Annotated in this window: 67 protein-coding genes and 4 pseudogenes; 38 read left to right on the plus strand and 33 right to left on the minus strand. The window is 69.9% G+C overall.

What is annotated here, in order from left to right:
- The 5 genes from MXD58_RS00005 to MXD58_RS00025 form a co-directional block, all read left to right on the plus strand.
- A partial coding sequence (locus MXD58_RS00005) for a sensor histidine kinase (RefSeq protein ID WP_250608958.1) occupies positions 1-969 on the plus strand: 969 nt, incomplete at its 5' end.
- Positions 966-1,802, plus strand: coding sequence for a response regulator (locus MXD58_RS00010; RefSeq protein WP_248837555.1), 837 nt, complete (start codon positions 966-968; stop codon positions 1,800-1,802). The genes MXD58_RS00005 and MXD58_RS00010, both read left to right, overlap by 4 nt.
- 109 nt (positions 1,803-1,911) lie before the next feature.
- Entirely contained in the window at positions 1,912-2,091 is a 180-nt protein-coding gene (locus MXD58_RS00015; RefSeq protein ID WP_248837554.1) for a CopG family transcriptional regulator, read from the plus strand.
- A 1-nt stretch (position 2,092) separates the two neighbouring features.
- On the plus strand, positions 2,093-2,437 hold the full coding sequence (locus MXD58_RS00020) for a VOC family protein (RefSeq protein WP_248837553.1): 345 nt from the start codon (positions 2,093-2,095) through the stop codon (positions 2,435-2,437).
- Between the two features lie 42 nt (positions 2,438-2,479).
- Positions 2,480-3,343, plus strand: coding sequence for a class I SAM-dependent methyltransferase (locus MXD58_RS00025; RefSeq protein ID WP_248837552.1), 864 nt, complete (start codon positions 2,480-2,482; stop codon positions 3,341-3,343).
- A gap of 91 nt (positions 3,344-3,434) precedes the next feature.
- Here MXD58_RS00025 and MXD58_RS00030 read toward each other — a convergent pair whose 3' ends face one another.
- Positions 3,435-4,079, minus strand: coding sequence for a dihydrofolate reductase family protein (locus MXD58_RS00030; protein WP_248837551.1), 645 nt, complete (start codon positions 4,077-4,079; stop codon positions 3,435-3,437).
- Between the two features lie 184 nt (positions 4,080-4,263).
- Between MXD58_RS00030 and MXD58_RS00035 the strand changes: the two genes are divergently transcribed.
- The 3 genes from MXD58_RS00035 (at position 4,264) to MXD58_RS00045 (ending at position 6,188) form a co-directional block, all read left to right on the plus strand.
- A complete protein-coding gene (locus MXD58_RS00035) occupies positions 4,264-4,641 on the plus strand; it encodes a YciI family protein (protein ID WP_248837550.1) in 378 nt (125 codons plus the stop codon).
- Positions 4,638-5,891: an RNA polymerase sigma factor gene (locus MXD58_RS00040; RefSeq protein WP_248837549.1), complete on the plus strand. Its 1,254-nt coding sequence runs from the start codon at positions 4,638-4,640 to the stop codon at positions 5,889-5,891. Before MXD58_RS00035 ends, MXD58_RS00040 begins: the two co-directional genes overlap by 4 nt.
- A gap of 99 nt (positions 5,892-5,990) precedes the next feature.
- Positions 5,991-6,188, plus strand: a complete 198-nt coding sequence (locus MXD58_RS00045) for a YiaA/YiaB family inner membrane protein (RefSeq protein WP_248837548.1) — start codon at positions 5,991-5,993, stop codon at positions 6,186-6,188.
- Here MXD58_RS00045 and MXD58_RS00050 read toward each other — a convergent pair.
- Together MXD58_RS00050 and MXD58_RS00055 are read right to left on the minus strand one after the other, a co-directional pair.
- Positions 6,181-6,579 carry a PPOX class F420-dependent oxidoreductase gene (locus tag MXD58_RS00050; protein WP_248837547.1) on the minus strand — a complete coding sequence of 133 codons (399 nt, stop codon included), beginning with the start codon at positions 6,577-6,579 and terminating at the stop codon, positions 6,181-6,183. The two genes, MXD58_RS00045 and MXD58_RS00050, sit on opposite strands and share 8 nt — an antisense overlap.
- Positions 6,580-6,664: 85 nt before the next feature.
- Positions 6,665-7,129, minus strand: coding sequence for a zinc-binding dehydrogenase (locus MXD58_RS00055; protein WP_248837546.1), 465 nt, complete (start codon positions 7,127-7,129; stop codon positions 6,665-6,667).
- A 53-nt stretch (positions 7,130-7,182) separates the two neighbouring features.
- Between MXD58_RS00055 and MXD58_RS00060 the strand changes: the two genes are divergently transcribed.
- Positions 7,183-7,644 (plus strand): hypothetical protein, encoded by a 462-nt coding sequence (locus MXD58_RS00060; protein WP_248837545.1) that lies wholly within the window; start codon positions 7,183-7,185, stop codon positions 7,642-7,644.
- Between the two features lie 16 nt (positions 7,645-7,660).
- Here the strand turns inward: MXD58_RS00060 and MXD58_RS00065 are convergent, their stop codons facing one another.
- A complete protein-coding gene (locus MXD58_RS00065; RefSeq protein ID WP_248837630.1) occupies positions 7,661-8,389 on the minus strand; it encodes a dienelactone hydrolase family protein in 729 nt (242 codons plus the stop codon).
- Between the two features lie 89 nt (positions 8,390-8,478).
- Here MXD58_RS00065 and MXD58_RS00070 point away from each other — a divergent pair, with 89 nt between their 5' ends.
- Positions 8,479-9,330 carry a helix-turn-helix domain-containing protein gene (locus MXD58_RS00070; protein WP_248837544.1) on the plus strand — a complete coding sequence of 284 codons (852 nt, stop codon included), beginning with the start codon at positions 8,479-8,481 and terminating at the stop codon, positions 9,328-9,330.
- A 150-nt stretch (positions 9,331-9,480) separates the two neighbouring features.
- Here the strand turns inward: MXD58_RS00070 and MXD58_RS00075 are convergent, their stop codons facing one another.
- The 3 genes from MXD58_RS00075 to MXD58_RS00090 form a co-directional block, all read right to left on the minus strand.
- Positions 9,481-10,722: an RNA polymerase sigma factor gene (locus tag MXD58_RS00075; RefSeq protein WP_248837543.1), complete on the minus strand. Its 1,242-nt coding sequence runs from the start codon at positions 10,720-10,722 to the stop codon at positions 9,481-9,483.
- Positions 10,719-11,054, minus strand: a complete 336-nt coding sequence (locus MXD58_RS00080) for a YciI family protein (protein WP_248837542.1) — start codon at positions 11,052-11,054, stop codon at positions 10,719-10,721. The genes MXD58_RS00075 and MXD58_RS00080 overlap by 4 nt, the downstream gene beginning before the upstream one ends.
- A 324-nt stretch (positions 11,055-11,378) precedes the next feature.
- Complete coding sequence (locus MXD58_RS00090; protein ID WP_248837541.1) at positions 11,379-12,008, minus strand: CGNR zinc finger domain-containing protein; 630 nt, start codon at positions 12,006-12,008, stop codon at positions 11,379-11,381.
- A 128-nt stretch (positions 12,009-12,136) separates the two neighbouring features.
- Between MXD58_RS00090 and MXD58_RS00095 the strand changes: the two genes are divergently transcribed.
- The gene (locus tag MXD58_RS00095) at positions 12,137-13,375 is read left to right on the plus strand and encodes an epoxide hydrolase family protein (protein WP_248837540.1); all 1,239 of its coding nucleotides are present in this window, start codon (positions 12,137-12,139) and stop codon (positions 13,373-13,375) included.
- Positions 13,376-13,858: 483 nt separating this feature from the next.
- Here the strand turns inward: MXD58_RS00095 and MXD58_RS00105 are convergent, their stop codons facing one another.
- Positions 13,859-14,185, minus strand: coding sequence for a hypothetical protein (locus MXD58_RS00105; RefSeq protein ID WP_248837539.1), 327 nt, complete (start codon positions 14,183-14,185; stop codon positions 13,859-13,861).
- Between MXD58_RS00105 and MXD58_RS00110 the strand changes: the two genes are divergently transcribed.
- Together MXD58_RS00110 and MXD58_RS00115 are read left to right on the plus strand one after the other, a co-directional pair.
- A complete protein-coding gene (locus MXD58_RS00110) occupies positions 14,135-14,359 on the plus strand; it encodes a type II toxin-antitoxin system Phd/YefM family antitoxin (RefSeq protein WP_248837538.1) in 225 nt (74 codons plus the stop codon). The two genes, MXD58_RS00105 and MXD58_RS00110, sit on opposite strands and share 51 nt — an antisense overlap.
- Complete coding sequence (locus MXD58_RS00115; RefSeq protein WP_248837537.1) at positions 14,356-14,739, plus strand: type II toxin-antitoxin system VapC family toxin; 384 nt, start codon at positions 14,356-14,358, stop codon at positions 14,737-14,739. Before MXD58_RS00110 ends, MXD58_RS00115 begins: the two co-directional genes overlap by 4 nt.
- Positions 14,740-15,036: 297 nt before the next feature.
- Here the strand turns inward: MXD58_RS00115 and MXD58_RS00120 are convergent, their stop codons facing one another.
- The 6 genes from MXD58_RS00120 to MXD58_RS00145 all read right to left on the minus strand — a co-directional run bounded on the left by MXD58_RS00120 (position 15,037) and on the right by MXD58_RS00145 (position 19,019).
- Positions 15,037-15,585, minus strand: coding sequence for a TetR/AcrR family transcriptional regulator (locus MXD58_RS00120; RefSeq protein WP_248837536.1), 549 nt, complete (start codon positions 15,583-15,585; stop codon positions 15,037-15,039).
- A complete protein-coding gene (locus MXD58_RS00125) occupies positions 15,585-16,454 on the minus strand; it encodes an alpha/beta fold hydrolase (RefSeq protein WP_248837535.1) in 870 nt (289 codons plus the stop codon). The genes MXD58_RS00120 and MXD58_RS00125 overlap by 1 nt, the downstream gene beginning before the upstream one ends.
- Positions 16,442-16,702, minus strand: a complete 261-nt coding sequence (locus MXD58_RS00130; protein ID WP_308301863.1) for a winged helix-turn-helix transcriptional regulator — start codon at positions 16,700-16,702, stop codon at positions 16,442-16,444. Before MXD58_RS00130 ends, MXD58_RS00125 begins: the two co-directional genes overlap by 13 nt.
- Positions 16,703-16,779: 77 nt before the next feature.
- Positions 16,780-17,130, minus strand: a complete 351-nt coding sequence (locus MXD58_RS00135; protein WP_250608959.1) for a hypothetical protein — start codon at positions 17,128-17,130, stop codon at positions 16,780-16,782.
- A 295-nt stretch (positions 17,131-17,425) separates the two neighbouring features.
- On the minus strand, positions 17,426-17,737 hold the full coding sequence (locus MXD58_RS00140; RefSeq protein WP_248837532.1) for a hypothetical protein: 312 nt from the start codon (positions 17,735-17,737) through the stop codon (positions 17,426-17,428).
- Positions 17,738-18,032: 295 nt separating this feature from the next.
- Positions 18,033-19,019: a quinone oxidoreductase family protein gene (locus tag MXD58_RS00145; protein WP_248837531.1), complete on the minus strand. Its 987-nt coding sequence runs from the start codon at positions 19,017-19,019 to the stop codon at positions 18,033-18,035.
- A 179-nt stretch (positions 19,020-19,198) separates the two neighbouring features.
- Here MXD58_RS00145 and MXD58_RS00150 point away from each other — a divergent pair, with 179 nt between their 5' ends.
- On the plus strand, positions 19,199-19,876 hold the full coding sequence (locus tag MXD58_RS00150) for a TetR/AcrR family transcriptional regulator (RefSeq protein ID WP_248837530.1): 678 nt from the start codon (positions 19,199-19,201) through the stop codon (positions 19,874-19,876).
- 131 nt (positions 19,877-20,007) lie between these two features.
- On the plus strand, positions 20,008-20,754 hold the full coding sequence (locus MXD58_RS00155) for a hypothetical protein (protein WP_248837529.1): 747 nt from the start codon (positions 20,008-20,010) through the stop codon (positions 20,752-20,754).
- Between the two features lie 234 nt (positions 20,755-20,988).
- Here the strand turns inward: MXD58_RS00155 and MXD58_RS00160 are convergent, their stop codons facing one another.
- The gene (locus MXD58_RS00160) at positions 20,989-21,564 is read right to left on the minus strand and encodes an HhH-GPD-type base excision DNA repair protein (RefSeq protein WP_248837528.1); all 576 of its coding nucleotides are present in this window, start codon (positions 21,562-21,564) and stop codon (positions 20,989-20,991) included.
- A gap of 137 nt (positions 21,565-21,701) precedes the next feature.
- Here MXD58_RS00160 and MXD58_RS00165 point away from each other — a divergent pair, with 137 nt between their 5' ends.
- The 3 genes from MXD58_RS00165 (at position 21,702) to MXD58_RS00175 (ending at position 23,462) form a co-directional block, all read left to right on the plus strand.
- Positions 21,702-21,977 carry a winged helix DNA-binding protein gene (locus tag MXD58_RS00165; protein WP_248837527.1) on the plus strand — a complete coding sequence of 92 codons (276 nt, stop codon included), beginning with the start codon at positions 21,702-21,704 and terminating at the stop codon, positions 21,975-21,977.
- Complete coding sequence (locus MXD58_RS00170) at positions 21,974-22,252, plus strand: hypothetical protein (RefSeq protein ID WP_248837526.1); 279 nt, start codon at positions 21,974-21,976, stop codon at positions 22,250-22,252. The genes MXD58_RS00165 and MXD58_RS00170 overlap by 4 nt, the downstream gene beginning before the upstream one ends.
- A gap of 421 nt (positions 22,253-22,673) precedes the next feature.
- Positions 22,674-23,462: a Fic family protein gene (locus MXD58_RS00175; RefSeq protein WP_248837525.1), complete on the plus strand. Its 789-nt coding sequence runs from the start codon at positions 22,674-22,676 to the stop codon at positions 23,460-23,462.
- Positions 23,463-23,707: 245 nt separating this feature from the next.
- Here the strand turns inward: MXD58_RS00175 and MXD58_RS00180 are convergent, their stop codons facing one another.
- Positions 23,708-23,845 carry a hypothetical protein gene (locus MXD58_RS00180; protein WP_248837524.1) on the minus strand — a complete coding sequence of 46 codons (138 nt, stop codon included), beginning with the start codon at positions 23,843-23,845 and terminating at the stop codon, positions 23,708-23,710.
- Positions 23,846-24,118: 273 nt separating this feature from the next.
- Here MXD58_RS00180 and MXD58_RS00185 point away from each other — a divergent pair, with 273 nt between their 5' ends.
- From MXD58_RS00185 to MXD58_RS30010, 3 genes and pseudogenes are all read left to right on the plus strand, one after another.
- Positions 24,119-24,346 (plus strand): LysR family transcriptional regulator, encoded by a 228-nt coding sequence (locus MXD58_RS00185; protein ID WP_308301864.1) that lies wholly within the window; start codon positions 24,119-24,121, stop codon positions 24,344-24,346.
- 376 nt (positions 24,347-24,722) lie between these two features.
- Positions 24,723-26,096, plus strand: a complete 1,374-nt coding sequence (locus MXD58_RS00190) for an MFS transporter (RefSeq protein ID WP_248837523.1) — start codon at positions 24,723-24,725, stop codon at positions 26,094-26,096.
- 141 nt (positions 26,097-26,237) lie between these two features.
- Positions 26,238-26,489 (plus strand): annotated as a pseudogene (locus MXD58_RS30010) (nitroreductase family protein); the annotation flags it as partial.
- 69 nt (positions 26,490-26,558) lie between these two features.
- Here MXD58_RS30010 and MXD58_RS30015 read toward each other — a convergent pair.
- Positions 26,559-26,651 (minus strand): annotated as a pseudogene (locus MXD58_RS30015) (HhH-GPD-type base excision DNA repair protein); the annotation flags it as partial.
- A 765-nt stretch (positions 26,652-27,416) separates the two neighbouring features.
- Between MXD58_RS30015 and MXD58_RS00200 the strand changes: the two are divergent.
- Complete coding sequence (locus MXD58_RS00200; RefSeq protein WP_374615411.1) at positions 27,417-28,142, plus strand: transposase; 726 nt, start codon at positions 27,417-27,419, stop codon at positions 28,140-28,142.
- A gap of 217 nt (positions 28,143-28,359) precedes the next feature.
- Here the strand turns inward: MXD58_RS00200 and MXD58_RS00205 are convergent, their stop codons facing one another.
- Together MXD58_RS00205 and MXD58_RS00210 are read right to left on the minus strand one after the other, a co-directional pair.
- Positions 28,360-29,316, minus strand: a complete 957-nt coding sequence (locus MXD58_RS00205; protein ID WP_308301865.1) for an EamA family transporter — start codon at positions 29,314-29,316, stop codon at positions 28,360-28,362.
- Between the two features lie 314 nt (positions 29,317-29,630).
- Positions 29,631-30,599, minus strand: coding sequence for a LysR family transcriptional regulator (locus MXD58_RS00210; protein ID WP_248837520.1), 969 nt, complete (start codon positions 30,597-30,599; stop codon positions 29,631-29,633).
- Positions 30,600-30,818: 219 nt separating this feature from the next.
- On the opposite strand from MXD58_RS00210, the gene MXD58_RS00215 reads away from it, so the two are divergent.
- Both MXD58_RS00215 and MXD58_RS00220 read left to right on the plus strand, forming a co-directional pair.
- Positions 30,819-31,481 (plus strand): O-methyltransferase, encoded by a 663-nt coding sequence (locus tag MXD58_RS00215; protein WP_248837519.1) that lies wholly within the window; start codon positions 30,819-30,821, stop codon positions 31,479-31,481.
- 162 nt (positions 31,482-31,643) lie between these two features.
- The gene (locus MXD58_RS00220) at positions 31,644-31,946 is read left to right on the plus strand and encodes a helix-turn-helix transcriptional regulator (RefSeq protein WP_248837518.1); all 303 of its coding nucleotides are present in this window, start codon (positions 31,644-31,646) and stop codon (positions 31,944-31,946) included.
- Here the strand turns inward: MXD58_RS00220 and MXD58_RS00225 are convergent.
- Positions 31,868-32,560 carry an NAD-binding protein gene (locus MXD58_RS00225; RefSeq protein WP_248837517.1) on the minus strand — a complete coding sequence of 231 codons (693 nt, stop codon included), beginning with the start codon at positions 32,558-32,560 and terminating at the stop codon, positions 31,868-31,870. The genes MXD58_RS00220 and MXD58_RS00225 overlap by 79 nt on opposite strands.
- Before the next feature lie 229 nt (positions 32,561-32,789).
- On the opposite strand from MXD58_RS00225, the gene MXD58_RS00230 reads away from it, so the two are divergent.
- The 4 genes from MXD58_RS00230 (at position 32,790) to MXD58_RS00245 (ending at position 35,403) form a co-directional block, all read left to right on the plus strand.
- Complete coding sequence (locus MXD58_RS00230) at positions 32,790-33,383, plus strand: hypothetical protein (RefSeq protein WP_248837515.1); 594 nt, start codon at positions 32,790-32,792, stop codon at positions 33,381-33,383.
- A gap of 351 nt (positions 33,384-33,734) precedes the next feature.
- Positions 33,735-34,472, plus strand: a complete 738-nt coding sequence (locus MXD58_RS00235) for an SDR family NAD(P)-dependent oxidoreductase (protein ID WP_248837514.1) — start codon at positions 33,735-33,737, stop codon at positions 34,470-34,472.
- A 122-nt stretch (positions 34,473-34,594) separates the two neighbouring features.
- The gene (locus MXD58_RS00240; RefSeq protein ID WP_248837513.1) at positions 34,595-34,873 is read left to right on the plus strand and encodes a MerR family transcriptional regulator; all 279 of its coding nucleotides are present in this window, start codon (positions 34,595-34,597) and stop codon (positions 34,871-34,873) included.
- A gap of 8 nt (positions 34,874-34,881) precedes the next feature.
- Positions 34,882-35,403, plus strand: coding sequence for an acyl-CoA-like ligand-binding transcription factor (locus MXD58_RS00245; RefSeq protein ID WP_250608960.1), 522 nt, complete (start codon positions 34,882-34,884; stop codon positions 35,401-35,403).
- A 170-nt stretch (positions 35,404-35,573) separates the two neighbouring features.
- Here the strand turns inward: MXD58_RS00245 and MXD58_RS00250 are convergent, their stop codons facing one another.
- Complete coding sequence (locus tag MXD58_RS00250; protein ID WP_248837511.1) at positions 35,574-36,497, minus strand: NAD-dependent epimerase/dehydratase family protein; 924 nt, start codon at positions 36,495-36,497, stop codon at positions 35,574-35,576.
- A 155-nt stretch (positions 36,498-36,652) separates the two neighbouring features.
- Between MXD58_RS00250 and MXD58_RS00255 the strand changes: the two genes are divergently transcribed.
- From MXD58_RS00255 to MXD58_RS00265, 3 genes are all read left to right on the plus strand, one after another.
- A complete protein-coding gene (locus tag MXD58_RS00255; protein WP_462183444.1) occupies positions 36,653-37,606 on the plus strand; it encodes a GlxA family transcriptional regulator in 954 nt (317 codons plus the stop codon).
- 78 nt (positions 37,607-37,684) lie between these two features.
- Positions 37,685-38,575, plus strand: a complete 891-nt coding sequence (locus MXD58_RS00260; RefSeq protein WP_248837509.1) for a MerR family transcriptional regulator — start codon at positions 37,685-37,687, stop codon at positions 38,573-38,575.
- A 648-nt stretch (positions 38,576-39,223) separates the two neighbouring features.
- Positions 39,224-39,373: a hypothetical protein gene (locus MXD58_RS00265; RefSeq protein WP_248837635.1), complete on the plus strand. Its 150-nt coding sequence runs from the start codon at positions 39,224-39,226 to the stop codon at positions 39,371-39,373.
- Positions 39,374-39,453: 80 nt separating this feature from the next.
- Here the strand turns inward: MXD58_RS00265 and MXD58_RS00270 are convergent.
- Positions 39,454-39,513: pseudogene (locus MXD58_RS00270) on the minus strand (hypothetical protein); the annotation flags it as partial.
- An 11-nt stretch (positions 39,514-39,524) separates the two neighbouring features.
- On the opposite strand from MXD58_RS00270, the pseudogene MXD58_RS31525 reads away from it, so the two are divergent.
- Positions 39,525-40,159 (plus strand): annotated as a pseudogene (locus MXD58_RS31525) (helix-turn-helix transcriptional regulator); the annotation flags it as partial.
- A gap of 47 nt (positions 40,160-40,206) precedes the next feature.
- On the opposite strand, the gene MXD58_RS00285 reads toward MXD58_RS31525, so the two are convergent.
- On the minus strand, positions 40,207-40,824 hold the full coding sequence (locus MXD58_RS00285; protein WP_248837506.1) for a nitroreductase family protein: 618 nt from the start codon (positions 40,822-40,824) through the stop codon (positions 40,207-40,209).
- 122 nt (positions 40,825-40,946) lie between these two features.
- Here MXD58_RS00285 and MXD58_RS00290 point away from each other — a divergent pair, with 122 nt between their 5' ends.
- Complete coding sequence (locus MXD58_RS00290; protein ID WP_248837505.1) at positions 40,947-41,600, plus strand: TetR family transcriptional regulator; 654 nt, start codon at positions 40,947-40,949, stop codon at positions 41,598-41,600.
- Positions 41,601-41,727: 127 nt separating this feature from the next.
- On the opposite strand, the gene MXD58_RS00295 is transcribed toward MXD58_RS00290, so the two are convergent.
- Complete coding sequence (locus MXD58_RS00295) at positions 41,728-42,855, minus strand: aldo/keto reductase (RefSeq protein ID WP_248837504.1); 1,128 nt, start codon at positions 42,853-42,855, stop codon at positions 41,728-41,730.
- Between the two features lie 143 nt (positions 42,856-42,998).
- Between MXD58_RS00295 and MXD58_RS00300 the strand changes: the two genes are divergently transcribed.
- A complete protein-coding gene (locus MXD58_RS00300; protein ID WP_250608962.1) occupies positions 42,999-43,553 on the plus strand; it encodes a TetR/AcrR family transcriptional regulator in 555 nt (184 codons plus the stop codon).
- A gap of 52 nt (positions 43,554-43,605) precedes the next feature.
- Here MXD58_RS00300 and MXD58_RS00305 read toward each other — a convergent pair whose 3' ends face one another.
- On the minus strand, positions 43,606-44,580 hold the full coding sequence (locus MXD58_RS00305) for a LysR family transcriptional regulator (protein WP_248837502.1): 975 nt from the start codon (positions 44,578-44,580) through the stop codon (positions 43,606-43,608).
- 63 nt (positions 44,581-44,643) lie between these two features.
- Here MXD58_RS00305 and MXD58_RS00310 point away from each other — a divergent pair, with 63 nt between their 5' ends.
- Entirely contained in the window at positions 44,644-45,090 is a 447-nt protein-coding gene (locus MXD58_RS00310; protein ID WP_248837501.1) for a group II truncated hemoglobin, read from the plus strand.
- A gap of 115 nt (positions 45,091-45,205) precedes the next feature.
- Complete coding sequence (locus tag MXD58_RS00315) at positions 45,206-46,036, plus strand: phytanoyl-CoA dioxygenase family protein (RefSeq protein WP_248837500.1); 831 nt, start codon at positions 45,206-45,208, stop codon at positions 46,034-46,036.
- A 122-nt stretch (positions 46,037-46,158) separates the two neighbouring features.
- On the opposite strand, the gene MXD58_RS00320 is transcribed toward MXD58_RS00315, so the two are convergent.
- Complete coding sequence (locus MXD58_RS00320) at positions 46,159-47,250, minus strand: epoxide hydrolase family protein (RefSeq protein ID WP_248837499.1); 1,092 nt, start codon at positions 47,248-47,250, stop codon at positions 46,159-46,161.
- A 66-nt stretch (positions 47,251-47,316) separates the two neighbouring features.
- On the opposite strand from MXD58_RS00320, the gene MXD58_RS00325 reads away from it, so the two are divergent.
- Positions 47,317-47,799 (plus strand): MarR family winged helix-turn-helix transcriptional regulator, encoded by a 483-nt coding sequence (locus MXD58_RS00325; protein WP_248837498.1) that lies wholly within the window; start codon positions 47,317-47,319, stop codon positions 47,797-47,799.
- A gap of 13 nt (positions 47,800-47,812) precedes the next feature.
- On the opposite strand, the gene MXD58_RS00330 is transcribed toward MXD58_RS00325, so the two are convergent.
- The 7 genes from MXD58_RS00330 to MXD58_RS00355 form a co-directional block, all read right to left on the minus strand.
- The gene (locus tag MXD58_RS00330) at positions 47,813-48,301 is read right to left on the minus strand and encodes a cupin domain-containing protein (protein WP_248837497.1); all 489 of its coding nucleotides are present in this window, start codon (positions 48,299-48,301) and stop codon (positions 47,813-47,815) included.
- An 84-nt stretch (positions 48,302-48,385) separates the two neighbouring features.
- Positions 48,386-48,511, minus strand: coding sequence for a hypothetical protein (locus tag MXD58_RS30025; RefSeq protein ID WP_284677657.1), 126 nt, complete (start codon positions 48,509-48,511; stop codon positions 48,386-48,388).
- Positions 48,508-48,696 carry a hypothetical protein gene (locus MXD58_RS00335; RefSeq protein ID WP_248837496.1) on the minus strand — a complete coding sequence of 63 codons (189 nt, stop codon included), beginning with the start codon at positions 48,694-48,696 and terminating at the stop codon, positions 48,508-48,510. The genes MXD58_RS30025 and MXD58_RS00335 overlap by 4 nt, the downstream gene beginning before the upstream one ends.
- 269 nt (positions 48,697-48,965) lie before the next feature.
- A complete protein-coding gene (locus MXD58_RS00340) occupies positions 48,966-49,238 on the minus strand; it encodes a hypothetical protein (protein WP_250608964.1) in 273 nt (90 codons plus the stop codon).
- 272 nt (positions 49,239-49,510) lie between these two features.
- Positions 49,511-49,912 (minus strand): hypothetical protein, encoded by a 402-nt coding sequence (locus tag MXD58_RS31530; protein ID WP_248837494.1) that lies wholly within the window; start codon positions 49,910-49,912, stop codon positions 49,511-49,513.
- A gap of 11 nt (positions 49,913-49,923) precedes the next feature.
- The gene (locus MXD58_RS00350) at positions 49,924-50,595 is read right to left on the minus strand and encodes an MFS transporter (protein ID WP_250608965.1); all 672 of its coding nucleotides are present in this window, start codon (positions 50,593-50,595) and stop codon (positions 49,924-49,926) included.
- A 475-nt stretch (positions 50,596-51,070) separates the two neighbouring features.
- Positions 51,071-51,556 (minus strand): winged helix-turn-helix transcriptional regulator, encoded by a 486-nt coding sequence (locus MXD58_RS00355; protein WP_248837492.1) that lies wholly within the window; start codon positions 51,554-51,556, stop codon positions 51,071-51,073.
- A 94-nt stretch (positions 51,557-51,650) separates the two neighbouring features.
- Here MXD58_RS00355 and MXD58_RS00360 point away from each other — a divergent pair, with 94 nt between their 5' ends.
- The gene (locus MXD58_RS00360; protein ID WP_248837491.1) at positions 51,651-52,316 is read left to right on the plus strand and encodes an NADPH-dependent F420 reductase; all 666 of its coding nucleotides are present in this window, start codon (positions 51,651-51,653) and stop codon (positions 52,314-52,316) included.
- The last annotated feature ends 50 nt before the right edge of the window (positions 52,317-52,366 follow it).

A 52,366-nucleotide genomic window follows, 5' to 3' on the forward strand; every position in this document is an offset into this window, starting at 1 on the left:
GCGCTGATCGCCGTCAGCGGCAGCGGCTTCGCGCCGACGTTCGGGTACTGCATCGCCGGCCACGCCGGATACCGGTTCCCGTCCGACCGGGCGGTGCCGATCGCCGTGCTGTGCAGCGTCCTGAGTGGTGGGGTGCTCCTGTTCCAGCTCGGGCCCGAGCACCTCGACATCCCCTGGTACGTCGGTGCCGCCAGCGGGTTCGCCGCCCCGCTGGGGATGGTCAACCGCAGCCGGCAGGCCGCGATCACCGCGGCGCTCGCCGCCTCCGAAGCGGCCGAGCGGGCCGCCCGCGCGGAGGCCCGGGAGGCCGTGCTCGCCGAGCGCGGCCGGATCGCCCGCGATGTCCACGACGTACTCGCCCACTCGCTGGCCGGCATCAACATGCAGCTGGAGATGGCCGACGCGCTGTTGGAACACGGCGACCTCGACCAGGCGCGCAGCGCCACCCGCCGGGCGCAGAGCCTCGTGCGGGAGAGCCTCGTCGAGGCCCGCCGGACCGTCACCGCACTACGCGAGGACGCGCTGCCGCTGGCCGAGACCCTGACCGCGATGATCCGCTCCGCCGGCCACCCCGACCCCCCCACCATCACCGGGCAGCCGCGCGAACTCGACACCCGGATCGCCCAGGCCCTGGTCCGCGCCGCCCAGGAGGCACTCACCAACGCGCACAAACACGCCCCCGGCGCACCCGTGACGGTCACCCTCGCCTACGCGGCAGACGCCATCGACCTGCGGATCGTCAACGGCCCGCCGCGGGACGGACACCGCCCACTCGCCGACTCCGGCAGCGGAATGGGCCTGGTCGGCATGCGGGAACGGATCACCCTGCTCGGCGGCACCGTCACCGCCGGCCCTGATCCCGGCCCTGATCCCGGCCCTGATCCCGGCCCTGGCACCCGCACCGACACCAGGGCCGCGGCGCACCTCCTGGCCCGTGGCTGGCGGGTCTGCGTCACGATTCCCACATGAGCACGGCTTCCTCCGACCAGCCCGACGCCGCCACCTCCGACACCGCTTCCGCGGGAACCGACCCGTCCGTCCCCGGGGGCCGGCCCGGTGCGGACCGGCCGATCCGGGTCGTCGTGGCGGACGACCAGACGGCGATCCGCGAGGCGCTCGCCACCCTGCTCGGGCTGTTCGACGACATCGACGTGGTCGCCACCGCGGCGGACGGCACCGCGGCCATCGACGCCGCCGCGCGGACAGCGCCGGACGTCGTCCTGATGGACCTGCGGATGCCCGGCACCGACGGCGTCGAGGCCACCAGGATGATCGGCGAGCGCCACCCGGAAGTCGCCGTCGTCGTGCTGAGCACGTTCGCCGACGAGGAGTCCGTGCTGGCCGCCCTGGGTGCCGGCGCCCGCGGCTACCTCACCAAGGACTCGGGCCGCGAGGACATCGCCCGCGCGATCCGCGCCGCCGCGGCCGGCCAGGCCGTCCTCGACCGCACCGTCCAGGCCCGCCTGATCGCCGCCGTCACCGCGCTTCCCTCCCCCACCGTGCCGCCTTCCCCGACCGGGTCATCGGCTCCGATGGCATCTTCAGCTCCGACGATGCCGACGAAGGCTCCCGGTGGTGCAGGTGCGGCCGGAGCCGGGCCGCAGGAGCTCACACCTCGGGAGCGGGAGGTGCTCGTCCTCATCGGTGAGGGGCTGTCCAACCGGGCGATCGCGCGCGAGCTGTTCGTCAGCGAGGCGACCGTGAAGACCCATATCAACAACCTGTTCGCCAAGGCCGGCCTACGCGACCGCTCCGAAGCCGTCCGCTACGCCTTCACCCACGGCCTGGTCCGCCCATCCTGAACACACGCAGCCCCCGTTGCCGGTACTGGGCGTGGCACGCGACCGCCAACGGAGAGCGATCGCGGCTTCGCGATGCCAACTAGACGGCTAGCATGCTAGCATCGCCTTCGTGGGCGACGAAGACGTCAAGCAGTTCAACGTGTACCTGCCGATCGGGCTGATCAAGCAGGTCAAACACCACGCCATCGAGTCGGGCATGTCCCTGTCGGCGCTGGTCGCGCAGGCACTGCGCGGCTATCTCGACGACGCCCGCGACCAGACATCGCCTTCATCCGAAACGGAGACCTGACATGACGACCGAAGGCATCGAAGCCGTCTTCCTGGAGACCCACAACTGGGGGAGGTCCGCGCGGTTCTTCCAGGCCCTGGGGTTCGAGCTGGACTTCGAGACCGACCACAACTCCGGCCAGTTCCGCAACGGCAAGGGGCCCTCCGTGTTCATCGCCGAGGTCCCCGCGGACCGGGAGCCCCGGACGTCGATCGTGCTGACGGTGCCCGCTGCCGCGGAGTTCCAGCCTGACCCGGCGGTCGAGGTGGTCACGCCCTTCGAGGACACGCACTACGGCACCAGGGAGATGACCGTCCGCGATCCCGACGGACGCGTGTGGAACATCCAGGCCCCCACCGGCACCTGACATGGCCTGCCGGCACCTGACAGGGTGGGAGGGAACGTGGTGATGGTGGACGAGAACACCGGCGCGGTCGTACCGGACAACACGGCGGTGCGGGTCGCCCTCTGGCGGGCGCTGCACGTCCAGGTCGACGCACCGCCGCACGTGCTCGCCGACGAGATCGGCCTGCGCCTGGCCGCCCCCGACGGGGACTGGCGCTCCCGCCCGGACATGGATCCGCGTTTCACCAGCGGGTTCCGGGCGTCCACGGTGGCCCGCGCGCGCTTCGTCGAGGACCTGGTCGCCGAGCAGGCCGACCGCGGCGTCACCCAGTACGTCATCCTCGGCGCAGGTCTGGACACCTTCGCCCAGCGCCGCCCCGACCTGGCCGACCGACTCACGGTGTTCGAGATCGACCAGCCCCGCACCCAGGCGTGGAAGCGCGAGCGGCTGGTCGACCTCGGCTACGGCGTCCCCGACCGGCTGCGCCTGGTGCCGGTCGACTTCGAGGTCAGCGAGGACTGGCGGGGCCCCCTGGTCGCCGCCGGGTTCGACCTGGACCGGCCGGCCGTCGTCGTCTCCACCGGCGTGACGATGTACCTGAGCAGGGCGGCCACCGCCGCCACCCTGCGTCAGGCTGCCGGGCTCGCCCCCGGATCGACGACCGCGATGACGTTCCTGCTGCCCGCCGATCTGCTCGACGAGGCTGACCGTGCCGGGCTCGCCGCATCAAAGCAGGGCGCACAGTCCGCCGGCACCCCGTTCGTCAGCTTCTACACCCCGCAGCAGATGGTGAGCCTCGCCGGGGACGCCGGCTTCGCGGATGTCCGGCATGTGCCGGGCCATGCGCTCGCGGACCGCTATTTCACCGGCCGCGCCGATGCCCTGCGCCCCTCCAGCGGCGAGGACATCCTGCTCGCCACCACCTGATCGTCCCCCGACCGCACCGGCCACCGCGCTGGATTCCATCGGCCGGGTTCTGAGCTGACTCCCGCCTCGCCCGGGTCCCCAGCAGGTCGCCCTACCGCCGCCAGAAGAAGTGGTGCACGAAGCCGCTCGGGCGGGGAACGCGTTCCAGGTGGAAGCGGTCGGTCAGTTCGTCCGGGCTGTCCCAGAGGTGCAGGCCACGGCCGAGCTCATGCGGGGCGACGGCGATGTGCATCTCGTCGATCAGGTCCGCGGCGAGGAACTCGCGAATGGTCGTGACGCCGCCGCCGATGCGCACGTCCAGGCCGCCGGCGGCGGCCTTCGCCTGTTCCAGCGCCACCTGCGGCGTGGCGTCGAGGAAGTGGAAGGTCGTGTCGCTCAGGGTGATCGACGGCCGGGTGTGGTGTGTGAGCACGAAGACCGGCGTGTGGAAGGGGGGTTCGTCGCCCCACCAGCCCTGCCACTCGTGGTCCAGCCAGGGGCCGCGGACCGGGCCGAACTTGTTGCGCCCCATGATCTCGGCGCCGATGGCGCGGGTGAAGTCGCGGACGATGTAGTCGTCGAGACCGCGGGTGCCGTCGCAGCCCTTGTTCCAGACCCAGCTGGCCGTGCCCCCGACCCAGGCGAACAGGCCACCGGGGTCCAGCTCGCCGAACGGACGCTCGAGGCTCTGCCCCTCGCCCGCTCCGATCCCGTCCTTGCTGACGTTGAAGCAGTGGACCCGGACCCGCTGTGCCATGGCTGTCTCCTCGATCGTGGGCGTCCCGCCGGTCGCGGTCGCGTGCCCAGTGGTCGTCGCCGAGGCGCCCCGCGCGACAACGAGGGCGAAGATTTCTCGCCGCGTTCTGTCGCGTGCGCGCTGGCGGCGACGACCCTCTGGTGAGCTGCCACGCTGGTGGCCGCCGCGCGCCGAGGAGGAGACCATGAAGTACCTGATCATCATGCAGGTTGACCCGGCTGTGCTGGAGCAGCTCACCGAGGAGCAGCAGCGCCAGATCGGGGCGGGGCACGGCGCGTTCATCGCCGCCGTCAAGGAGAGCGGCGAGTTCATCGCGACCCAGGCATTGGCCGACCCCAGCCAGTCGAAGGTCGTGCGCAGCTCCGCCAGCTCCGGGGATCAGCCCGAGGTGACCGACGGGCCGTTCGTCGAGAGCAAGGAGTTCATGGGCGGCTTCTACCTGCTGGACGTCGAGGACGAGGCCCGGGCGGTGCAGCTGGCCCGGCAGATCCCCGACGCCGTAATCCCCGGCCTGGCCCTCGAACTTCGGCCGGTGATGTTCGCCGATCTGGGCGAAGGATGAGCTCAGCTGAACCGCTCGGCGAGGGCCGGTGGCGCGAACTCGCGCGACAGGCCCTCGCCCGGTTGCTGCGCACCTACGGCAGCGCCCAGTTCGACCTGTGCGAGGACGCCGTCCAGGACGCGCTCCTGCAGGCGTACCAGCAGTGGCCGGCGCGGTCTCCCGACGACCCGCTGGCCTGGCTGATCGCGACCGCGCGGCGCCGGTACGCCGACCGGGCCCGCAGTGACGCCCGGCGCAGGGACCGCGAGACCCGCGCCGCGCTGTCGCAGCCCACGCAGGCGCCGGAGGTTGCCCAGCGGGACGACTCGCTGCTCGTGCTGCAGCTGTGCTGCCATCCCGAGCTGCCCCGCTCCGGCCAGGTCGCGTTGACCCTGCGCGCCGTCGCCGGGCTGAGCACCGCGCAGATCGCCAACGCCTACCAGCTCCCCGAACGCACCATCGCCCAGCGGATCACCCGGGCCAAACGTCGCCTCGGCGAACTCGGCCAGCCACTGCCGCAGCCCGCGGCGGCGGGCGAACGCGTCACCGCCGTCCTCGACGTGCTGTACGTGATGTTCTCCGAGGCGCACCACACCACCGCCGGCGCACCTGCCCGCGACGCGGATCTCGCCGTCGAGGCGATGCACCTGACGCGGCTGCTTCGCCGCGGTGTCCCGGAGTCCACCGAGGTCACCGGACTGCTCGCGCTGATGCTGCTCACCGAGGCCCGCCATCCGGCCCGGGTCGGGCCGGACGGGCGCCTCACCTCGCTCGACGAGCAGGACCGGGCGTTGTGGAACCGGGAGCTGATCAGCGAGGGGATCGGACTCGTCGAACAGGCCACTGCCGGCGCCGAACCCGGCCCGTACCTGATCCAGGCCTGCATCGCGGCGCTGCACGCCGAGGCCTCTGACATCGCGGCGACCGACTGGGTCGAGATCCTCGCGCTCTACCGGCTGCTCGAGATCGTGACCGGCCACCGCAACCCCACGATCGCCCTCAACCGCCTCGTCGCGCAGGCCATGGTCGACGGCGTCGACGTCGCCCTCGGCCAGCTCGACGCGCTGGAAGCCGACCACCCCGGTCTGCCCCGCCTCAACGCCGTGCGCGGCCACCTGCTGGAACAGGCCGGCAGACCGGACGACGCGGCCGGGGCCTACCGACGGGCCATCGCCGCCACAATCAACCTCGCCGAGCAGCAGCACCTCCGGCACCGCGTGCGCCGTCTGTCCGGCGCGCCCGCGGATCCGGTCCAGGGACCGAGCCGTTAGCCGGACCCCCGCGGCCGGACCCCCCGCGGCCGGACCCCCTCTTCGAGGGCGGGCGCGGGGAGCGCCAAAGCCCCCGCACCCCGTACGACGTCCGCCTTCATGGTGCAGGCGGCACTGTCCTTCGGGGTCTCGGTGATCGCGGTCACCTACGCGATCACCCACCTCCCAGGGGATGCGTGGATCCGCGGCTTCCTCCTGCTCGGCCTGCTCTACGTCGTCACGTCGACGGATGCTCGCCGAGTACGACCCGTTCAGACAGCCGCCCGGGCACTGACGCCCAGCGGCCCGCTCACGTGACGTTGCGGGCGTGCAGGCCGGGCTGATCGGGACCGACGTTGTAGGCGATCACGCGCAGCGGACGGATCCGGATGAGTTCGGCGTCGAAATGCGGGTCGGCCGGCACGTGGGTGGCCGTCTCGGCGAGGCCACGGATCTCCAGGAAGTGGGCGCCCTCAGCCGTCGGCGCAGTCACCTCGTCGACCACGAACGCGACGCTGGGAGTGGCCTGGACATTGCGGTACTTCGCGCTGCCGACCATGCCGAACCCCGTGATGTCGATTGTTTCCAGGTCATCGTTCCAGGCGAAGCCGAGCGGCTTCACCTGGGGCGAACCATCCGGACCGATGGTCGACAGGTGGCCCCGCTCCTGGCGGGCGAGAAACTGGTACTCAGCGTCAGTAAGGATCATGCTGTCGACACTAAAATATAAAGTTGACTTCAGGTCAACACCGCCGCGACGGCCGGCACACCCGCGGACGCTCGCGGCCAGCGCGCTACGGAAGAACCAGGAAGCGGCCGAGGTGGACACGGGCCTCGAACAGGCGGTGCGCGGTGGCCGCGTCCTCGAGCGGCAGGCGCGCGTGGACCGTCGTGCGCAGCCGGCCGGCGGCGAAGTGCTCGGCCAGCTCTGTCACGTCGCGCCGGGCCGCCTCGGCGTCCGCCGCCCGCCAGGCGAGCAGGGAGAACCCGACGACGGAGCGCCGAGCGAACAGGCTGGTCGGCGGGATATCGCTGACGTCCCCGGAGGCGACCCCGTACAGGACTGTGCGCCCCCACGGCGCCAGCAGACCGAGCCCGCGTAACAGCGTCTCCCCGCTGGTCGAGTCGAGGCCGTCGGGCACCTCGGCGCGCCAGTCGACGTCGGCGAGCACGTACTCGGCGAACACGTCCTCGGACAGCGTCGCCACCCGCCGACCGACCAGACCGTCGACGGCGACGCCGGGGCCGACGGCCGCCACCGTGCCGCCGACGTCTCCGGTGAGTCTGCCCGGCGCGGCCGGACCAGATCACGATGCGGGAACGGGCGTACGCGCTCAACGAGGCGCTCGTCAGCGGACCGCCACCGCTCGGCCCCGGCGCGGCGGCGGCCGAGCGCCCGCACGCCTTCCTCGATGCTGTGGTGGACCTCGTCGGCCGGAACAAGGGGCTGGTCGCCGCCCTCGGCGCGGCCCTGCCGAGCGTCGAGCGCTCCGACGCCGACACGCACCGCATGGGCGAAACGGGCCCGGCCGCCAGCCCCGGCCGGGCCGACCCGGACGAGGGCCGGCCGGTCCACGACGTCTGGCACGCCCACATCAGCATGCTGATCGACGAGGAGCGCACGGACCTCGACGCGGATCTCGTCGCACACGTCCTGCTCAGCTCACTGCACAGCGACCCGATCCTGCGCCTGCTCGAAGCCGGCGAAGGCCCTCGCCTCGCGGCGACGCTGCGCGCCCTCGCCGGCGCGCTGATCGCCGCACCCGCACGCTGACCGCCCGGTCGGCATCTCACGAGGCGGCGAGCAGCGCGAGAATTCTTTTCATGGCATCGTCCCGGGCGTCCTGATCGAAAGCCGGAGTACCGGGCCAGAAGAATGCGTGCCCAACTCCCGGATAGGTGACGACCTCGTGTCGAACGTCAGCGGCCCGCAGCGCGTCGGCTATTTTCTCCACCTGGTCGGAGTCGATCAGGAAGTCATCTCCCCCAACCAGAAAGATCAGCTCTCCGCGAATTCCCGGGGTCAGCGCCAGAGTAGGATCCGGCCGGCTGAGCGGAATCTCCGTGCTCGGCAGCCAGCCGCCGTAGGCGATGGCCACCCGGGTGATCGGCAGTGCGGTCGCGGCGAGATAGGCGAGGTGCCCACCGGCGCTGAAGCCGACCGCTGCGGCCTCCTCGGCCCCGTACCGCTCCGCCAGCACCGCGATGGCCGCCCGCACATCGGCGACCGCCCCGGCCCGGGTCATGCTGTGCAGCAGGGCGAATCCCTCGTCGCGCCCCGCGTCGTCGCGGGCCAGATACCTACCCGGTTCAGCGTCGCGATGATAGAACTCGGGCGCGATGACAACGTGCCCCGCGGCCGCGATCTCATCCGCGACCGCGCGGATATCCGGGCTCACCCCGAAAAGTTCATGGGCCACGATCACGCCGACCGTGTCGGCGGTCGGACCATCCGGCCGAGTGCAGTACGCGGACATCGTGCTGCCGTCGTCCACCGCTATTTCAATCTGCTGCCCCATCGTGTCCACGCGGAACAGTCTTCATCCACGTCGAGGTGCGTGACCACAGCACAGCCTTACTGGTACTGGCATGACTAGGCTGACGAAGCATGCGACCAGAGGGGGATCCAGCGGCGCTGGGTGAGCTGCTTCGGTCCCGACGTGGCCGGCTCACTCCCGCGGACGTGGGGCTCCCGCCCGGGGAGCGGCGGCGCACGCCTGGGCTGCGGCGCGAGGAGGTCGCCCTGCTCGCGAACCTGTCGCCCACCTACTACACGTTCCTCGAACAGGGTCGCCAGGTCCGCCCGTCCCCGCAGGTGCTCGACGCACTCGCCGCCGCGCTGCGGTTGGACGGCGCGGAACGCCAGTACCTGGACGTGCTCGCCCACGGTCGGCCTGGCGCGCACCCGGCGCCCGACGGGCGGTCGGAACCGCCGCCCGAGGTGCTGGCGGCCGGCGTCGCCGACCTGGTCCAGCGCCTCGACCCGCATCCGACCTTCGTGAAGGGGCGCCGCTGGGACGTGCTGGCCGCGAACGCCGCGGCCCGTGAGCTGTTCACCGACTGGGAGGCCCGGCCCGCGGCGGACCGGAACCTCGTGCGGTGGATGTTCACCGACGGCCACGCCAGGCAGGTCTACCTCGACTGGGAGCACGAGGCCCGCGCGATGCTCGGGCGTTTCCGACTGGCGACCGCGTCGCACACCCACGATCCGAGCATCGCCGCGCTCATCGAGGAACTCCAACGCGACAGCGAGCACGTCCGGCGGTGGTGGCCGAACCACGACGTCGTCTCGATCGGCGCAAGCGGCGTCAAGCGGCTGCGTCATCCACGCCTCGGCCCGGTCGGCTACGCCCATGTCGTGCTGAGCGTCACCGACCAGCCGGCGCAGACCCTGGTCACCTACCACGCGCAGCCTGACAGCCCGTCGCCCAGGCCCACCTCAATGCCCGGCGTCAACTGACGGTGAAGACGACTTTTCCTTGCCCGGCAGGTGCTCGGCAGCCGCGCGGGCCCTGAGCGCATCGGCCAACGCGGCGGGAGCCCGCACAGCCACGACAGCCTGGTACGAGCCGGCATCCAGGCGAACGACCCGACGACAGTGGGGCAGGCGTTACGCCCGTTGGTCGCGGCGGCGGGTCAGGTAGGCGGTCTCGGCGGTGTTGCCGGCCAGTTCGATGGCCCGGTCGTAGGCCGCGCGTGACTGCTCGCCGCGGCCGAGCCGGCGCAGCAGGTCGGCGCGGGCCACGTGGTAGGCGTGATAGCCGGACAGCCTGTCGTCGAGACGGTCGACGGTGGCCAGAGCGACCTGCGGGCCGTCGAGTTCGGCGACGGCGATGGCCCGGTTGAGGGCGATGATCGGCGACGGGTCGACGCGGACGAGCTGGTCGTAGAGGGCGACGACCTGCGACCAGTCGGTGTCGCGGATATCGCGGGCGGAGGTGTGCACGGCGTTGATCGCGGCGAGAATCTGGTAGCGGCCCGGGGCCACGCCGGCGGCGGCCGCGACGAGGCGCTCGCGCACCAGCCGGTGTCCCTCGGCGATCAGGCCGGCGTCCCAGGCGCCGCGGTCCTGCTCGTCGAGGGCGACCAGGTCGCCGCTGGTCGAGACCCGGGCGGCGCGGCGGGCCTCGGTCAGCAGCATCAGCGCCAGCAGCCCGGCCACCTCGCCGTCCGCCGGCAGGAGTGTGCGCACCAGGCGGGCGAGCCGGATCGCCTCGCCGGTCAGGTCGTCGCGTACGGGGTCGGTGTCGGGGCCGGTCGCCAGGTAGCCCTCGTTGAAGACGAGGAACAGGACGGCCAGCACACCGGACACCCGCGCCGGCAGATCCTCCCCGGACGGCACCCGGTACGGAATGCGGGCGGTCTTGATCTTGGCCTTCGCGCGGGTGATCCGCTGCCCCAGGGTGGCTTCCGGCACCAGGAAGGCGCGGGCGATCTCGGGCACGGTCAGACCGCCGACCAGGCGCAGGGTCAGCGCCACCCGGGTGTCCATCGCGAGCGCCGGGTGACAGCAGGTGAAGAGCAGCCGGAGCCGCTCGTCCTCGACCGCGCCCAGGGGCTCGAGCGGGTCGTCGCCGTGCACCATCAGCGCCTCCCGCTGCTTGTCGTCGCGCTTGCTCTCGCGCCGGATCCGATCGATCGCCCGGCGCCTGGCGGCGGTGGTCAGCCAGGCGCCGGGGTTCGGCGGCACGCCGTCGGTCGGCCACCGCTCGACGGCGGTCGCGAACGCCTCGGCCGCCGCTTCCTCGGCGACGTCGAGGTCGCCGAAACCCCTGGTCAGGACGGCAACCACCCGGGCCCACTCCGCGCGGTGGGCCCGAGTGATCGCGGCCTGGATGTCGGTCTCGCTCACAGGAACGGCCGGACCTCGATCTTGCGGTTGCAGGCCTTCGAGCCCTCGGCGCCGAGCTTCAGCGCGACGTCGAGGTCGGGGGCGTCGATGATCCAGAAGCCGACCAGGAACTCCTTCGTCTCCACGAACGGCCCGTCGGTGACCACCGCCGCCTCGCCCCGGTTGTCGAGGACGGTGGCGTTGTCGGGCACCCCGAGACCGCCGGCGAAGACCCAGTGCCCCTCGGCCCGCAGTCGCTCGTTGAACACGTCGATGGCAGCCTGCTCGGCGGCCTCCGCCTCGACGGAGGAGGGCTCACGGCTGTCGTGGATCACGGAAACCAGGTACTGCATGTCGGCTCATCTCCTGTGGTTCGGGGTGCCCCTCGCGGGCCGCCTCTCACCCATCCAACGAACGCCTCCGCCCCGATCCGACACCACGTCTCGAACTTCTTTCCAGCACCTCGCCGCGCGGGTTGGCAGCGGTCCCGAGGCGAGACATCCGCCCTGTCAGCCGCGTCCAACGGACGGCCGAGCCGTCGCGTCAGTCCGAACGGGGCCGCGAACGCCCGTTCCCGCCGGATCTGCTGGTCCCAGCCAGCATCGGAACCACGGAGCGCGGGCGGAGCACCCTGAACCTCTCGTCGTCGGATGCGCTCGCCGACGAGAACGGAAGGATCATGTATCGCTGGCCGCCGGTGACGGAGACGCGGCACCAGGACCGGCCGGCGAAACGCGCTGCCGGTACCTTCGCGTCTTGACACGGTTGCCGCACACCGAGGTCGCACACCAACGCCCGGTCCGGGGCTTCGATCCGTCGTAGAAGATGACCCGGCAGTCTGGCGCCGCGCACATCTTGACCCGGCGCCACGTGCCATCCGCCGTCGCCAGGACCGCATCGGCCGCGAGGCGGGCGAGCGCCCCGCGGACCTCGCCGGGCGCGGCGGGTTCGAGGTCGACGCCGCCGTCGGGCGCGATGCGGATGCGCAGCGGCAGACGGTCAGCCACCTCGGCCAAGGCGCCGGAATCCGATGCCGACCCGCCGGTTCGCTGGTTGGCCGCCGCTGCCTCGCGTAGCGCCGCGCGCAGCCGCAGCGCGTCGACGAGATCGGTCTCGCCTGCCGGCGACCCGGGCTGGACCAGCCCGTGAGCCGCAAGCCAGCGGCTCAGCGCCTCGGGATCGGTGATCCGGTCCTGCGGCCGGTGCGCGCCGAAGGCCCGTTCGTCGACGGAGTTGAGGAACGGGCCCAGGAACTGCAACCGGGGGGGCGCGGTGCCGTCCGTCCACCAGACAACCGAGGGATCCATACCTGCACCAGTGAACCATCACGACCTGGACCAGTGAACCATCACTCTTGACCGTACACCACTTAAACTGATAAATAGTGTTCCAGGTCGGCATCGGCCTGGAGATCGCGCGACGGAAGGGGACACGGATGCGAGCGAGCGAGGCGGTTGGGCACCGGGAGGGGACGCTGCCGGGGCCCTTGCGACCGTTCCGGATCGACGTGCCGGAGGACACGCTGGAGCGGATCCGGCGGCGGCTCGCCGCGTTTGACCCGCCGGCGCTGCCCGAGCGGCCCGGCTGGCGGTCCGGCACCGATCCGACGGCCCTGCGCACGCTCGTGCGGTACTGGCTCAACGAGTACGACTGGAGGTCGCACGAACGTGAACTCAACGCTTTCGGGCAGTTCACAACCACCGTGAACGGCGTCGAGCTGCATGTGCTGCGGGAGCCGGGTTCCGGTACCGACCCTCGGACGGTGGCCCTGCTACACGGATGGCCCACCTCGTTCGCGACCTTCCGGAAGGTCATCCGTACGCTTGCACACCCGGAGACGGTCGGCGGCGACCCACAGGACGGACTGACCGTGGTAGTCCCGTCGCTACCCGGATACGGCTTCTCCGGGCTGGCTCCAGCCCCGCTGGGTGTCCGGTCGGCCGGACAGCTGTTCCATACCCTGCTGACCGACGTGCTCGGGGAGAGCAGCTACTACGTCCACGGCGGCGATCAGGGGGCGCCGATAGCCGAGTGGATGGCCTTTGACAATCCGGACCACTGCGTCGGTCTGCACACGGTCCTGCTCGGGGTTCGCCACGATGGGGCTCCGCTGGGAAGCGGCCTGACCGGTGCCGACGATCCGTCACCGGAGGAGGTGACATTCGCCCAGCGGGAGCACGACCTGAACGCCGGCCCCATGGGTGCGTACTTCCTGCTCCAGCTGACGGCGCCGCTCACACTCGCCCCCGCCCTGACCGACAGCCCAGCCGGCCTCGCCGCGTGGCTGTTGGAGAAGTTCCAGCTGTGGAGCGATCGACGCGGCGCCGCCGACGACGAGTCGACCATCACCATGGACGACCTGGTCACCGAAATAATGATCTATCTCGTGTCGGGCAGTGTGGCCAGCTCGCTGGTCGCCTATTCGGAGTTCTTCTCCGAGTCGATCACATTTCCGCCCGGAAGCATCATTCGGACACCGTCCGCATTCGCTTCCTATCCCGATCCGCGGGTCGTCCCGCCGCCCGCGAGCTTCGTCGCACGCTCGCGTAACCTCGTGCGTTTCACCGAACCGCCACGCGGCGGACATTTCCCCGCGTTGGAGGTCCCTGACCTCTTCGCCGAGGACCTTGCCGGTTTCATCAGGCAAATCAAGCCGCGCCAGAGAACGGAATGATCGAAAAGCGGTCGACGGCGGCGGCCACCCCCTTGCCGGCGGCCGCCCGACGAGTGGATCAGGGATGTATACCCGGTAGATCCCGCTCCTGCGGTCGCGACTCCCCGGAGCGCCCTACACCGACTCCCAGCGCCGCGCAGCGCCACGAGGATCTTCGCCTTCTGCGTACCGAAACCAGGCAGCGCGGCGACCCGTTTCAGTAACTCCCGCCCGTCCTTGGCGGTCGTCCACACCCGCGCCCCGTCACCGTCGTCGCTGTCGCTGTCGATCTGGCAAAGCTTCTGCGTCCGCTGCGCCATCGCGGCGGGGAACCGGTGCAGCGCCGGCTGGACGGAGAACACCGCCGCCAGTTCCTCCGGGTCCATCGCCGCAAGATCCGCCGCGCCCAAGCCGCCGCGTCAGCTCCAGCGGCGCCGCGAACGCCCGCTCCAGCGGGATCTGCTGGTCCCCACCGGCCTCGGAAAGGTGGAGTGGAAAAAATCCTCAGGCGGACTCCCGCAGGACCCTGCGCACGATCTCCTCGACCTGGTCCTCGGTCATCACCGGGGTGTCATGACTGTCCACCGCACGGGACGGGATGCGACGAACCAGAGCCGACGTCGGGATGTGCTCGGCGGCCGCGCGAGCCCTGAACACATCCGCCAACGACGCCGGCGCCCGTACCGGGACAACGATCCGCCCGGGACCTCCGGCCGCCTCCACGCCAGCTTGTAACACAAGTGCTACTCTGGACAGGTGGTCGAGATAGGACTTCGCGAGATGCGGCAGAACGCCAGTGAGCTGGTGCGGCGCGCCCAAGATGGCGAGCACCTGACCATCACTGTCACCGGTCGACCGGCAGCTGTTCTCGGCCCGGTGGCCCCGCACAGATGGCGGCGTTGGGACGACCTCGCCGATATCTTCCCGCTCCCGGCCGACACGGACTGGCCCAGCGACCGCGATCTTGTCGACGGCACCTTCACGGACCCCTGGGAAGGCCGATGAGTCGCGGCATCCTCGACACCAGTGTTCTGGTCGCCACCGACGTCGCGCCCATCCCCGGTGAGCTCGCGATCAGCGTCATCAGCATCGCCGAGCTCCACTTCGGCGTCCTGGTTGCCAAGACCTCCGAGACCCGCGCGAACCGCCTCGCCCGTCTCAGCGCACTGCAACGACGATTCGATCCCCTACCTCTCGACGAGGCCGTCGCCGACAGCTATGGGCGGCTCGCCGCCCGCGTCGTCGAGATCGGACGCCAACCACGCGCCCGGACGATGGACCTGCTGATCGCGGCCACCGCACACGCCCACGAGGCCAGCGTCTACACCCGCAACGCCGCCGACCTCACCGGCCTCGAAGACCTCGTCGACATCGTCACCATCTGATCCAGGGCACATGTCGCACCGGCTTGCCGCCGATGACGGAGTCATACCGCCAGGCGGCGACTACTGATCTTTAATGGGGACCATAAAACCAGCGGTGTAACTCTACTGTGACACTCTGTGGTGGTGCGGGTGTGTGGAGGCGGGTCGGGGCGGGTGTCGATCGCGAGGCTGGCCTGCTACCGGCCGGGGCAGGTGCGCGCCGAGAAGTAGACGTTCTGGCAGCCGATGACGACAGCGGCTCGCGGGAGTATGACGTAGCCGATGCGGTAGGTCTCCGGTGCCGGAACGAGGCCCGTGTCACCGGGTGAGGAAGTGGGCGAGGGTTTCTCTGGTGGTGGGACGCCGGGATCGATGGGCGAGTTCCAGCAGGGCCGCTTCGACGACAAGGCCGTTCCAGAGGGCGGCACCGTCGGCGGGGTGCGGCCAGCCCATGGCGGCGAAGTCAGGGGTGAGAAATCGGCAGGCCTGGCGGTTTCGTTCGGCGATCGCGTCGGCGACGAGTGGTTCGGCTCGGGCTTCGAGCAACAGCGCGCGGATTCCGCGATGGCGTAGGCAGTGGTCGAGGTAGGCCTCGGTCGCGGCGAGTAGCCGGTCGCGTCCGTGGGGGGTCCCGGCCACGGATCGTGTGATCGCGGTGAACAGCTGGTCGTGAAACTCTCGGTGGAGCGCGGCCAGGAAGGTCGCCCGGCCCTCGAAATGGTGAAAGAACGTTCCTTTCGCGACGCCGGCCGCTTCCACGATGAGGTTGACGCTCATGCCGGCCAGGCCGGTTTCCTCCGCCAGCGCCAGGCCGGTGTCAACGAGATGTTCGCGGGTGAGCGCCGCACGTTCCTGCCGGGACGGCATCAGGACAGATCCCTGGGGCCGGCGGGGCCTTGTGGCAACGATGCCGTCGGCGGGCGAGGGTCGGGTGGTGATGTCTGGAACACGGTGTCGAGGAACGGCTCGACGAGTGCGGTGAATCCGTCGGGGTCCGAGGCGAACACGACGTGTCCGGTAGCGAAGGGGTGGAACCGCGCTCCTGGCAGTACGGCGTGGGTCTGCCGACCGGCTTTCAGCGGTAGGAGAACATCCCGGGTTCCCCAGGTCAGCAGGGTGGGGACGGTGAGACGGGGGCCATCCGCGCGCAGATCGAACGCGGGTGTGGTGAAGCTGCGCCACAGTGCGGCGGCGGTCCGGGCGCCCTCGACGGTGCGGGCCCGGGCCCGCACCCGCTCGGCGACCGCCCGGTCGTGGTCGTTCACCGGCCGCAGGTAGGCCCGTACCAGGTGAGGCAGGACGCGTCGGGTTACCGCTGGTCGTCCGAGTAGCGCACAGGCGGTGCGGCTGAGTACGGTCTGCCGGCTGAACCCGCCCGCGTTGACGAGCACGAGCCCTGCGACAGCGGCCGGTCGGTCCAGGGCGAGCCGGGACGCCGCGTATCCCCCCACCGAGTTGCCGACGAGAACGGCCGGGCCGAGGTCGAGGTCGTCGACGAGGTCGGCGAGAACCCCGGCGAGCAGGGAGGCGCTGACGCACTGAGCCGGGTCAGGCTCGTCCGACCGACCGTGACCAGGCCAGTCCACCGCGATGGTGCGATAGCGCGACGCGAACCGCGCCGCCACCGGGTCGAAGTCCCGGTGATCGTGCAGTGTCGCGGGCAGCATCACGATCGGCCGGCCGGATCCACGCTGCTCGTAGAACACCCGCCCGGCACGCGTCGCTACGAAGGGCATCGAACCTCCCGTTGACCGACCGACCGGTCGGTCGGCTGGGACGATGATATGTGATCAGGTCCGGAACGAGGTCGATGCCTGTTGTCACCCGGGTCGGCCAGCCTTGCCCGCACGCAGGCCCGCAGCGACTGCGTCAGCATCTTTCGGCTGATCCCGCCGATCCGCTCAAGCAGGTACGAGTAGCGCTGAGCGTCGTCGCACATGGCGATCAGGACGACAACCGTCCAGGTTCCCGAGATCAGCTCCAGGGCGGAACGGGCTGGACAGTCGGCGAGAAGGACATCGCGTCACCGTCGTCCTACCCTCGGTAGGAGAAACACGCCACCTACGCCGAAGAACCACGGCGTACGTCCGACATCGCACGGCCGTCGTCGGCTTCCTGGAAGCCGGAGTGGGGCGGCGGTACCTCGCCGCGGGGGGTGAGCGCCAGGCAGGTGAGTCCGGCACCGGCGACGGACAGGGCGGCGAGGATGAGACCGAGGGTGTGGAAGGCATCGGTGAAGCCGGCGGCCACGGCGCCGTGATTCGGTGCGCTCACCTGGCCGTGAACCGCCTGGCCCGCCAGATACCTCGCGGTATGCGCGGGTATGCCGGTCTCCCGCAACCGGGCCGCGGACAGCGTGGTGAGCAGGGCTGCCGCAACCGACACGGCCAAGGATTCGCCGGTGACACGCATCGCTCATGGTCGTCTACACAGCAGCCGCGGGAAGTCCCGCGGCGCAGGCGCTGAACTTTCTCGGCAGTATCGCCGTTGCCCACCCACCGCCGTCCGCACACGGCTGAGCACCTCGCCTGAGCTGGCGATGGATATCTGGCTGCCCACCCCGTCGGGCCTGCGGTACCTGCGGTGCGCACACTCGGTCACCTGCGCGCTCTGCTTTCTCAGCGTCAACAAGGCCGTCAGCAGCGCACCACCGCGACCGGCGCATCCCCTGCCTGAACAAGCCGGGCGATGCCATCGGGGTCGCTGGTCAGGATGCGGTCGCCCGGACGGGCGAGCAGAGCGACCGTCGCATCCACCACATCGGACGTTCCCACGCGGCAAGAAGCACACCGGCATCGCGACCGGTCCGCTCGTCAACGGGACACACCTCCACCGCGCGTAGCAGGCCGGCCAGCATCGCCTGCCGCCCGGCGCGATCCTGCCAGACCTGAGCGACAACGACGGCGTTGCTCCGTAGGCCGATGTCCCGCTGCTGTGCGATCCGCAGGCGGGCGAGCATCGCCCGATCGCCACGCTCCACAGCCAGGAACGCGCCCGCATCGAGAACGAGTGCGCTCATCCCGCCGACTGATCCGCGCGTAGACCCAGCTCACGCTCCGCCCGCGCCAGTTCCTCCGGTGTCAGCGCCGGGTTCGCCGTCTCCCACGAGTCGAGGAACTCGGTCAGGGCATCGGCTCGAAGCTTCGCCGCGGCGGCGACCGCGAGCCAGGCCGACAGTCCAACTCCGGCGCGCCGGGCAGCATCCCGAACCGCGTCGCCCAGTTCGCCCTCGAATGAGACGCTTTCGTGAACAGGGCGTCTCAGATCTCGCTGGCCAGGCGGCCGGTCGCAGTGGATCGGGGTTTGCCTACGGCCTACGGAAGAAGAAGGATGCGACCACGGTGAGCGCGTTCCTCGAACATGCGGTGCGCGCTGGCCGCCTCGTCGAGGGGAAGGCAGGCATGCACGGTCGTGCGCAGCCGGCCGGCGGCCAGATGCCCGGCGATCTCGGCCACGTCACGACGGCCAGCCTCCGGGTCTGCCGCCCGCCAGGCGAGCAGGGAGAATCCGACGACGGAGCGCAGGGCGAACAGGCTGGTCACCGGAATCTCCCGGAAGTCGCCGGAGGCAACTCCGTACACGACCGTACGGCCCAGCGGTGCCAGCAGGTCGAGACCCCGTAGCAGGGTCTGGCCGCCGATCGAGTCGAGAATGACGTCGACCCCGTCGGGCGCGGCCTTACCCACCTGGTCGGGCCAGTCGTCCGCGGAGTAGTCGATGGCGACGTCGGCACCATGGTCGAGGGCGAAGTCGAGCTTCGCCGCACCGGCCGCGGTGGCGATGACCCGGCCCGCACCGAGCACTTTCGCAAGCTGCACCGCGAGATGGCCGATACCGCCGGCGGCGGCATGAACGAGCACCGTCTCCCCCGGCGCGAGGCGCCCGGCGCGCAACGCACCGAGCGCCGTCGGGCCACCCAAGGGCAGCATGCTCGCCGCACCGACGTCGAGGCCGCTCGGCACCTCGGCGAGCCAGTCGAGGTCGGCCACCACGTATTCGGCGAAGGCGTCTTCGGACAGGGTCGCCACCCGTCGGCCGACCAGGCTGGCCGGCTGGTCCACAGCCACTCCGGGGCCGACGGCCTCGACCGTGCCGACCACGTCGCCGGTGAGCCGGCCCGGCAACGGACGGTCAAAGATCGGTCCGCTCGACGGGCCGCGACGCAGCTTCGTGTCGACGAAGTTCGCGCCGATCGCACTCGCTCGCACCAGCACCTGGCCAGGCCCGGGCACGGGGATATCGGCCTGCTCGACCGTCAGGACCTCGGGGCCGCCGTAGGAGTAGTAGCGGATCCGGCGCATGGAAGCCTCCCGACAACACGAATAAGTGGAGTAGCGGTCAAGTTAATGCGGCATCATGCTACTGGACTCCGAGTCCAGTTGTCCATGGCGGCCGCTGACAATCGGTCTGGTCGGCCAGGTGCCGGCAGCACGATCAGCTAGCGTGCGACGCAGTGGACGCCCGCTTCGAGGAGGATCTGATGAGCGACCAGCGGCGGGAGCGCGCCGACGCCACGCGCAACCGGCGCGCGATCCTGGCCGCGACGGAGGACCTGCTGACCCGGCACCGACCGGAGAAGATCACGATGGAACAGATCGCCCGCGCGGCCGGCGTCGGGAAGGGCACCGTCTTTCACCGTTTCGGCTCCCGGGGACATCTGTTGATGGCCGTGATGCAGGAACGGGCGTTCGCCCTCAACGAATCCATCCTCAGCGCTCCGCCGCCGCTCGGCCCCGGAGCGTCGGCCCACGAACGCCTCTACGCCTTTCTGGACGCCGTCGTCGAGATTGTCAGCCGGAACAAGGGGCTCGTCGCCGCACTCGGCGCCGCTCTGCCGAGCGCCGGACGCTCCACCACCGACACACATTGCGCGGACCTTCCGGACCGGGCAACCAAGTCGGCCGAACCAAGCCACGCGGCGACAGGCGAGGCCCGACCGGTGTACGACGTGTGGCATTCCCACATCAGCGCACTGATCGCCGAGGAACGAGCGGATCTCGACGCGGACCTGGTCGCCCACGTCCTGCTCAGCTCGCTGCACAGCGACCCGATCCTGCGGCTGCTGGAAAACAACGAAGGCCATCGACTCGCCACCGCGCTACGCGCCATCACCACCGCACTGCTCGCCATGCCCGCGGTTCCACCGTCCCTGGCCTGACCTGGTCCTGGCCTGACATCATGGTTGCGACACTGGCTGGTTCACCGTAGGCTGACGGTTGGGGCGTGATCCACGCAGCGCTCCGAGGCGGCTAGAATATTCCTGTCGACCAACTCATGAGACGTGAAGCCGTGGATAAGTTTGAAATCTCCTCCAATGCCCTCGAAATAGCGATTTCCGGGAGTCCGGGGGATTGGGTTGTCGCAGAAACCAATGGTGCCAAATACACGATTGGATCGCTGTTGCCCAACAGCTTCCTGGCGTATGCTCGAGTTTTCCATCCAGTGTATTTGGGCGACCAGGAAGTGAAGTGGGCAAAGGTAGCGCACCGGAATGGAACGGTCGCGCATCCGTTGATGCAGTGGGAGTCCATCACCGGTTCCTGGCGGTACTCGCGCGGTGATACGCAGCATGATGTCTGGGATGAATGCCCTTCCGTGGGATCGCTTCCTGTTTCGCAGGCCAAACGTCTCGCGCACCTGTTGGCCCGGCACACCTCCACGGTCGACGAATGCTGGTTTGCCGTGTGGTCAGGATTCGGCGGCCTCGAGGCACGCTGGGGGCATGCACCCAGAGTGGCGATGCCGCGTCGCGAGATGATGCTGTTGTCCGGTCCATTGCCCGCAGCCGCCAGGTCAGTAGAGGACTCGCCCGGTGATCAAAGGGCCAATTTGTGGTGGCCTGACGATCAGGCGTGGTGCCTGGTCACCGACATCGACCTTATGACCACCTATGTCGGTGGTAGCCCTGAGTGCATCGCAAGCATCACTACGGACAGCGCGCTCGAAGCAATGCCCGTGCTCGTCGACCAGGGCATCACACTGGATTCCGACAAGGTCAATCCGCAGCCGTCCGGATCATACAACGACGCCGGGTAGCCCGGGGGATGTCGCCCCCGGGCTACCCGGCGAGGGTGGAAAGTGGCGGCTGCTGAAGGACTCCCGTGCGACAGTTCCCAGCTTCGGCCTTCATCGCGTCAGCTCCCGCGGGGCTGCGAACGCACGCTCCAGCGGGAGCTGCTGATCGCATCAAGTCGGACAAGCAAGGAACGTCCGGACCCACCAGGGCGACGCGGCCACGACCCGCCCGGCGGTGACGGGTCCTGGCTCCCGTCAGCCGGCCTGCGCCTTGGCGGCAGCCTTCGTCGCCTTTTTGTACTCCCGGACCTGGTCGCGGGTGGAGACGTCCGTGATGTCCGCGATGGAGCGGAAGCTGCCCTCATCCCCGAACGGCGCGGACGCCTCCCGCCACCCCGGCGGCGTCACGCCCAGCTGCTTGCCCAGGAGCGCCACAAAGATCTTGGCCTTCTGCTGGCCGAAGCCCGGCAGCGCCGCCACCCGCTTCAGTAGTTCCTTGCCGTCGGCCGCGGTCGTCCATACGCGGGCCGCGTCACCGTCGTAGGTGTCCACGATGAGCTGGCACATGGCCTGCACCCGCTTCGCCATCGAGCCGGGGAAACGGTGGAGCGCTGGCACTCGGGAGAAGACCGCGCCCAGGGCGTCCGGGTCGTACGTGGCCAGTTCCTCGGCGTCCAAGGGACGGCCGAGGCGGCGAGTCAGCTCGTGCGGCGCAGCGAAGGCACGCTCAAGCGGAATCTGTTGATCCAGCACCATCCCGATCAAGAGCGCCAGCGGGTCGTTCGTCAGCAGCTCGTCGGCCTCGGCGATCTGGCTCAGATGCAGTCCCACACCATCACCGTAGCCGGCCCCGGGAGCAAGGCGCGCCTGGCCACCTTGACCTCAAGCTTGGTAGAGGTTCTAGCGTGATCATTCGATGGCGCCATGCCGCGGCGAGGACGCCCTCCAGCACCGAAGGAAGCACTGACATGGCCACGGACATCAAGAAGTATCCGGACGAGGTACTGGCGGAGCAGCCGATCGGCTATTGGAGCGGCGAGACCTACCGTAGAGTCGTCGGCCGGATCCGCGCGGATCTGGCCACCGAGGGGCTCACCCAACCGCACTGGTGGATCCTCAACCATGTCGCGGGCAATCCGAGGAATGGGACCGCGCGCGCCTCATCCACCGACTCGCACGGTTCGACGATCTCAACATCGATTTCGACGGCGTTTTCGACGACCTACTCAACCGCGGCTGGATGACTCAGACACAGGACGAGACCTTCGTCATCACCGAGTCGGGCGAGGCTGGGCGGACGCGTGCCGCGGACCGCGCCCATCGGGCGTTGGCGCAGCTCCATGACGGCATCGCCCCGCATGAGTACGTGGCCGCGCTCAACGTGCTACGACGCATGATCGCGAACCTCGGCGGCGACGCGCGGACCTGCCCTGAAAGAGAGTCAGTCTCCTTCCTGGGTAGCGAGACGTCCGCCCCGATCAAGGAGCCGTCGGCGGAGCACACCAGGACACCCACCTGAGCCGATCAACGCTCCGCAGCCGCCCGAGGTGGCATGATCATAAGATGATCGTTCGCCCGGTCGTCGCCAGTGACGCTGTCGGGACGCCGCTCAGCTGAGCAGACTCCGGAGCACGATCACGATGGGGCAGCACAATCACACGGTGCGGCGGTGTCGTTGTGTCCTGTCGAACGCGCATCGCGCGTGAACGCACCTGCGACGCGCTCGCCCAAGCCGCCACGATGAGCGGCGGAGGAACACCCATCCGGCGTGTCGTAAGGGGCTCGCCGCTGGCCACATCGCCGCGCCGTCGACGTGCGGACCACCGGCTACAGCGTGCCGCACGGTAGGACGCTCCGAGATCCCGCGGTCCCGTATCGTTGGATCACAGGCAAGGCTCGCGGCACATGCCGGTGGCGCTCGGTCCCGAGGAGGTGCGATCATGGCGACGAGTAAGGCGATGCTAGGCGCCCTGGGATTCGTATGGGACCGGTCCGCCGTACGCCGGGATATTCCGCGATTCTCGATCGAGCGCGCCGTCTGGCGGTTCCACCGCTCGCTGCCGGAGTACGTCTGGGATGCCGCGGTACTTGAGGGAAACCCTTTCACCTACCCCGAGGTCCAGACGCTCTTGGACGGGATCACGGTCGGCGGGCGGAAGATCAGCGACGAACGTCAGGTCCTGAACCTCGCGGAGGCTGCGAACGAGCTCGCCCAGCTTGTCCGGACGCACGAGTTCCGGCTCTCCAAAGAGATCTCCGACAGGCTCCAGTTCCTGCTCGCCCGAGACGAGGCGCTGGAGTCAGGCCATTTCCGCGGCGAGGGCCGGGAGACACTCACCCCAGGTGTCAGCCTCGGACAGCATGGCCGCTACCTACCACCCGCCACCGAGCGCGGCGGCGAGAACCTGCGTCGCATTTTCTCTCAGGGCCTGGAATTCCTGTCGACCGAGATCGACGCCGAGTTCGAGCAGGCGATCTCATATTTCCTCTTCGGTTCGTTTCAGCAGTTCTATTACGACGGCAACAAACGCACCGCGCGCTACATGATGAATGGCCACCTCATGTCCCAGGGCATGGATTCCATCAGCGTCCCGGCCGCGCGCCGCAACGAGTTCAACACCGAGATGGTGGACTTTTTCCGACGCAAGGACGGCACGGGGATGTTCGGCTTTCTGACGTCCTGCCGACTCGCCGCCGATGAAGGGGTCCTACCGCCAATCAGCGACTAGAAGCACCCCAATGCCAACAGGGTGCATATCAAGATGCTAGCCACGTCGCTGAAGACAGCGACTCGCGAGGGCATGACGTAACCGATCTAGGAAAAAGCCCCGCCAGTCCCGGAGGACGGCGGGGAGAAAGTACCTATGACGCTACCGACGCAGGCTCCCGCACGTCAAACGCGGACACAGTCACCTGCGGTGGTCCTTCGTTCCGGCTCCAGCGGAGCCACAGATCAGATGATGACGCCATGTGGTCAGACGAGTGCGAATCGCCCGGTCCCGCTCCATCCTTCCGATACTGGCTGGTCCAGCACCATCCCGATCAGCAGCGCCAACGGGTCGTTGGTCAGCAGCTCGTCGGCCTCATCGATCTGGCTCAGGTGCAGTCCCACGCCATCACCGTAGCCGACGGTCCAGCGTGGACCGTCATACCACCGTCAGATGATCGCTTGGCGATCATCTTTGTTGAACCCAACCGGTGACCGCAGGTCTACGGCGAGAGCGGCGCCGAGGCCCTTTCCTGTGCGTCCCGGCAGCCATGCCTTCGGGCAGCGCAGTGCCGGCGGGCAGTCATGGCAGGTCCGCCGATCGCGGTTCGTGCAGTTGTCCGATGGGCACCAGCATGAGCGCGGCCAAAGCCGCCAGCAGCCCGGCTCACCCGGGGCATCGCGCAGCCCCCGTTGTCCCGGGCGATCCGCCAGCTCGAACGCCGCATGGGCGTGACCCTGGTCGAGCGGACCAGCCGGACAGTCCGGCTGACAACCGCCGGCGAGGTGTTGTTCCGAGAAGGCCGCACCGCGCTGGATAGCCTCGCCGCGGCCACCCGCCGCGCCCAGCGGACCGGCATTTCCGATCCCCGACCAATCCGGGTAGTGGCGCCACGGAAGCTGTGAGTCGGGGACGCTGTCGGGGTGTCGGCAGCCACGGTCTCGAGCGCGCCGAGGAAGCCGAGTACCTCCTGAGGCAGGTCTGTCTTGGACATCAAGGGTTGCACTTCTGGGGGCGCCTGCGTAGCGGGCGGTGCGCTGGATGCCCTCGCCGATCAGGCCCACTGCCGCAGCTGTGCCGTAGTGGTGGACGGCCAGCCAGGTCAGGTGAACATGCTGGCGGTGCCCGAACCGCTCAGCAGTGGCCATCACCTGTCCCATCAGCTCGGTGAAGGGCTCCTCGCGGCAGGAGCTCGTCCGCCTCGTCGATCCGAAATATCCAGTCGCGCTGAATGGCACGCGCCGGCTACATTGCGTCCATGCCAGGGTTCCGTGACATGGAATGACAGACGCGGGTGTGGCCGGGCAACAACCACCGCGGCCGGCCCAGGTGGCCCTCGGCACCGACAGGGAACACAACGGAGCACTTCGGCTGCTCCGCACGAACCGCCCGCTGCGCGGACTGTTCGCGGCGCGGTGCGTCTCCCGTACCGGCGATTCCCTGAGCCTGGTCGCGCTGATGCTCCATGTCGCGGACACGACCGGGCAGGGAGTGGCGATCGCGCTGCTCCTGCTCGCCGGGGACTTCGCACCGTCCCTGCTCGGCACGTTCACGGGTGCCATCAGCGACCGTCTTGACCGTAGACGCATCATGATCTTCTGCGAGACCGGCCAGGCGGTCACCATGCTCGCGATCGCACTGTGGCTGCCCGCGCTACCGATCCTGTTGGCACTGGTCGCGGTACGCGCGATCACCGGACAGGTGTTCATGCCCGCTTCCCGAGCGGCGGTTCCCGCGTTGGTAGGAGACCGGGACCTGCCGGTCGCGAACTCCGCGATCGGGTTCGGCACCAACGCCGCGGAGGTCGCCGGCCCGCTGGCCGCGGCAGCGCTGCTGCCGCTGGTCGGCGTGCACGTCGTGCTCCTGGTCGATGCCGCGTCCTTCCTGCTGTCCGCGCTGTTTCTGCTGCGTCTTGGACCCCTCCCGGCACAGCCGAGGACGGACGACGAACCGAGCGGCCTGCTCGGCCAGGCCCGCCTGGGGATCGGCTACCTGCTGGCCAACCGGGCGCTTCTCGTGATCTTCGTTGGCTTCTGTGCGACGGTCGCTTTCAACGGCATCGACGACGTCGCGCTGGTCCTGCTCGCCGAGGAGACACTGGGCACTGGCGACTGGGCAGTGGGCCTGTTGCTCGCAGCGGTCGGGATCGGATTGGTCGTGGGCTACGCCCTGCTAGCCCGGGCGAGCACACGGGCGTCGATGCCGCTGCTGCTCGTCGGCGGATTCTTCGTCAGCAGCGTCGGCAACTTCCTCACCGGTCTCACCTGGGCGGTCGGCGCGGCATTCACCGTTCAGGCCGTGCGCGGTCTGGGCATCGCGGCGATGGACGTCGCCGCCAACACCCTGCTCCAACGCATCGTCCCAGCCGGCCTACTCGGACGGGTCTTCGGCACCTTTTACGGTGCCATCGGGGTCGCCGCCGCGGCGTCGTACCTGGCAGGCGGCCTCCTGCTTGACGCGACCAGCCCGCGGACCACCTTTTTGCTGGCCGGCGGCGCCGGAATGCTGACAGCGCTACTGGTCGCGCCTGGCCTGTCGACCACGCTGCGGGACCTGCCAGCCATCGCCACCAGCACCGGCACCGGCACCGGCGCCGGCACCGGCCAGCCGACGGCGTTGACGGACCTGCCGCCCACCGCTGGCCGACCTGGTTGAGTCCGCCAACACGGCACGGCGAAACGTCGACGGTCAGAACGGCGCGTCGGCGGTCGGCACTCGTGGTCAGCGTGTCGTGTCGCCGCGTCGACCTCGCGGTGCAGGCCCCGACCGGGCAACCGACAGCGGTGGCACTTCGTCGTGGTCACCGATGCCAGGCGTCGAGCGGCCCTGGCGGATGTTTTCCGTCGCGCCGTCGCCGTCGTGGATCCCGGCGTGAGCCGACTGAGTCACCGCGACGTACAGCGGATGACCATGCCCAGCCGCTCGATGACCCAGATGGTGAGCGGCTTCCAACACCTGTACGACAATATCCATCGCATACCCGCCATCGTCGTGCCGTGCGTCGAAGGACGGACGGATGGCGCCTCCGCGTTGACTCAGTCGATGACGTGGGGATCCATTCTTCCGGCTGTGTGGAGCTTCATGCTCGCCGCGCGGGCCCGAGGGTTGTTCCGAATCCCGTTGGTCGAGAACCATGCCGATAAGGAGGGCAAGCGGATCGTTGGTCAGCAGCTCGTCCGCCTCGTCGATCTGGCTCAGGTGCAGTCCCATGCCCGCAGGGTAGCCTGATCAACGCGGCCGTCGCGTCGCTGGTCAGGCCGCTGCGCGATGGACCTCGTCGCCCCGTCTTACTCGACCGTCGGCGGATCTCACGTACTGTGTCCGGCATGTCCGGCGGGAGTGATGCGGCGAACCAGCGGATCTGGATGGATGCCAGGACGAGCCATTCCTTGTTAAGGATCTCCAGCGCATACCTGCGCCGGACGCACAAGTCAGGCGATGACGGTCACCGCCGACAGGCGCGATCCGGCGAAGCGGCCCGTAGCCGGCCCTTGATCGGCCCCACTCCAGGTTTAACGACACTGCTGGTCCAGAACCATCCCGATCAGCAGCGCGAGCGGGTCGTTGGGTCGTTAGTCAGCAGGTCGTCCGCCTCGGCGATCTGCCTCAGGTGCAGTCGTCATCACGATAGCCAGGGCCGTCAGACGAACAGCGGGCGCTGGCAGCGTCCGCCGAGGGGCGGCGGCGTCACCCACCCGCGGATTCGTCCCCTCCTGCGACGGCGACGCCGGAGAAGCCGGACGTGGGCGTGGCGACAACCGCCCGCGCGCGGGAGCCGGCTAGGTCGTGGACCGCGCCGGGCGCCAGGCCGGCCGCGGACACGGCCGCCTGGCTGCGTTCCCGGCGGCTGATGGCGATCGACGGCTTCTTCCTCGACCTCGCGGACACCCCTGACAACGCCGCCAGGTTCGGCCGGTTCACCAATGGTCACAAGACGAGCGCCTTCCCCCAAGCCCATGTCGTAGCGCTCGCCGAGTGCGGCACCCACGCCGTCGTCGCCGCCGCCATCGGCGCCTGCTCCGACAGCGAACGCGCTCTGGCTCGCCCCCTGGTCGACGCCTGCGGGCCGGGCATGCTCCTCACCGCGGACCGGTACTCCTACAGCTTCGATCTCTGGGCGCAGGTCCTGAACACCGGCGCGGACCTGCTCTGGCGGGTCACCGCCCCGGCTCCGGATCCGAAGAACTGATCTGCCTGATAACCAGCATCCTCGATCACACGGACACACCCGCCCTCGACCTCGCCGCCGCTTACCACGATCGCTGGGAAATCGAAAACACATTCGACGAGATAAAGACCCACCAGCGAGGCGAGGGTCGCGTCCTGCGCTCAAAACTACCCGCCCTCGCCGAACAGGAAATCTGGGCGCCGCTTCTGAGTCACTACGCGATCCGAAGCATCATGGTCGACGCCGCCGATGAAGTCGACCTTGACCCCGACAGAATTTCTTCACCCGAGCGCTACGCGTCATCCGCCGCCAGGTCACCGACCAGGCGGATTTTTACCCCTGACCACCACACCCACGCGCTCCGCGAAACTTTCACGGAAATCGTCGAACGACCCAACCCGCCACGCCGCCACCGCACCTACCCCCGCGCCATCCGACGAGGCCGACACAACGACTACCGCATCAAACGCCCGACAGACAAAGCAACCCAGCATGATCACTCAGCCACGCTCAAACTCGCGCGGGCAGCTTAAGTAAGCGGCATTGCGCTATAGCCAAGCCCGGCGGAGCGGAGTTCACGGACCTTCCGCCGGGACTCCGGGCTACCGATGTGAAGCACCAAGAAAGTGTGATTGTGCGATAGCCCGGTCTCCGACGCGAACCGATCGGGGCGGTTCCTACGATAGAGAGATGTGGGCAGGTCACCGAGCGAGCGGACGGACGCGGCGCTGGCCCGCTGGGAGGAGACCCTCACACCACTGCTGGTGAATCAGCCAGCCGGACCTCGGTCACCGCCAGAATGGTCACTGCGACCAGCAGGAGGACCGTGCCGGCCACGATCGCCGTCGACAGCTGCTCGCCGAGCAGGGTAACCGCAAGAATGGTGGCGCTGGCCGGCTCGATCAGCATGATGGTCGAGGCCGTGGCGGCACGCACGACTGCCGCGCCGGCGAAATAGAGCGGGTAGGCCAGCGCTGTAGGCACCACGGCGACATATACCAGCAGGCCCAGTACCCAGACGAGGCTGGTCGTGTGGGGCAGGAGTCCGTCGGCCACGGCAAACGGCAGGAGAACCGCACCACCGATACCAAAAGCCCACGCCGTCAGCGTGCCCGCATCATCATGCCCGCCGCCGGCACGTCCAGCCCACCGGGCCAGCAGAGTGATCGTCGTGTATCCCGTCGCGGAAAGCAGTCCGAGCAGTACGCCCGCTGGATGCACCGCGCCGCCATGATTTCCCAGGACGAGCACCACCAGCCCGGCGAGGGCCGCCGGAATCGCGGCGACGCCGTTCCCGAGTCGCTCGCCGAGCGCCAGCCGCGCTCCGAGGGCAGTCAACACCGGGGCCGCTCCCAACGTGACGATCGTGCCCACCGTAAGGCCGGTCGCAGCGATCGCTCCGAAGTAGGCGGTCTGGAAAACTGCCAGCCCAACGCCCGTTCCGACCCGCACGGCAAGCCGTCGACGACGCGGCGACGCGGCCGGCTCGAAAACATCCACAGATCGGTGCGACCGTACGGAACGCACCAGCAGGAGCACAGACAGACCACTGGCGAAACGCCAGAAGGAAACGGTCATTGGTCCGACATCACTAATCCGGTAGATGATGTCCACCGCCGCTCCGGTCGTGCCCCACGTGACACCCGCGACAGCCAGAAAAGTCAGTCCCCACCCGACAGGAAGGACGCCAGAAGTATTCGACATCATGTGCTCTCTACGAAAGGAAGTGGCCCGGTATCCGAATGCGGGCAGCACGACCAGCGCGGCGGGCATCCTCACCCGCTGCGACTACGTACCGTGACAGCCCGCCTAGACGGCGGGCGGCGAGAGCACAGTCACACTCATGACTTCAGCATAGGTCGCCGAGGAGGACTCCCCTGGCCCGTGCCAAGAGGTGGTCGTTCAGGTAGTCGATGAGGACGGCGCCTCGCGGGGCATGACACAGCCGATCGGGAGAAATGCCCCGCTGGTCCCGAAGCCCACCGGGAAAAGTGATCAAGAAACTACTGATGCGGCTCCCGTCAAACGCTGGCGTCGATGGGCGGGCCGCTCAGGGCGGTGGTGATGACGTCGCGAAGGTGGGTGCGGAGCCAGCGGTGGGGGGCGTCGGCGTCGTTGCGGGGATGCCAGGCGAGGCTGATGGGAAGCGGCGGCAGTGCCAGGTCGAGGTCGAGGACGGCCAGGCCGACGGCGGCGAGGGCGGAGCGGCCGAGTCGGCGGGGGGCGATGCCGACGAGGTCGCTCTGGGCAACCATCGTCAGCGCCACGGTGTGGGAGGGCACGGCGACGGCGACGGTGCGGCGCAGCCCCTGGGCCGCGAGGGCGTCGTCGAGGGGGCCGCGGAAGCGGCCACGGCGGGAGCCAACAACGTGACGGGCCGCCACGAGCTGGTCCAGTGTGACGGGACCCTCGGCGAGGGGATGGCCTGCGCGGACGATCAGGACGGCGTCATCGGTGCCGAGCGTCTCGACTCGGATTTCCGGGGCGGTTGAGTCGATTTCGCCGATTTCAAGGTCAGCGGTGCCGTCGCGCAGCGGGTCGGCGGAGGGGGTCGGTTCGGGCAGGAAGCGGATCCGCACGGCGGGGGCCTCGGTGGCGAGGCGAGTGAGCAGGTCAGGTCCGACGGCAGCGATGAGCATGTCGCTGCTGAGGATGGTGAACGTCCGGTCCAGGTCGGCGGGGTCGGGCATGCTGACCGGCGCGAACAGGCCCTGGGCGCGTCGGACCAGATCGCTGACCTCTGCCTGGATCTCGAGGGCGCGCGGGGTCGGGACCATGGTGTGGCCGGTGCGGACGAGGATCTGATCGCCGGTGGTGCGGCGGATACGGCCGAGGGCGCGGCTCGTCGCCGGCTCGGTCAGGTGCAGGCGTCGGGCGGCGGCGCTGACACTGCGTTCCGCGAGCAACGCGTCGAGGGCCACGAGCAGGTTCAGGTCGATGCCGGACAGGGGCCGTGGGTCGCCTGCCGCTACCGGCGCCGGACTATGCATGCCGCGCATCATTTCAGTGATTCACCTGCATTTGAAGGCAGATCGTCTGGCGCTTAGGCTCGGCCTGCACTCAACGACCTATCGCGACAGTACGTGACAAGGCGTCCACTACGACGCGGACCGAGCGCGCGAACACTGCCCTCGGCCCTGCCAGACCCCGGCCGAAGGCCCGGCCGCCCGACTCTGTGCGACATCCATCTTCCGAAAGGTGTCCTCACCATGCCCGCGACCCTGCTCGACGACGCCCCACGTACCGTGCTGAGCCGGCTGTTCACCGCGGCCGCGCAGGAGGGCCCCGCCCTGCTGGCGCTGCGCGACCGGTTCGGCGGTGAGGTCGACGCCTCCCTGGCCGCGGTGGCGGCCGACGCCGCCGCCGAGATCTACATGCCCGTCGCCCCGGAGGTCGGGCGGCTGCTCTACCTCCTCACTCGAACGCGAGGCGCCAGGCTCGTGGTCGAGTTCGGGACGTCCTTCGGGATCTCCACGATCCATCTGGCCGCGGCGGTCCGGGACAACGGCGGCGGCCAGGTGATCACTACTGAACTGGCCGCGGCGAAGGCGGCGGCGGCCCGCGCGAACCTGGCCGAGGCCGGCCTCGGAGATCTCGTCGACGTGCGGGTCGGCGACGCGTTCGAGACGCTGGGGGACCTGCCCGGGCAGATCGGCCTGCTGCTGCTGGACGGCTGGAACCAGCTGTATCTGCCGCTGCTGCGCATGCTCGAACCTCGCCTCGCCTCCGGCGCGCTGGTCGTCGCCGACGACGTGACGCTGTTCGCCGAGGAGAGCCGCGGCTACCTCGAGTACGTCCACGACCCGGCGAACGGCTACGTCCACACCCCCGTCCCCCTCGACGATGGCGTCGATCTCGCCGTCCGGCTGTGAGCCGGAAGTCGACCCCGTCGCACTCAGCCCGCGCCTGACCGTTCGGCCGACGCGTTGAGCGGCCCGGGTACGCGGGCCGCGACACCGGGACCCGGGGCTCGCCGACCTGCGATACGCCAAGTCTACTTGACATGATGTCCAGTAGAGCTTACGTTTCTGCTCATGGGAAGGAACTCGGCCGAAGGACGACGGAACGCGGTCCGTGGGGCCAGGCGGGCCGCCGAGCTCACCCAGACCGAACTGGCCGACGCCGTGGGCGTGACGCGACAGACCATCGCCTCGATTGAGGCGGGGAACTACGCGCCCTCGGTCTACCTGGCACTGGCAATCGCCCACCGCCTCGGCGGCACCGTCGAGGCGCTGTTCGCCGGCGTTCCCGCTCCCCCTCAGACCGGCCCGTCCGCGAACCCCGAGACAACGTCGCCCCTGGCACCCGCCACGACGAAGAAAGAGATGACCTCATGAACCAGCTCATCGACGGTCGCGAGCCTGGACAGCCGACCGATTCCGCCGCAGGAGACGACGACCCGCCGGCACCCGGGACCGGCACCGGCACCGGCACCGGCGGGCGGTTCCTGCGGGCCGCCGCGCTGCGCCGCGCAGCGCCGGTCAGATGAGGACACGTCGAGGCCCGCGCCGTTACCCATCGTGCACCGGTCACTGGGTGCGCCGAACGGCAGGTCCCGATCACCGCTGGTGAGGGCGCATCTTTTCGGTCCAGGCCGACCTAGGCGCACTGCACACACAATGTGTTCCGCGCTCCGAGGTGAATGCTTCCGCGCGAGGGCGGTGAGGTCACCGATGGCGTAGGCGTGGTTATACCGCGGACGGATGTCCAGTTCGTCGAGTTGGCGGCGCAGGCCGTCCTGCCTCTCCGCAGCGAATCCGGGCAGCAGTTGTTCGGCCGGATCGACGATGGTCGCCTGTTTGTGCGGCCAGACGTCCTTGATCTCACCGACCAGTTCCAGACCGACAGGCCCGGCCCCGACGATCAGGGCCCGGTCCACGTCAGCCAGTTCCTTCGGCCGGTAGGCGTAGCTGGAGCCGGTGGCCAGAACCAGATATCGGGCGAATGCCATGGCTGACGCAGCCATCCCCTACGACAAGGTTATTTGACGTGATGTCGGGTAATCTTTACATTGCTGATCGTGGGAAAGAGCTCGGCCGAGGGCCGACGAAACGAGGTCCGCGGGGCCGGGCGGGCCGCCGCGCCGCCCCAGGCCGAGCTGGCCAGCGCCGTGAGGGTCACCCGGCAGCCCATCGCGACGTCACCCGTGCTATCCACCGCAGCGACGGAAGGGTTGGCCCATGAACCAGCTCATTGACGGTCCCGAGCACGAGGGGACGAGTGCTCCATCCGGGGTGGACGACAACCCGTCCGCATCCAGCGTCGACTACGACGGACGGTTCCTTCGGGTCGCAGCCTTCGTCGGCGAGCTCGGCCACCCCTTCTATGCCGAGGAGCGCCAGCGCGACGTCTGGAACGAGGCCAGCGCCGTCGGCTTTCAGTTCCTGTCCTGGCTCGTGATGGTGGCAGCGGCCGCGATGGTTTGGATCGGCGGCGCGTCCGCCGTCCCCTACGCGCTCGCGATGAGCGTGCTCCTGATCCTGGCCACTCTGGTGACACTCGAATACTCCAAACGGCTCGGCGTCGAAGCGTTCGGCGCGCAGGGCAAGGCGTCGGCGCGGAGGATGCTACTGCGCGCCGCGCCGGTCTTCACCCTTCAGGCCGCCTTCTGGATCGGCATCCTGCACGCATGGGATGCCCTGGATGCCGATCACCCCCTTCGCTGGGTCATCCGGCTCGCGGTGGCGTTGACGGCGGGCATCGCGACGGCCCTGTGGCGACGGCGCCGGGCCCGGCGGGATGCGCACCAGGCCGACCAGCGCGTCGAGGACTGACCGGCCCCGACGAGCTCGGCGCACGAGCACCGACGCCGAGGACATCCGACCGCGACCACGATCGCCGACAGCGGAAGGGTGAGTATCAGCCAACGCAGCGCTGGCCTCGCCCGACGTGCCTCGGCCAACGTCGACCGGGGTGCTCATAGCTGGCTCTGAATGGTAACTAGCAGAATGGCAGCGGCCAGGCAGGCCGACCTGGCATCCAGCCCGTTCGGACCAGCTCTCACTCCAACCACCGACGGGGCGGGGGCACCGCGCCGGAAACACGATGTCGGATTTCCGCCAGCATTCGGCCAGGGGCCGACGCTAGTTTCGACCGCAGCGGGGGCGGACACCATGGAGGCAAGAATGCCGAGCATCGTTCTCATCACCGGCGGAAACCGGGGCCTGGGCTTCGCGGCGGCCAGGTTGCTGATCCAAACAGGTGCCACCGTCGTCATAGGCGCGCGCCAGGAAGCAGCCGCCCACGCGGCCGTCGACGCGTTGAGCGAAGGACCTGGCAAGGTTGACTGGGTCCACCTCGACGTCACCAGTACGACAATCATGCGAACCGCCGCGGCCGCCATCCGAGATCGGTACTGCCGACTTGATGTTCTAGTGAACAACGCCGGCATTCTGCCCGAGGCAACGGACGCCATCGAACCCGAGTTCGCCGACCCGGACGTCTTCCAGCGAACGTTCGAAACAAACGTGTTCGGCGCGGTCTCGGCCACCGAGATATTTCTGCCATTGCTACGGAAGAGTCACGCGGGTCGAATCGTCAACGTGTCCTCCACGATGGGCTCGCTCACCGACCAGAACAACCCGCAGTCCCCGTACTACCCGATGCTCCTGCCCGCCTACAGGAGCTCGAAGGCCGCGCTGAACAGCCTCACCGTCGAGCTCGCGAAGAGCCTCCGAGAAACGCCGATCAAGGTCACCACCGTGTGCCCGGGTTTCGTGCGGACAGAGCTGACCCCGATGAACAGGCAACAGGCGCCGCTGAGCCCCGACCAGGCCGCGCAGGTCGTGGTAACCGCGGCGATGCTGCCCGCGCACGCCGAGTCCGGCATGTTCATCGATGCCAACGGACCGGTGCCCTGGTAGCCAGGGCCGCCCCATCAGGCCGAGTCCAATGACGGTCACGGGTGTCTCGGTGCTGTTGCTCATGGCAGCATCGTCGACGTTGATGCCGGTCTGAAGGTCAAGCAAAAGTCGACCGAGGTTCATTGCGAATCGGAGAACTGAGTCGTCGGACGGGCGTCAACGGCCATCAGCTGCGCTACTACGAGGCCCAGGGTCTGCTGACGACACGCCGTCGCGCGAATGGCTACCGCGAATACGACGAGAGCGCCGTGCTGCGGATGAGCCAGATCCGGCAACTCCTCGGCGCGGGCCTGTCCTCCGAGGAGATCGTCGGCCTGCTGCTCTGCGCGGTCGGGAGACCCCGGAGCTGCCTGGCTGACCCGAGTTCCTGGCCACAATGCGGTCGCGGCTTCGGCGCCTGAACGACCAGATGGGGGGATACCCGGAGACGACGGTCAGCATGATCGCCGAAGAGGTCGGGGTCGCGTCGCGGACCTGCTTCCGGCACTTCCCAACCAAGCCGGACATGGTCCTCTGGGACGCCGCCGACTACGACCTACTGGCCCACTTCCGCGCCCGTCCGACAGGCGAGGGCGTCATCACCGCCTTCCGCGAGGCCCTGCGCGCCGGCTATGCCACGCAGAGCCCCGACCAGCGCGTTCTGGAGCAGCACCGCGCTGATCTCATCGCCGCGATACCCGAAATCCGCGCGGCGCACCTGGATCACCTCACCTCCGCCGCACACGAGTTCACCGCTGCAGTCGCGGAGCGTTCCGGACGCCAGCCGGCGGACCGCGACGTCGTCGCCGTCAGCGGCGCCATCATCGGCATCATGATGATCAGTCAACTCGACGTCTCCAGGCGAGCCGCGCCATCCTCGCCGCACCGCGACCCGGCCGCCGCCATCGACGACGCCCTGGCCCGGCTGGAACGGGGATTCGGCGTTCTCTGACCCGAAGTACGCGGCCAGGAGGGCCCACCAACACAACGTGTCAATCAGTGGAAGGTGGCGATCTGACTTTCACCGTCCGATAGCCCCGGTGCCGCTCCTGGCGGGCCATCAGCGTCTGAGACACGCGAGACCGTCTCCACTCGTCCTGGCCGAGACGGTGTCTCGCTCGGTCAGGATCCGGACGCGGCTGGAGGCACAGCCATCTCCTTGAGTACCGCGTCGAGTGAGGTGGCGTCGATGTCCAGTGCGGCGCGGGTGGCGGAGGCGTCGAGCAGCGTCGGCCGGTCAAACAGGTAAAGCATCTCCAGTACCTCGGCCACCACCGAGTCGTCCCGTCCCAGCCGCTCCAGGTCCGTGGCGGATAGCGCTGCCAGCACAGGCTTCGACTCGCCCGCCGTCGCGGCCAGGCGGCCGGCGAGCTCCCGAACCGACAGCTGCGACGTCGACGGCACATGCCAGGCCCGGCCCCAGGACTGCTCGTGCCGGGCCGCGGCGACCAGCGTCCGCGCCACATCGCCCACGTAGCTCCAGGCATGTGGGGCATCGAGATCCCCCGGGTAGGCACCCGGCTGGCCAGCCAGCACCGCCGGCGCCACGAGCAGGCAGAACAGCGAGGCCACACCGGCCCCCAGGAAGTCGCTCGCGCGCACCTCGGTCACCCGGACCCGGCCGGCGTCGTGGGCCGCCAGCGCGTCGGCCCACATCTGCGCCCGGACCTGACCCTTCACCGAGCTGGGCGAGATCGCGTAGTCCTCGGTCAGCGGGCCGTCCGACATCCCGTAGCAGTAGATGTTGCTGAGCATGACGTAGTCGGTGCCCGCCCGCTCCGCGCCGGCCAGCATCGCAGCCGCCAGCGGCGGGAACTCCGCTGGCCATCGGTCGTACGGCGGTGCGGCGCAGTTGAACAGGGCCTTCGCTCCCGTGGCCAGCTCCGCGAGACGGGCGGCGTCGGTGGCGTCGGCGGCAATCCGCTCGATCCGCCCGTGCACGGGCCCACTGCCGCGCCGGGTGACGAGCCGCACCCGCTCCCCGGTGTCGGCCAGCAGCCGCGCAGCGGCCGACCCCGTCGCTCCCGCTCCCACAATGACGTACATCCACAACTCCCGCGTTGACGTGATGGTCTGGTCCTCGCCGCGGAACGACGACCGCGACAGGTCAACCCTCTGCGATGGGCGGCGGATACGGTAGTGGCCTGATTGCCAGATCTACGGAGGTTCGGGCCATGCCGGCAGCCTGGCTGGAGCGGCGCGTGCACCGGGTCGCCGTCATCGCGGTACCCCCCGCCACGACCTTCGACCTGTCCATCCCCGAGCTCGTCCTCGGTGGTACGACGATCGAGGGTCGGGCGGGCTACCAGGTGACGATCTGCACCGCCCGGCCCGGGCCGGTGACGCCCGGGGGCAGTGGCCTGGACGTCGTCGTCTCGCGCGACCTGGCGGCGATCGACGATGCCGACACGGTCATCGTCACCGGGACCGGCGCCCGCGACGACATCGACCCGCGGGTGCTCGACGCGCTGCGCCGGGCCTCGGCCATGGGAAAACGGGTTGCGTCCATCTGCACCGGCGCGTTCGTCCTGGCCGAGGCTGGTCTGCTGGACGGCCGAGTCGCCACCACCTACTGGGCCCGGTCCGCGGAGTTCACCGCCCGGTTCCCCGCCGTGGACCTGCGCCCCGATGTCCTCTACATCGAGGACGGCAATGTGCTCACCTCCGCTGGCCTGGCCGCCGGTATCGATCTGTGCCTGCACCTCGTCCGCGTCGACTACGGCGCCGCCACCGCCAATGCGGCCGCCCGGCTGCTCGTCGCCGCGCCGGTGCGCCCCGGTGGGCAGACCCAGTTCATCGAGCGACCTCTGCCCGCCACCACCGGCATCTCGCTGGCGGCGACCCGCGCGTGGGCGCTCGGCCGGCTCGGCGAGCCGCTCACCCGGGCCGATCTCGCGGCGCATGCCCGGATCAGCGTTCGCAGCCTGGCCCGCCAGTTCCAGGCCGAGACCGGCCTCAGCCCACTCCAGTGGCTGCTCCACCAGCGCGTTCTGCGAGCTCGGGAACTCCTCGAGACCACCGACCTGCCGATGCCGCAGGTGGCCCGCCTCAGCGGCCTGGCGACAACCGACTCGCTGCGCCAGCATCTTGTGCGGCGAACCGGCCTTACCCCCACCGCTTACCGGGCCACGTTCACCCACTCCGCAGCCAGCTGATCCGACCCGACAACGGGATTGAGACCCGCGCCGGAGACGGATTGACTCTCCAGTCGGTGGAGGCTCGAGGATCGCTGCATGCTGATCGGCCAGCTGGCAGCGAGCACCGGGCTCTCGGTACGGACGTTGCGGTTCTACGCCGACGCCGGCGTGCTGCCCGCCGAGGGACGCTCGACGTCGGGCTACCGGCTGTTCGGGCCGGACGCCGTGGCCCGGGCGCGGCTGGTTCGCACCCTGCGCGAGCTCGGCGTCGGCCTGGACGACATCAGGCGGGTGCTCGGCGCCGAAGCGTCCCTGGCCGATGTTGCCGCCGAACACGCACGCGCTCTCGACGCCCAGATTCGCGTGCTGCGACTGCAGCGCGCGGTGCTGCGCGCCTTCACCGGATCCACCGACCCCGAGGAGCTGGCACGGATGACCGACCTGACCAACCAGACGGCCGAGGAGCGCCGCCGGATCGTCGACGACTACCTCGACGCGGTCTTCGGCGACAGTCCCAGTGCTGTCGCCGACAGGCTGGCCATGGGCGCGCCCGAACTGCCCGAGGACCCCACCCCGGAGCAGGTCGCGGCCTGGGTGGAGATCGCCGAGCTGCTGCGCGATCCCGACTTCATCGCCACCAGCCGCCGGATGGCCGAGCGGGCCCGCGCCGAAGGCCCGGAGCCGGACGTGGCGCGGTTCGACGTCGGTAAGGCCGTCGGTGAGATCGCCGGCCCCGCCGCCCGCGCCGGTGTCAACCCGGCCTCCCGCGAAGCCCTGACAGTGGTCGAGCGTCTGGAAGCGCTCAGCCCGAACCCGCCGGAGAACCGCACCGACGTCGCCGACCGCATTGATGCTTTCACCGACCGCCGGATCGGCCGCTACTGGACCCTGGTCGGCATCATCAACGGCTGGGCCCCCACCCAGGCGCCCACCGATATCATCGACACCTGGGAGTGGTACGCCCGAGCGCTGCGCGCCCATTCCTGACGCCCTACCCGGCCCGTGGCGGACCCGGTCGACCGACGGTCCGAGTCGCGGCGGCTCGGGGCGGGGTCGTCGGGGAGCAGCAGTCGGTCGAGGAGCCAGACCGCTGGGAGGGCCATCGCCACGGCATCGAGATAGTGGCAGGCCATAGCGCCCAGACAGGTCGGGCCGCCCCAGGCGTTGACGGTGAAGTTCGGGTCCAGGCCGCCGAGAACCTGCTCACCAACGCGCCAGCAGAAGTACAGCGGCAGCGCGGCCGGAAGCACCGCGGCGGCCAGCCGCACGAGCACAGCCGGCCGGTGTCGAGCGGCTGACATTGTGCGCCGCAGGCGACGGGCCGCCGATCTGTCGAGAGGCGCCAACAGAAACAGCCGGCTGGCGCTGGCCGGCCGGACCCGGCGACGGCGCAACCAGGCGCCACCGAGTAGCACCGCGCACAGGACGAGTACCCCCAGGTGCGGCCACCACGCGGCGGTGCCCGAGCTGTGTCCCTCCCGAACCGGTGACCGGTGAAGGTAGCTGACGCCACCGGACGCAAGGCCCGCGCCCAGCAGCGCCAGGCACAGCCCCACGAGCGGCAGGGACAGCTGCCGGGCGACGGCGCCAGCCGGCGTTCCGGGGGACGACGTCGAGAATCTGGCGGTCGATTTCATGAGACTGAATGTCGAGCCTGTGGCCCGATCCGTCGTCCGGCCGCAGTCTCGACTTCAGCTCCACCCGCCCGGCGTCCCCGCCGCCGAGGCGCTGCTGAACCGGGACGATCTCGGGCCGCTGCCCCCACCCGCGGGTGAAGCCCGCTGACGTCGGTCAGCCGGCGAGCATGTCGGTGTCGATGCCGCCGGGTAGGCCCCGACCACCTCGACGTCCCGGCCGCGCAGCTCCGCCCGCAGGGACTGGGTGACGGAATGCGCCGCAGCCTTCGACGCGCAGTATCCCGCCATTCCCCACCGACGGCCGGCTCGACGTCGGGCCCCGGCCGGCGCGGACCAGGATCCTGTGCGCCTCCTACCGACACGATCCCGCGGTCGCCACGCCGCTGTTCACGGTGCTGCCGGAGGTGGTGCACCTGCCCGCCGGGACACCCGGCGCCGGCCCGCTCGCCGACACCGTCCGGCTGCTCGCGGGCGAACTCGCCGAACCCGGGCCAGCTACCGGCTCGTCGATGTCCTGCTCATCCATGTGCTGCGGGCCTGGCTGCAGGTCACGCCGACCAGGCCGTCAGCCTCCTGGCCGCGTGCCCTGAACGACCCCGTGGCCACCGCGGTGCTCAACGCCCTGCACGCCGACCCCAGCCGCGCCTGGACGCTGAACTCGCTCGCCGACCATGTGGCTGTCTCCCGTGCCACCCTGGCCCGCCGCTTTCCCGCCCTGGTCGGGGAGACCCAGGCGGCCTACCTCACCCGCTGGCGCATGGACCTGGCCGCCCGCCGGCTGCGTGACACCGACGACCCGATCGAGGTTATCGCCCGCGCCGTCGGCTACACCTCCGAGTACGCGTTCTCCCGCGCGTTCTCCCGCGACCGCGCCCTCCCGCCCGGGCGCTACCGCGTCCAGAGCAGAGCCCGGCACATTGCCGATGGCGGGTAGGGCCCGCAGGGCTGGTCGCCGAGCGGCAGTGACTGATCCAGGTCCGGTCAGTGCGCGGTGCACTCCCACCGCTCGTAATAGGTGATGCTTTCCACCGATGGTCGTGCCGCCGGGCGGAAGTCGTTGGTGGTCAGATAGGCGACCGGAAGCAGCGCCACCTGGGTGACGTCATCGGGGATGTCGAGCAGGGCGGCGACGTCGGCCTCGTGGCCGTTCAGGTGGTAGGCCGTGATCGTCGTGCCGAGCCCGCGGCTGCGAAGGGCGAGCTGGAAGCTCCAGATCGCCGGATACACCGAGCCGTAGAAGGCGTTCGCACTCGGGCCCTCCGCGCCCGGACTGCCGATCATGGCAGCGAGTACGAACACCGGCACCCGGTCGAGAACCTCGACCAGGTGCTGGCCCGATGCGAGGACCGCCGGACTGACCAGATGGCCGTACCGGGCCTGTGAGATCCGCGCCGGCTCCCTGACGTGTGCGGCGACGGCCTGCCGCGTCGCCTGGTCACGGATGACCAGCCAGCGGATGCTTGAGAGCAGGGCTCCGGCCGCAGGCGCCTGTATCGCGATCCGCAGGCACTCTGTGATGGCCTCGGGCTCCACCGGCCGGTCGAGGTCAAGCTTGCGGCGCACCGACCGGGTCGTGGTCAGCAACGTGTCGACATCCATGATGCTCCTGATCGGCGTTTGACTTACGATGTAAGCTTACATCGTAAGTCAAACAGCGCCCCTTCGCCTACAGTTGCGTTCGGATGTGTCCGAAGCCGACGACAACGCGGAGGGTGGGAACCATGACGCCACGACGAGGCGAGGGACTGTCACGGGAGCGAATCCTCGACGCCGCGATCGAGCTCGCCGAGCTGGAGGGCCTCACCGGGCTGTCGATGCGCCGCCTCGCCGCCCGGCTCGGCGTCGAGGCGATGTCGCTCTACAACCACGTGGCCAACAAGGGAGATCTTCTCGACGGCCTGGCGAGCCGGGTCTTCGAGTCCATCTCGCTACCGGATCCGGGTCTGCCGTGGGACGAGCGGATCCGGTTGCTGACCGGATCCGCCTACACGGCGTTCCGCGCGCAGCCCGTCATCGTGCGCGCGCTGGTGTCCCAACAGGCCAACCCGCGGTCGTCGGGGTCATTGCGCGTCATCGACGCCATGCTCGGCGCCCTCCTGGACGCCGGCCTCACCGAGCAGGATGCCGTCCGCCGGTACCGAGGCCTCCTCGGCCTCGTGTTCGGATCCGTTCTGGTCGACACGACCGACCCGGGGTCCGCGAGCGAGCGTTCTGAGCCCATCGACGACTGGTTCCGCCGAAACATCACCGCCGACGCCCTACCAAACCTGCACCGGACGCTGCCGGCACTGTTCGACGTTGGCTGCCGGGTCAAGTTCACCCACGAACTCGAACTCCTCATCGACGGTCTGCGAGCCACCGCCCAGAACGACTGACGCGCGGACCGGCCGAACAACCACGGGATCAGTTGACGGTGGGGAACGGTCGCCTTCCGCATGAGCGACGACCGGCAGACAAGGCAGATCGGCCAGAGTCCGCAGGTGGGGATGCTCGCGGCGGCGACTACCACGGGCCTCCCGGACGCGCCCAGGTCACCGGCCATCCGGTCCGGGTAGAATGCTCCCCGCTCTCGCCCGTCAGGCCAATGTCACCGGCCTGGACCGGTGAGGGATTCAGGCGGGCGAATCCCTCCTGCCGTTGGTAGGGAAAGTACGGATAGGGCGCGGTACGGGCGCTGGCCGCGGCCAGGCGCGCCAGCTGAGCCGCGGTCAGCGACCAGCCGACCGCCCCGAGGTTCTGCCGCAGCTGCGCCTCGTCGCGGGCACCGACGATGACCGAGGACACCGTGGGCCGCCGCAACAGCCAGTTGAGGGCGATCTGGGGCACCGCCCGGCCGGTCTCCGCGGCGATCTCGTCGAGCGCGTCGACCACCGTGAACAGCTGCTCGTCCTCCACCGGCGGTCCGTAGTCGGCAGTGGCGGGGAGCCGGCCGTGCGTGGGGCGGGGCTCACCGCGCCGAATCCGACCGGTCAGCCGACCCCAGCCCAGCGGACTCCAGACGATCGCGCCGACACCCTGATCCAGGCCGAGCGGCAGCAGTTCCCACTCGTAGTCGCGACCAACGAGCGAGTAGTAGACCTGATGCGCCACGTACCGGGGGTACCCGCGCTTCTCGGCGATGGCGAGGGACTTCATGAGCTGCCAGCCCGCGAAGTTGGACACGCCCAGATAGCGGATCTTGCCGGCCCGCACGAGGTCATCCAGGGTCGAAAGCACCTCCTCGATCGGGGTGCCGGCGTCGAAGGCGTGCAGCTGGAAGAGGTCGAGGTAGTCGGTGCCCAGCCGGCGCAGGGCCGCGTCGCAGGCGCGGAGCAGCCGGGCGCGGGACGAGCCGGCATCGCCCGGCCCGTCGCCGACCGGCAGGCCCGCCTTCGTCGACACGAGAACCTGGTCGCGCCGGCCCCGGATGGCCGCGCCGAGCACCTCTTCGGAGGCGCCGTCGGAGTAGACGTCAGCCGTGTCGAACATGGTCACGCCCGCCTCAAGGCAGATGTCGACAAGGCGGCGGGCCTGGTCGGCGTCGGTGTCGCCCCAGGCGCCGAACAGCGGGCCGCGACCGCCGAAGGTGCCGGCGCCGAAGCTCAGCGCGGGAACCATCAGCCCGGACGCACCCAGGCGTCGATACTCCATAGCTCGCCCCTAATGATTCCACAGTTCCATTAAGATGGGTCAAACCGTACCACCCAGCAAGCCATTATTGGAACTGGAGACCCGTTACTGTGGATGAAGACGCCGGACCCGGGACCGTCCGACCCGGCGGGCGGACCGCGCGGGTGCGGGCCAGCGTTCTCCAGGCCGCCGGCGATGTGCTCGCCGAACGCGGCTTCGCCCAGCTCGACCTTGCCGACGTCGCGCGCCTGGCCGGCGTCGGCAAGACCACCGTCTACCGCCGGTGGGGGACGGTCGCCGGCCTGGTAGCGGACCTGCTGGCCGAGATGGCCGAGGAATCCGTGCCGCGCACCGAGACCGGTTCCCTGCTGGGCGACCTGCGGGCCAACGCCGACCTGGTCCGGCGCACCCTGGGCGACCCGCGGCAGGGCGCGCTGTTCCAGGCGGTGATCGCCGCCGCGACCTACGACGAGCGCACCGCGCAGGCACTGCGCCGCTTCTACGACGCCCGGATCGCCGAGTGGGCGCCGTGCGTGGCGCGGGCCGTCGACCGCGGCGAGGCACCCGCGGGAACCGACCCCGCCGAGGTGATCCGCGCCGTCTCGGCCCCGCTCTACTACGGCCTGCTGACCGCCGGGAAGCCACCGGACGAGGCCACGGCGGAACGCGCCGCCAGGGCCGCCACCGCCGCCGCCCGAGCCGGGGTGTTCGTACGCTGACCCGCGCGCCGCGGCCGTCGGCCCTGCGCGATCAGGATTGCCGCGGCACTGGTCAACCGGATGGCTGGTCGGCCGCGACGGCCGCGGCCAGCGTGAGGAAGTCCCGCGCGGGTGCCGGCAGTCCCCCCGCGTTCCAGGCGATGGCGACGTCCGAGCCCGCGATGTCCGCGACCTCCACGAACGCGAGGCCGGGCCAGCGCTGCGCGTGGGCGATCGACGCGGGGACCAGCCCAACCGCCCGGCCGGAGCGGGCCGCGTCGAGCAGATCGTCGAGCGTGTCGCCCCGCGCCCCGATCCGCGGTGGCCGGGTGCGCCGTTCGCTCACGCGCCAGAACGCGCACCAGACCGGATCCGACCCGGTGATGTCGATCCACGGCAGCTCGGCGATCTCCTCGAACGTGACGCTGGGTCGGTCCGCGAGCGGATGGTCGGCCCCGACGGCGACGAACCTCGGCTCGGTGGCGACCACGATCTGCTCCAGGCCCGCGCCGGTGAACGGCGGCCGGACGATCGCGACGTCGCTCGTGTGCCCGCCGAGGCCGCCCGTCGGGTCCTCGAGGCCGTGGTGCTTGGTGACGACGCGGACGTCGGGGTAGCGCCGCGCGTAGGCGCGCAGCAGCCTCGGCGTGATCTCTACCGCGGCGGTGGCGGCCAGACCGATCCGCAGCGTGGTGGCGCCGCCGGTCGCGATGTCGTGCGCGGCCCGCGCGCACCGCTCGGCGACCGCGAGCAGCTCACGGGCGTGTGGCAGCCAGCGCGAACCGTGCTCGGTGAGGCCGACCGCCCGGCTGGAGCGCTCGAACAGAGTGAACCCGACCTGCGCTTCAAGTCGCGCGATCGCGCTGCTCAGCGACTGCTGGGCGACGTTGAGGCGGCGCGCGGCGCGGGTGAAGTTCAGCTCCTCGGCGAGTGCCACGAAATAGTCCAGCTGGCGCAGGTCGATCCTCGACGCGGCGGACGACGCCGGCGATCGACCGACGGCCGCTGTGGCGCCACCGAAAACTTCTGTTTCTCCTTCGGCCGACATCGCTCTAGCGTTCCATTCTGACGTGACGCAGGGCAGCACGAGACGGCGACGGGATCCCAACAAATGGCGGAGACGCTGTACGAGCACGCCGGCGGCGACGCCGCACTGCACCGGCTCGAGGAGCTCTTTTACCAGAAGGCACTGGCCGACCCGGTGCTGAGCAAGGTCTTCACCGAACGGGTGGCGACCCACGTCGACCATCTCACCTGGTTCACCGCGGAGTCGTTCGGCGGCCCGGACCGCTTCAGCCGAGAGATCGGCTTCCAGGAGCTGATCGCCATCCACCGCCACCGTCGCATCACCGACGAGCAGCGCGAACGTTTCGTCGAGGCGTACCTGGCGGCCCTGGACGAGGCCGGCCTGCCCGACGACGCGCCGTTCCGCGCGGCGGTGCGCGAGCACGTCGAGTTCGGCGCCCACGTCGCCCAGCAGAACTCGTGGGCCGAGACGGACGCCGACCTGCACCCCATCCGCGAGGTACCGCATTGGGGCTGGGCTCCGGACGCCTGACCGAACCCAACTGACCGCGGCCGCACCGTGCCGCGAACCCTGACCTCGCCGCCGCGGCGCGGCGAAAACCCCTTGAGTGATCGGCCGGGGGCGGCGACGATCGGACACCGAGGTGATGACCGAGGTGTCCACTCTGACCGACGACGACGTCGCCCGCTTCGTCGACGAGGGCTTCGTCGCGCTCCGCGGAGCGTTCCCGACGGCACTGGCCGACGAGTGCCGTTCGATTCTCTGGCGGCTGACCGGCCTTGATCCGAACAAGCCGGCCAGTTGGAACCGCCCCGTCATCCGCCTCGACGGGAGCGGGGAGGCGCCGTTCCGCCAGGCCGCCAACACCCCGCGGCTGCGCGGCGCCTACGACCAGCTTGTCGGGGCGGGCCGGTGGCGGCCGCGCACCGGCCTCGGCACGTTCCCCATCCGCTTCCCCCATCCAGCCGACCCGGGCGACGCCGGCTGGCACATGGACGGCGCCTATCTGCCGCCCGGCGAGACATGGTTCTGGCTGAACCTGCGGTCCCGCGACCGCGCACTCCTCATGCTCTTCCTGTTCTCCGACGTCGGCCCCGACGACGCACCGACCCGCATCAAGGTCGGCTCACACCTCGACGTCCCACCGTTCCTGGCGCCCGCCGGTGAGCTGGGCCGCAACGGGCTGGACCTGTGCCGGGAGATGGACGCGGCCGGGAAGCTCGACAACCCCGACCGCCCGCTGGCCCTCGCCACCGGCGCGGCCGGCGACGTGTTCCTCTGCCATCCGTTCCTCATCCACGGCGCGCAGCGGCATCGCGGCTCCGTCCCGCGCTTCCTCGCCCAGCCGCCCCTGGACCCGACCGGCCTCCTGGACCTGGACCGCGCCGATGGTTCGTACTCGCCTGTCGAACTCGCGGTCCGGCGCGCCCTGAGTCCCTCCGGTCCTCGGGCGTCGCGCCGAAGTGGGCGCCGGTAGGGGTGACGACGGCAGCCGACGGTTCCGCGGCGCACCAAGATCCGACGGTTCCGCGGCGCACCTGGCCAGGCCGGAGGCCCGGCCGGTGCGTGCTGGCTGACGCTCGACGCGAAAGGGGCTGGTCACGGGGTCCCGAAGAACGCGCGGATGTCCTCGACGAGCAGGTCGGGCACCTCCAGGGCCGCGAAGTGGCCGCCGCGGTCGGCCTCCGTCCACCGGGCTATCGGCATTCGCCGCTCGGCGTAGCGCCGGATCGGGCGGGTGATGTCCTCCGGTGGAACAAAGATTCCGACCGGCGCAACGGTCAGCCACGACGGCGGTCTGCCGGTCTCGCGGTGCAGGCGCGGCGCCGTGCCGCCGGTACGGGTCAGCCAGAACAGCATCACGTTGGTGAGCACTCGGTCCGGGCTGATCGGGAAGTCCCGGGCCGCCCACATTGTCATCGGGTCGAGCAGCCAGGCGAGCAGGCCAACGGGCGAGTCGGTGATGCCGTACGCCGGAGTCTGCGGCCGGGTGCCGTTGATGGTCCGCACCCCGGGCTGGTTGCGGAGATAGGCCGCGGTCTGGTCGTACCGTTCCTGATCCCCCGGGCTGAGGTCCGCACGGTCCGGGTCGCCGGGCAGCGGCGGGGTCGGAAGGTAGTTGAGGTGAACTCCGACGACGCGTTCGGCATCATGCTCGGACAATGCCCGGGACACCGACGACCCCCAGTCTCCACCGTGGACGCCGTACCGCTGGTAGCCCAGTCGACTCATCAGCTCCGCCCACGCCCGTGCCACCCGGTTGACATCCCAGCCACGCTGACGCGTCGGTCCGGAGAAACCCCAGCCCGGAATCGACGGGATGACGAGGTGGAACTCGGCCGAGAGCGGCCCGATGACGTTGAGGAACTCCACGATCGACCCCGGCCAGCCGTGCGTCAGCACCAGCGCCAGCGCGTCCGGCCGCTCGCAGCGCACGTGCAGGAAGTGGATGCGCTGGCCGTCGATGTCGGTGATGAACTGCGGATGGCTGTTCAGCTCGGCTTCGGCCGCGCGCCAGTCGTAGCGGTGGCGCCAGTAGTCAGCCAGCTCCCTGACCCGGGCCAGCGGCACGCCAAACTCGTCTCCGACGCCCGGCAGCTCGTCGGGCCACCGGGTGCGGTCCAGGCGGATGTGCAGGTCGTCGAGGTCAGCCGGCGCAACGGCGATGCGGAAAGGCTCGATCTCCACCATTAGTCCCCCTAACGTTCAGATGACTAACGCTAAATCGTTCGGGTCACTAACGCAAGCCGTCGTAGGATGCCCGCCATGACGGAGCACGACCGCCCATGGCCCACCAGCGCCTCCGCGGCCCCCGCCCGCCTGCGGTCACTGGCCACCCGACTCATCGGCCGCAACGCGGCGCACGCGGACCGGATCTCGAACGCCCACCTCGCCACGGTCGGAGCGACCCGCTGGCAGTACTCCACGCTGGTCACGCTCCGCGATGCCGGCCCCGCCAGCCAGGCCGCACTCAGCGAACGCACCGGCATCTACCGCAGCGACATGGTCGCCGTCCTCAACGGCCTGGCCGACGTCGCCTACGTGGAACGCGCGCCCGACCCCGCCGACCGGCGCCGCAACATCGTCACACTGACCCCGACCGGCCGATCCCACCTACGGATGCTGGACCAGCTCGTGGACGAGGCCCAGGACGACCTGCTCGCCCCGCTCTCCCCCGCCGAACGTGCGGAGCTGATCCGCAGCCTGCAACGCCTCGACGACCACCACTCGTCCCGCTGACCGACGTGCGGTCTCACGGATCGGCGCGTCGGGCCGGACCAGGATCGGGCAGCGGCGGCGCGAGGACCGTCCGGTGCCGGGCCATCAGTTCCTCGGTCAACGAGCGGTCCGGCATCGCGCCGGTGCTCGCGACGTGTTCCGCGACCTCGGCGAAGTAGTCCTCGTAGCCGCTGGGGGTGAGGATCGCGACGTAGCGCGCCGGCTCGTCGAAGGGATTGCCGAAGCCGTGGGCGAGGCGCCGGCTGGCGAAGACCGTCTCACCCGCGACGGCGGTGTGGAACCCGTCCCCCACGCGGAACCGCAGCCGCCCCTCGATCAGCACGAACGTCTCGTCGTGGCCGTCGTGCACATGCGGCAGCGGTCCGGGTTGCCCGGCGCCCATCAGCCCCTCCAGCACGGTGAGCCTGCCGAGGGTGTCTCCCGCCGTGACCTTGACAAGCATCGACCAGTTCGGCAGATCGATCCGCCGGCCTTCGTCCCCGCCCCGGACGAACCCCTGCACCGGTTGCTCTCCTCCCGAGCTTTCGACATCAAATGTCACATGTCCTCCGGTTCGGGTTCAGCAGCGCGCCGGTCGAGAAGCGCCTCAGGGCATCCGCGCGATCTTGCCCTGGACGCGGATGGGCTCGCCGAGCTGGTCGGCCTTGGCGGCGTCGGCGAGAGGAAGTACCTGGTCGACAGCGGCGAGGACCAGGTCGACCGGGGTGCTCATAGCTGGCTCTGCATGGCGACGAGCAGAATGGCGGCGGCCAGGCAGGCCGACGCCCAGGCCAGGTAGAACCCGCGGCCTGACCGGCCGAGAATAAAAAGTTCCACCGCGTAACCTCCGAAGAGGACGGCGACCCCGTAGAGGCCGTGCAGGATAATCATCGCGAGTACGCCGACGACGGTCGGCACCCAAAGCAAGACAAGGGCGCCGAGGGCAGAGCGATCCCTTTGTGATGACACGTGATCTCCGCACTATCTCGATCCGCAAGCTCCACGTCCGCGGTGATGATCTCAGGCCGGACAAGGCCGCCGGCCCGCGTGGCTGCCTCCCTACGGTCCTTTCGAGGACTCTCTGCAGGCCCGGAATGCGCCACTGCCACATCTCGACCCTGCGTCTGGTGTCAAGACGCCAGACGAGCAGCGTTTTCATTTCGATGCCAACTCCTGATACTACTCAATCAAAGAAGATCGATCGGCCGGAACCGAACCATAACCGTTTTGGCGGCCTCTTCGCCGAGGGTCATGACCAACGACGTCCAGGTCGCGCGGATCACGACTGTGGCACCGCCAAGGTCGACCGGGAAACGAAATTTTCGCTGGCGAGCGGGCCCCGCATCAGCCTGGGCTGCCGGCTCGATTTCACCCACGAACTGGACCTTCTCCTCGACGGTCTGCGCGCGGCGGCGGCCACCGCAGCGGGTGCCGAAGCGGGAGCGCCCCACGCCGGCCACGACAGGCCCATCAGTCAAGGGCCGAGCAGCGCCAGCGGGACAGCAGCGAGGCCGTCCCGTCGGCGTCAGGCAGGCTCGCCGGCGTAGAGGACGACCGCATCGATCAAGTCATCGCCGACGGGACAGCGAAGCCACTGGAGGTATCTGACATCTGGCGTGGGCCGCGGGACTTGACGATCTGGACAGCGAGGTGCCCGACGCCGCCGGCGGCACCATGGACGAGGACGCGCTGCTGCCCGGGCGACCACCGCGACGTTCACCAGCGGCTTCTATCAGGGCTCACGCCGGCTCAACCGCCTGCGCCGAGCCGAGTTCGACATCCGCTTCCCTGGCCTGCTCGCCGCGATCCTCGTCGAGGACGAGTCGACGGACCCGGTCTGAACTACCTGGGATCCAAGCGGCCGGAGAATGGACGGGTACGGCCGCCGACGTCGCCATATCGCGCCGACTCGGCGGCGGATGTGCTCGGTACCCGCGCCCACCGCGCTTCCGGTCCGCTGCATGCTCTGCAGCAGGCCCGAGGCGGCACCGGCGTCCCGGGCGGACACTGTCATCATGATCATCGCGTTGAGCGGCATGAAGCAGAGGCCGACACCGATACCGAACAGGATCATCGGGCCGAGGATGCCGTCCACATATCCGCTGGTCGTGGCGATTCGGCTGAGCCAGGCCATCGCCACGGTGATCAGCAGGGTTCCGGTGACCGTGACGGCCTTCGGACCGTCCGCGCCAGCAGCCGGGGTGCGGCCCTGGAGCTGGCGATCTGCGTGAACGCCAGCGGCAGCACCGCCAGCCCGGCCCGCAGCGGACTCATACCGAGCCCCACCTGCAGGAGCTGGCTGAGAAAGTAGATAGTTCCGGCCAGGGCGGCCGCGAGCAGGAACATGTTCGCCAGCCCCACCGCCCGGTTGCGGTCAACGAAGAGCCGCAGCGGCATGATCGGGTGCGCGCCTCGCGCCTGCCAGCCCAGGAAGGCCGCGATCAGAATGGCCGCGGCGGCGAACGTCGCGAGCGCGCGGCTGTCGCCCCACCCGGTGTCGCCGACGCGGATGAAGGCGTAGGTCAGCGCGCCCATGCCGCCCGTGCCGAGGAGGGCGCCCACCACGTCGATCCGGCCCGGATGCCGCGCCGGCTCGGCGACGAACCTGGGCGCGAGAACCACGATCGCGATTTCGAACGGCACGTTGATGAACATCACCCAGCGCCAGGAGAGCTCGGCGGTGAGCACGCCGCCCAGGATGTACCCGATAGACACGCCCGCGCCGGCCCCGGCGGAGAACGCGCCCAGCGCCCGGCTGCGCGCCGGGAAGGCCACGATGATCAGCGACAGCGTGCCGGGGGGCGGCAAGCGCGGCACCCACGCCCTGAGTGGCCCGCGCCGCCAGGCGCGCTCCGGCCGTGGTGGCGAACCCGCCCGCGACGCCGTCCGCGTGGGTACCTCGGTCCGAAGACGAGCGCGGACCGGCTGCTCGACGACTCCGATCCCGGGCTCGCGCTGATGACGTGGCTCTGTACCTTCATCGCCCACATCACCGCCTACCGGGGCCTCCCGGCCTCGGTCATGGTTGCGGCTTCTCCTCGAAGGCCTGCAGCACCACGGCTGACCACGCCTGCGTGGCCTCGGCCACCGCTCCACGCGCTCCCGACCCGTAGTCACGACGGCCATTGGGGTCTGGCCTTGATCTGCGCGTGCCCGGCGGGGGCCGTCGGCGGATGGCGCGAGAGCGTCGTGTCGTGAAACCTCTCACGACCCTGGCCGATCGAGCCGATGTCGACAGTTTCCTTCGCACGGAAGGCTTCGGTGCCGGCACCGACCGCTACGGGTTCGGCACCTACCGGCTGGTGTACCGGACGGTCGCGCACGGCACGGAGGTTCTCAAGGGCGATACTCCCTCGACGTCATCCAGCGGACTTCTCACGGCCCCGCCGGTGACCTGCGCGTCCACCGGTTTCGCCGCCGGCGTGTCCTGGGCGGCCAGGAGTTCGTCGCCGTGGTCGGTGATCCATTCGCCCAGCGCCCGCATCGGGCCGTCCACCAGGCTCTGCCCGAGCGGGGTCAGCGCGTAGTCGACCCGCGGCGATGCCTGCGCGGCGGCGTGGCGGGACACCAGTCCCTGGGCTCCGAGTCGGTGCAGCGCCTCGGTGAGGGCCTTGTCGCTCAGGCCGCCAATCGCGACCCGTAGTTCGCGGCGCCGACGCGGGCCCGACTGGAGGGCGGCGAGCACGACCGGGTCCCAGGTGTGGGCGAACAGGTCGGTCGCCGCCCGCAGGCGGCAGTCGGCGATCAGGTCCTCGCAGCCGTTCCCGCGCTCGCTCACCGCACCATCGTCGCAGCCTCCGCACGCACCGACCGGTGCGTAACGGCCGCCATACCGTTGCTCCCGACGCGGTTCGAACAAGCGAGGAGCGACGATGCGCATCGGGATTCTGGGCACGGGCACCCTGGCCGAGGGGCTGGGGCGAGTGTGGGTTCGGGCCGGGCACGAGCTGGTCATCGGCGGCCGGTCGCGGGCCAGGGCCGACGCACTCGCCGAACGGCTCGGCGGACCGACGCGGGCCGCCAGCCCGCGTGACGCCGCCACCGGGCGCGATGCCGTGCTGCTCGCCGTGTCGTGGGCCGGCGTCGAGGACATCCTGCGCGCCGCCGGCGCGCCGGAGGGCAGCCTCGCCGGCACGCCGCTGATCGAGCCGACCAACGCGGTCGAGCACGGCGTCGGCGTGCTGCTCACCGCGCCGGGCACCTCGGCGGCCGAGCGGATCGCCGCCCTGGCACCCGGCGCCCACATCGTGAAGGCCCTGCACCTGTTTGCCGCCGACCAGTGGACCGGCCGCCCGGCTGCCGTCGACGGCCACCACGGCCCGGCGCCGACGGTGGCGATCTGCGGCGACGAGGTGGCGGCCCTGCGCGTCGTCGGCGACCTCATCCGCGACCTCGGCGGCGTGCCGGCCGTCCTGGGGCCGCTCGCCCGCGCCCGCCAGCTCGAGGAGGTCGCGGGCTTCGTCATCGGGCTGTCCTTCGCCGGCGTCGACCCGGCCACCGCCGTCCCCCACGTCCCGAGGGAGCAGGTCACCGCCTGAGGATGTCCGCGGGAGGGATGCCTCCTGCTCGTCCTGCTCGGCCGCGATAC

Origin of the sequence: Frankia sp. AgKG'84/4 (assembly GCF_023242965.2) — a bacterium.
Taxonomy (GTDB): Bacteria; Actinomycetota; Actinomycetes; order Frankiales; family Frankiaceae; genus Frankia.

What these genes read in the sequence shown, in the direction of transcription:
- MXD58_RS00020 (WP_248837553.1), top strand. Translation starts at nt 2,093, where the DNA reads ATGACGACCGAAGGCATCGAAGCCGTCTTCCTGGAGACCCACAACTGG.
- MXD58_RS00265 (WP_248837635.1), top strand. Translation starts at nt 39,224, where the DNA reads ATGAGACTGAATGTCGAGCCTGTGGCCCGATCCGTCGTCCGGCCGCAG.
- MXD58_RS00035 (WP_248837550.1), top strand. Translation starts at nt 4,264, where the DNA reads ATGAAGTACCTGATCATCATGCAGGTTGACCCGGCTGTGCTGGAGCAG.
- MXD58_RS00260 (WP_248837509.1), top strand. Translation starts at nt 37,685, where the DNA reads ATGCTGATCGGCCAGCTGGCAGCGAGCACCGGGCTCTCGGTACGGACG.
- MXD58_RS00125 (WP_248837535.1), bottom strand. Translation starts at nt 16,454, where the DNA reads ATGCCCTTCGTAGCGACGCGTGCCGGGCGGGTGTTCTACGAGCAGCGT.
- MXD58_RS00095 (WP_248837540.1), top strand. Translation starts at nt 12,137, where the DNA reads ATGCGAGCGAGCGAGGCGGTTGGGCACCGGGAGGGGACGCTGCCGGGG.
- MXD58_RS00245 (WP_250608960.1), top strand. Translation starts at nt 34,882, where the DNA reads ATGGGGGGATACCCGGAGACGACGGTCAGCATGATCGCCGAAGAGGTC.
- MXD58_RS00110 (WP_248837538.1), top strand. Translation starts at nt 14,135, where the DNA reads ATGCGGCAGAACGCCAGTGAGCTGGTGCGGCGCGCCCAAGATGGCGAG.
- MXD58_RS00050 (WP_248837547.1), bottom strand. Translation starts at nt 6,579, where the DNA reads ATGATCCTTACTGACGCTGAGTACCAGTTTCTCGCCCGCCAGGAGCGG.
- MXD58_RS00135 (WP_250608959.1), bottom strand. Translation starts at nt 17,130, where the DNA reads ATGCGTGTCACCGGCGAATCCTTGGCCGTGTCGGTTGCGGCAGCCCTG.
- MXD58_RS00235 (WP_248837514.1), top strand. Translation starts at nt 33,735, where the DNA reads ATGCCGAGCATCGTTCTCATCACCGGCGGAAACCGGGGCCTGGGCTTC.
- MXD58_RS00045 (WP_248837548.1), top strand. Translation starts at nt 5,991, where the DNA reads ATGGTGCAGGCGGCACTGTCCTTCGGGGTCTCGGTGATCGCGGTCACC.
- MXD58_RS00325 (WP_248837498.1), top strand. Translation starts at nt 47,317, where the DNA reads ATGCCCGCCATGACGGAGCACGACCGCCCATGGCCCACCAGCGCCTCC.
- MXD58_RS00025 (WP_248837552.1), top strand. Translation starts at nt 2,480, where the DNA reads ATGGTGGACGAGAACACCGGCGCGGTCGTACCGGACAACACGGCGGTG.
- MXD58_RS00215 (WP_248837519.1), top strand. Translation starts at nt 30,819, where the DNA reads ATGCCCGCGACCCTGCTCGACGACGCCCCACGTACCGTGCTGAGCCGG.
- MXD58_RS00080 (WP_248837542.1), bottom strand. Translation starts at nt 11,054, where the DNA reads ATGCAGTACCTGGTTTCCGTGATCCACGACAGCCGTGAGCCCTCCTCC.
- MXD58_RS00030 (WP_248837551.1), bottom strand. Translation starts at nt 4,079, where the DNA reads ATGGCACAGCGGGTCCGGGTCCACTGCTTCAACGTCAGCAAGGACGGG.
- MXD58_RS00310 (WP_248837501.1), top strand. Translation starts at nt 44,644, where the DNA reads ATGGCGGAGACGCTGTACGAGCACGCCGGCGGCGACGCCGCACTGCAC.
- MXD58_RS00315 (WP_248837500.1), top strand. Translation starts at nt 45,206, where the DNA reads ATGACCGAGGTGTCCACTCTGACCGACGACGACGTCGCCCGCTTCGTC.
- MXD58_RS00230 (WP_248837515.1), top strand. Translation starts at nt 32,790, where the DNA reads ATGAACCAGCTCATTGACGGTCCCGAGCACGAGGGGACGAGTGCTCCA.
- MXD58_RS00360 (WP_248837491.1), top strand. Translation starts at nt 51,651, where the DNA reads ATGCGCATCGGGATTCTGGGCACGGGCACCCTGGCCGAGGGGCTGGGG.
- MXD58_RS00205 (WP_308301865.1), bottom strand. Translation starts at nt 29,316, where the DNA reads ATGATGTCGAATACTTCTGGCGTCCTTCCTGTCGGGTGGGGACTGACT.
- MXD58_RS00115 (WP_248837537.1), top strand. Translation starts at nt 14,356, where the DNA reads ATGAGTCGCGGCATCCTCGACACCAGTGTTCTGGTCGCCACCGACGTC.
- MXD58_RS00305 (WP_248837502.1), bottom strand. Translation starts at nt 44,580, where the DNA reads ATGTCGGCCGAAGGAGAAACAGAAGTTTTCGGTGGCGCCACAGCGGCC.
- MXD58_RS00170 (WP_248837526.1), top strand. Translation starts at nt 21,974, where the DNA reads ATGACTCAGACACAGGACGAGACCTTCGTCATCACCGAGTCGGGCGAG.
- MXD58_RS00320 (WP_248837499.1), bottom strand. Translation starts at nt 47,250, where the DNA reads ATGGTGGAGATCGAGCCTTTCCGCATCGCCGTTGCGCCGGCTGACCTC.
- MXD58_RS31530 (WP_248837494.1), bottom strand. Translation starts at nt 49,912, where the DNA reads ATGGCCTGGCTCAGCCGAATCGCCACGACCAGCGGATATGTGGACGGC.
- MXD58_RS00285 (WP_248837506.1), bottom strand. Translation starts at nt 40,824, where the DNA reads ATGGATGTCGACACGTTGCTGACCACGACCCGGTCGGTGCGCCGCAAG.
- MXD58_RS00150 (WP_248837530.1), top strand. Translation starts at nt 19,199, where the DNA reads ATGAGCGACCAGCGGCGGGAGCGCGCCGACGCCACGCGCAACCGGCGC.
- MXD58_RS00060 (WP_248837545.1), top strand. Translation starts at nt 7,183, where the DNA reads ATGCGGGAACGGGCGTACGCGCTCAACGAGGCGCTCGTCAGCGGACCG.
- MXD58_RS00010 (WP_248837555.1), top strand. Translation starts at nt 966, where the DNA reads ATGAGCACGGCTTCCTCCGACCAGCCCGACGCCGCCACCTCCGACACC.
- MXD58_RS00290 (WP_248837505.1), top strand. Translation starts at nt 40,947, where the DNA reads ATGACGCCACGACGAGGCGAGGGACTGTCACGGGAGCGAATCCTCGAC.
- MXD58_RS00120 (WP_248837536.1), bottom strand. Translation starts at nt 15,585, where the DNA reads ATGCCGTCCCGGCAGGAACGTGCGGCGCTCACCCGCGAACATCTCGTT.
- MXD58_RS00145 (WP_248837531.1), bottom strand. Translation starts at nt 19,019, where the DNA reads ATGCGCCGGATCCGCTACTACTCCTACGGCGGCCCCGAGGTCCTGACG.
- MXD58_RS00295 (WP_248837504.1), bottom strand. Translation starts at nt 42,855, where the DNA reads ATGGAGTATCGACGCCTGGGTGCGTCCGGGCTGATGGTTCCCGCGCTG.
- MXD58_RS00040 (WP_248837549.1), top strand. Translation starts at nt 4,638, where the DNA reads ATGAGCTCAGCTGAACCGCTCGGCGAGGGCCGGTGGCGCGAACTCGCG.
- MXD58_RS00070 (WP_248837544.1), top strand. Translation starts at nt 8,479, where the DNA reads ATGCGACCAGAGGGGGATCCAGCGGCGCTGGGTGAGCTGCTTCGGTCC.
- MXD58_RS00220 (WP_248837518.1), top strand. Translation starts at nt 31,644, where the DNA reads ATGGGAAGGAACTCGGCCGAAGGACGACGGAACGCGGTCCGTGGGGCC.
- MXD58_RS00210 (WP_248837520.1), bottom strand. Translation starts at nt 30,599, where the DNA reads ATGCATAGTCCGGCGCCGGTAGCGGCAGGCGACCCACGGCCCCTGTCC.
- MXD58_RS00140 (WP_248837532.1), bottom strand. Translation starts at nt 17,737, where the DNA reads ATGAGCGCACTCGTTCTCGATGCGGGCGCGTTCCTGGCTGTGGAGCGT.
- MXD58_RS00250 (WP_248837511.1), bottom strand. Translation starts at nt 36,497, where the DNA reads ATGTACGTCATTGTGGGAGCGGGAGCGACGGGGTCGGCCGCTGCGCGG.
- MXD58_RS00225 (WP_248837517.1), bottom strand. Translation starts at nt 32,560, where the DNA reads ATGGCATTCGCCCGATATCTGGTTCTGGCCACCGGCTCCAGCTACGCC.
- MXD58_RS00175 (WP_248837525.1), top strand. Translation starts at nt 22,674, where the DNA reads ATGGCGACGAGTAAGGCGATGCTAGGCGCCCTGGGATTCGTATGGGAC.
- MXD58_RS00065 (WP_248837630.1), bottom strand. Translation starts at nt 8,389, where the DNA reads ATGGGGCAGCAGATTGAAATAGCGGTGGACGACGGCAGCACGATGTCC.
- MXD58_RS00090 (WP_248837541.1), bottom strand. Translation starts at nt 12,008, where the DNA reads ATGGATCCCTCGGTTGTCTGGTGGACGGACGGCACCGCGCCCCCCCGG.
- MXD58_RS30025 (WP_284677657.1), bottom strand. Translation starts at nt 48,511, where the DNA reads ATGAGCACCCCGGTCGACCTGGTCCTCGCCGCTGTCGACCAGGTACTT.
- MXD58_RS00190 (WP_248837523.1), top strand. Translation starts at nt 24,723, where the DNA reads ATGACAGACGCGGGTGTGGCCGGGCAACAACCACCGCGGCCGGCCCAG.
- MXD58_RS00165 (WP_248837527.1), top strand. Translation starts at nt 21,702, where the DNA reads ATGGCCACGGACATCAAGAAGTATCCGGACGAGGTACTGGCGGAGCAG.